The organism is Paenibacillus sp. FSL R5-0923 (genome assembly GCF_038009145.1).
Taxonomy (GTDB): Bacteria; Bacillota; Bacilli; order Paenibacillales; family Paenibacillaceae; genus Paenibacillus_AQ.
Map to the genome: position 1 here is coordinate 3,459,430 of NZ_JBBPAT010000001.1, position 57,671 is coordinate 3,517,100.

The following is a 57,671-nucleotide window of genomic DNA, read 5'->3' on the forward strand; positions in this document are numbered from 1 at the left end:
TGCCTTAATCGTCAATTGTACCTTTTGATTAGGCTGCAAAGTTACTGGAATTGTAATGACGACCCCGCGGTGTCCCGTCACCATTTGAGCTTCGTAGACGGTTCCAGTCACTTCATCGATCACTTCAAAGCCATTTTTCAGCTCTGTAATGTACCAGCCCTCCATAATTAATTGGGCATAATCGGTTTGTATAAATTCACTTGGGTTATGCAATTCAAATTTCATAGGACGATCTGGTCCTAATAGTGCATCTCCTTGTGCCTCAAGGATATCGTATAATGCGGTATGGGCAAGTGAACTCGCATTTGCGGCATAAGCTTCTTTACGACAGCCCAGCTCTTGTACGAATGGGTTCCAAGGTTCTGTCACAGAGGAATGGTATCCCCATGTATGTTCAGCAAATAAAGCCAACTCGTATTCAATCGCCTCAAGCCGCACTTGGTCAACAATCTCACGGGTAGGATCTAATTGCTTCACTTTCGTGTACACGCGTTGCGCCTCTCGGAAGATCTGAACATGCATCGGAGTAGTAGCTGAGCCATCTGTCCACCAATCCGGCCAATCTCCTCGAAAGGTCTCGATCTCATCCGGATGCTCGTTCGCATATGCTCTTAAATCTGTAAAGAAATCATCCAGTGTCGCTGGTTGAATCAAGATCCGATCACCATGCAACGCATTCCAATGGTTTACAAAATCCATTAATGCGGCATTCGGTGAGCCATTATCTGTAGGGAGCCCAGATACCATGACAGGTACTAACGGGAAGGTATAGCCATCTTCAACTAATTGCTCTAAATATCGATCAAACCGCGCTTCAGCGACTTCCAAGGACACGCCTTTTCGCACGTCATGCTCATCACGAATCGTATAGGAACCTCCTATACCAGGAATCAAGCCGAGGTCATTTCCGAACATATAATGCTCGCCACTCCACGTTAGAATTCGATCACCTTTTGGTGTTTCCCACCAGAATGGAATTTGTTTCTTCCATAATGGAAACATGGAGTGATGTGTATGAATACAGGTTATTAAATTCTCGATACCAGCATCGGCCAAGACTTGACTATATCCCCAACCAAAGCCAGTGATGTCTGCAGTCATAGCAGAACGTACGGGGAATTGAATCGATTGACCATAGTCAGTAATCCGTTGAATCATGACGGAGAGCATCTCTTGATTTAATTGCTCGCCGAAATTGAGATAGGTTCCAGATAGACCGATATAGCCTTTTTGTACCGCTTGCGCGAATTCTTCTTTTTCTGTTGGTGTCGCTTTTAAGAGGAAGGATTCAACAGGCCAGAACGTTTCGCATACCCATTTGTAGCCCTTCCAATCTAGGCGAGCACCGCTTTCGATGTCACGTACAATTTGTAACGCTTGCCGAATGTAATTGACATGATACTGCCGGATTTTCTCTTGACGTTCTGTATAGCCAACATCCGTATGGGAATGTTGAATGACGTAAATTTTCCATGGTTTGTGGGTGTTCATTGTAAAGCTCCTCTCAGGTATTTTATGATTAAAGATGAGATTGGAATTTCAGCTTGAAGCGGAATAACGCATCTTCTTCGTACCAAGCCTGGAAATTTGTACCCCAGACATTGTTGTGTAAATTGACATGCATTCCTCCAGTAAGTGAAGCAAATGTATGATCAAATTGCACAAGCCGTGGTTCTCCAGGAGATACGAGCGCGGCATCTAATGTCGTGATATCCACTTGACCGTCCGCTGCCGCATAATACATGCCCTGATCTACCGCATGCAGATTGCGATTTCCCCCTTTAACAACGTCTAGTGGGGAAGTGAGTTGTCCGATTTTATCAAGCTTCCATTGATTTGGATTATTGACGATCGGATTGAAGCTCATCCATGCTGCTTCTGGGAGGCGATATGCATCCTTATGGAACCATTGAAGCTTACATTCTACGGTAGCAGTGTGCTTCTTAAATATATATTCGATGGTCAACTCTCGTGGAGCACCCATTCCTTCACTAGCTGCTCTAGGCATCTTTAACGTAGCAAGGACAACATCCTGTTCTTCTCCACATAATGCTTGCAAGGATAATAGTTTGGGTTTCGTCACGGTATGCATTATCCATTCTTTCGTCAGATCCATACCTGGTTTCCCGAAATCTCCGGTTGCCCATACATGCGTATTTTTCCATCGCACGTGATATTCACGGTACCAACGATCATAATCCGCTTGGGAGAAAGTCTCATATGAGAATAATCCGATCGGGTTGTTCGGCCCAGCCCACTCTCGATTACGTTGGTCTAGCAAACTGATAATAGAACCGTTATCCTCAAACACGACCTCAAAGTCTCCTAAAGTATAGGATTGATCCGTGTACAGGATTGTCGCATCCGCATTAGCAATCTGTGGACGAACCGGTCGTAATGCGGCTAGAGCAGCTCGTGCTTCGATCTGACGTTTTACGCCCAGAGTAGATACGGCATTTTCTAAATATTCCCTTTGCTCTTGCCAAGACTGCTCCATGAGACTAAATGAGCGGGCACTAAGCTTCTCCACGGCTTCCACGCCGAACATCTCGATCATTTCAGCGCGTGAATTTTTTTCGTAAAAACGATATTCAAGTGGGTTTAAGTTCACATCAACCTTGTCTCGAGCTCGTGCTTGCTGAAAATCTTCCTTATCATAATGAATGTAATCTGCCAGATAACGCTTAATATCTACACCCCACGTATGCTCAGGAATCATAATTAATTCATCGCAGAAGTTGTGATATTCCTCGTCGGCTGCAGCAAGAGATCCTTCTAGTAGCCATTTACTCTTTAAGCGAAGTAGTTCACGATAACAAGCTAATTTGTAGGGATCAGTCGAAGATCCATGGATCCAGCTATCCCCAATCTCTTCTTCGACGATCGGTAACGTATCACGAATGGCCCATACCTTCTCCGCATATTGATCCAACGTGGATGCTCTGATATCCGCATGTGGATAGGCCTCACGAAGTTGAGTGAATTCCGCTTTAATTTGTTCAACGGTGGAAGGACCATGATTATCATGCGTATGAGCAAAGTATAAAACATCATTCAAGCCTTCTGTTTCGAAGGTTGTTCCATAATCTTTACTATATTGAACGACGATTTCAGAACCATCTGGATTTCTCCACAAAAACATCTCAGGAACATGAGGAACATGGCTTGATGGGTTTACACCTAAATGAAGATACTTCATACCCGCCTTGGCCATATGTGTAATCAGCGCACGTGTATGACCAGGGACATCCGTCATTTTGGCTGCAATGGTGTGGATACCAAAGCGTTGGTCAAGACGTGTGGCCATTTGAATACCGTAATCTAGAAGCTCGGCATCGTATAATTCGGTATAGGTCGTGAAAGGGAGGCCATGCCATCTTAAATAGCCTTTTGCAATAGCTTCCTCTACTTGCTGTTTCTCCTCGGTTGTTCCATGTTTGAGTAAGTGATGAATTAACCAAGAACCCGTTGTCCAAATAAAAGAACCTTGATCAGGATGTTCATCAAAGTACTGTGCTGTTGTGATCGCACTTGGGAAAAATAGTTTCATATAACGATCAGTAACATGTTTAGCGAGATCGGTATATCCGATATCTAAATGTGTCTTGAATACAACATGGATCTGTGGTGTGCTGTGTGGCACGTTTATCACTCCTTATTCGTGTTTACGCTTTCAGTTTAAAACAATTTATATCATTTGACTTTTCAATTTGTATCTAATAGGATCAGAAACATAAATGAGCAAAAATACGATTCGGAGTAAGCTAATGTGATCAAAAGAGAGGCAGCGTGTATACGATGACAGACGCTATAAAGAGTGAACGCTGGGTATATTTAATCGATTGGGAAGAGGGTCCTGCAGCCCATGTTAAAGATCTGATCCTTCTGGGATACGACCATTTCAGTAGAGCCATGCCTTTGACAAATCACGTGCACGAAGATGCTTATGAGTTTGTATATATGGAGCAAGGAACCGCAGTGTGGGAAGTTAATGGACAATTTCACCCAACGAGCGCACAGCATATCATTTATACACGACCTGGTGAACGTCACCGTGCTAGTTTTGATTATATTGGGCCATGTAGGATCTGGTGGATCATCGTTCGTGATCCGCTGCAGCATGGTCATTGGTTCGGACTGGATGATGCTGAACGCCAAGTATTTGCACAATGGATACATCGCTGTCCTCGTATTCAGTTGGTTAGCAAGGAAATCGTAGATTATTTCAAAAGGGTCCAACAGTTAATTAACCAGCAGGATACAGAGCTTGTGGAATTTCAGATTCGTCATGGAGTTCTGGAAATTCTACAACGCATTTTGCATAACACTCCACTCAAAGCGCAGTCGCATGATATGCACGCGTATACGCTGGAGCTTAAGACAAGACTGGAACAGAATCCATCTGAACGCTATACGATAGGACAGCTTGCGTCGGAGATTGGTTTAAGTGAGTCGCACTTTTACCGTATATTTCGTGAAATGAACGGACAATCACCAACAGCGTTTATGGATCGGATTCGAATGGACTGTGCTTGTCGTATGTTAGAGGAATCGAAGGTGAGCATAACGGATGTTGCTATGGAGCTTGGGTTTAAGACGAGCCAACATTTCGCGACGGTCTTCAAGAAATTAATTGGTGTAACGCCGAAGGCATGGCGCACACATTCGAAAGTCTGCAATTAAGTATTGAATTTCTGTAAGATGCATCTTATAATGAACTTAAATCTAATATCTGATATTTCAGTTTTAACTTGAATCAATTGGAGTTGTCCTATGAATGTAAAAATTGAACGACTAGATTTAAATGAGCAAGTGTACCAAATTTTGAAGAATCAAATCCTTACGCGGGAATATAAAGGTGGTGCACGACTGGATCTCAATGATTTAAGTGAGAAGATGGGGGTTAGTAAAACTCCTGTGAAGCTTGCGATCCATCGATTGGCGAATGATGGACTTATTGAAGTCGTATCACGGTCAGGTACCTATGTGAGTCAATTAACGAGTGGGCGAATCGCTGAAGTGATGGATGCTCGCATCATGATTGAGAAATGGTGCATAGAACACCTATCGCAGGAAGATCGTGAGCATCTTGTTACGAAATTAACAGAGTTTGTGGAGCGTGCAAGTACCCATCTGAATAGTCCCCAATTTTTGTATGAACAATTTCTAGAAGCAGATGTTCTGTTTCATAAAGCTATTGTGACGATGAGCCATAATCAGTTAATTCTAAATCAATATGAGCTCTTAAATAGCTTTCTGTATATTTCACGTATATTTCATTTCCAGAACTTCGATCGATCTAATGAAGGTTTGCTAGAGCACGAGCAGATTATTGAGGAAATAAAGCAAGATCGCCTGGAACAAGCGACTCATTTACTCGTGTCGCACTTGGAGAAGAGTAAGAAACACATGATGTTTCTAATAGAAGAGAATGGTGGGGCTATCTAAACTGACTGGTATTTCCTGCACAAACGCTATTCGTTCTTAAAAGGACGACGTAGTCGTTTATGCTTGTTTAAACTGATATTTCAGATTTTAGATTGGATGATCTAACCAATCATGTAAAGGAGCAAAAGAAATGCGATTAGGTATTGGTTTATATCGTCATATGTTACATACAGATTATTATCGATTTGCGAAACAGGCAGGCTGTGAGGCGGTTGTTGTCCATCTCGTAAATTATTATGGAGATATTGATGATGAGGGACTTCCTTCAACAGATGGGCAACGAAATTATGGTGTAGCACGCTTAAATGACCCAATCTGGGAATATGAGAATCTTGTGAAATTAAAAGAAGAGCTCAATCAAGAAGGACTTGAATTCGCAGCGATTGAAAATTTTAATCCATCGGATTGGTATGATGTGTTACTTGCTGGCCCAAAACGAGACGAACAAATTGAACAGATTAAGCAGATCATCCGGAATGTAGGTCGAGCAGGGATTCCTGTAATTGGATATAACTTCAGTATTGCTGGTGTGTGGGGACATATTCAAAAGCCATCTGCACGAGGAGGAGCGCTAACATCGACGTTTCTTCCTGACAGCAATGAGTTAAATCATCCAATCCCACTGGGCCAGGTGTGGAATATGACGTATGACGCGAGTTTGTTAGATAAGGGATATCTCCCACCAACCTCGGAGCAAGAAATATGGGATCGTTTGGCCTATTTTCTAGAACGTGTTCTACCTGTTGCGGAAGAAGCTGGGGTTAAATTAGCATTACATCCAGATGATCCGCCGATGCCGCAAATCCGTCAGCATGCTCGATTAGTGAATGAGCCTGATAAATATCAGAAAATGATAGACCTTGTTCCTAGCCAAAGTAATTCGATTGAGTTCTGTATGGGCTCTATTCAAGAAATGGTGAGTGGAGATGTGTATGAAGCGATTGATCAATATGCTTCACAGGATAAAATTTCATATGTTCATTTTCGTAATGTTAAAGGGAAGGTGCCTCATTACACAGAGGTTTTTGTCGATGAAGGTGATATTGATATGTTGAAAGCATTACGTGTATTGAAGAAGCATCAGTTTACAGGTGTACTTATACCCGACCATACGCCACTAATGACTTGTGATGCGCCTTGGCATGCGGGGATGGCGTATGCGTTAGGTTATATGCGTGCCATTATGCGTCAAGTTGAACAAGAATAAGAGCATAAATATTATAGAAAAGGGATGAATCTTATGAAAAATCAAGCCTATTTAGATCAATTGCAAGAAAAACTATATTCTGCCGTCATATCTGATATTTTGGATAGTCTAGAGCTACGTAATCAGGCATTACCACAGCATATTCGTCCCCTAGACCCGGATATGGTCGTATGCGGTTACGCCAAAACAGTCCAAGTAGCAGACGTCTATCGAAAACCGGCTCAAGCCTATAAAAAGCAAATTGAAGTGCTAGATGGTATGCAGCCTGGTGAAGTTTTTGTTGGTGATGTCGGGGGTTCCGAGCGCTCTGCCTTCTTCGGTGAGTTAATGTCCGCAGCTACGAAGGTGGCTGGAGGTAGAGGTGCTGTTATTGATGGCCTGTGCCGTGATGTAAAGAAAATCAAACAACTAGGCTTCCCTGTGTTTGTAAAAGGGACGCGTCCAACCGATTCTTATGCCCGCAATGAGGTGATTGATTTTGATGTACCGATCAAAATTGGTGACGTACAGATACAGCCAGGTGATCTTATTTTCGGAGATATAGATGGTATTGTTGTCGTTCCGAAGGATGTCGAGGATGAAGTCATTGCAAAAGCATTCGAGAAGGTGAACGGAGAGAATATGGTTCGTGAGCATATTTTGAAGGGGATGAAAGTTTCCGAGGTATTTGAGAAGTTCGGGATCCTGTAATATGGACATTCGAACCATTTCAAACCCTGGTCACATGGACGTGTTACAGGTCGTGGGAGACGGATTAATCGTAGAGTTTCTGCCAGAGAAAGGTGGAGATATCTATAAAATTTGTATTGATCGTACGAATATATTATGGGAAAGCCCTTGGGGAATCTCCAAGCTAGGGAATCGCATCGATTTCTGTCATACGTCCAAGGAGCGCTGGTTACAAAGCTACCCGGGGGGCTGGCAAATTTTATTCCCCAATGCAGGGGATGATAGCTATAACTATGGAGTTATGCATAATTTTCACGGCGAGGCTTGTCAGGTACCCTGGACATATAAGCTCGGAGAAGTAACGGATACAAAGGTTCAGATTATATTCTCCACACTACTCTATAAATCACCTTTTGCGATGGAGCGAATTGTAACGATAGACCAAGTAGAGCAGTGCATTGAGTTGAAGGAATCCGTTACGAATCAGGGGCAGCAAGCTTTGTATGCCGAATGGGGACAGCATATCGCGTTCGGTGCGCCATTCATTGGACCTGGAACACGGCTTGAAGCACCTGCGAGATCGGTCGAATCGTATGAGCGGGATTCGGAATTATCTCGTTTGAAAAAAGGTGTATTTTCATGGCCGATCGAAGATATGGGTTGTGATCTAGGACATGTCCCTTCAGGAAAGGCTACAGATTTTGCGATTCTAAAAGAGTTGACGATGGGATGCTATACGATTATAAATGATAAAATGGATTTACGTGTTCGTGTAGAATGGGATGTAGACACGATGCCAAACCTGTGGTTGTGGCAAGAATTTAATGGTCTTCAAGACTATCCATTCTACGGGGCCTGTTATGTCATGGGTGTAGAACCAAATTCGGCTTCACATGAAGCGGGGTTACAGGAATCGATCCAACGTGGTGAAGCCATTGTGATCAAGGCGCAGCAGACAAAGTCATTTGCATTGAAATTATCATGGAGTAGCTCGATGAATGGAAGTCATGCGACGTAGTGTAAGGAGATGTTCCTATGTTTGACGATTTACAGGGAAAGGTATTTATTGTCACAGGTGCAGCGCAAGGCATTGGTAGAGGGATCGCGCTTCGCTTGGGCAAAGAAAAATGTAAAGTCGTTATCAATTTTACGAGTGATCAAAGTAAAGCTTTAGCCGAGGAAGCGATTGCGCTCATTGAAGCCTCAGGCGGGCAAGCTGTTGCGTGCCAAGGTGATGTAGGACAAGTGGATACCGCCAATAAATTAGTTGATGTGGCGGTAGGTCATTTCGGAACATTACATGGAATTGTTAATAATGCAGGGGTACAGTCTCAATATCCATCGGAGCAATTACCTATAGATGAGTGGAATCGGATCATGGATGTGAATCTGCGCGGAACATTCCTAGGGTGCCAAGAAACGATTAAATATCTCCTGAAGAAAGATATGCAGGGAAGTATTGTGAATGTATCGAGCGTGCATCAACAGATTCCTAAGCCTCAATATGTACATTATGCTTCGTCCAAAGGTGGGTTAAAGCTACTAACTGAATCATTAGCACGTGAATATGCCGATCGAGGAATTCGGATTAATGCCGTTGCTCCTGGAGCGATTGATACGCCTATGAACGGTAAATTACTCAGTGATCCGCAGATTACTGAACAAATATTGAACAAAATTCCTTCACGTCAAATTGGAACACCGGAACAAATTGCTGCACCTGTAGCTTGGTTACTGTCTCAAGAAGCAAGCTATGTGACGGGAGTTACGATATTTGCTGATGGTGGAATGGTCCTGTATCCGTAGAGTATTTGATGAATATGGATGTGAAAAAGAGGCTGTCCCAAAAGCCATAGAAATGGCTACTTGGGACAGCTTTGATTTTATCTAGGATTAACGTCATTTTTCAAAGGAGCGATTTTTATTTAATTTAATCCTCCAACCTTTTCTTTAACATCTGTTCATCGTCTTTAACATAATTGCACTGTTCACACTTTTTAATCGCAGCGTTATTCCTTCTACCAGTCAGAACCTTCATACTATTGATTTTACCACTTATCTCTGCTACGGCAACCAATTCGTTAGTCTAGAAAGTTCTTCAGCATCGGTTAAAGATGCTAACCTCACCTTACTTGGAATGATGCTTCTGCCAAGTATTTAACTGCGCTTGAATGGCTTTGCGTACGTCGTCAATACCTGCTTCGTGCAACTCTTGATTGAATTTGGGCAGAAAGGTATCTACATCGACGCTGCCGGTCATGAGAATCGGATAATATTTATTCCAGACGATTTCGATCTCATCGACTTGCTCAGATAGCGAGGAAAGGTCTGGATTAAAGCCGAGTACTTTAGATTCCACCACTTTAGCATTGTACGCTCTGTATTGTTCCCATTTATCTAGCGGATCAGGATATTTTCCACCAAGTGTTTTTAAGATAAACCAATTGCCTTGTGTATACTGTATCCCAGTATAATTTGGTGAAACGAGGACAACCTGGCCCACTTTGTTTAAATTGTAATGGACTCCTTCGATCCCATAGTTGAATAAATTACGTAATTCGGGATCGGTATTTAATAAATTTAGAAATTTAATACTTTCCTCCGGATGCTTCGTATTTGCATTTACAGTCATCATGCCACCAAGAACGGATTCTGTCGTTGCCACTTCTTGTGTTACCGGATGAGCGATCACTTGATAGCCCAGATCCTTACTCCAAACACTCTCGGATAGCGGGCCTCCGCTTGCGGATTTCCAGAAAACTTTCAACCCGCGTTGTAGTGAACTTGGTTCACGCAGCGCAGCATCTTTATTAATGAAACCAAGTTGATAGTATCGTCGAACGGTCTTTAAAATTTGTTTGGCTTCATCCGTTTCGAAAATATTGACGATCGAAGCATTTGATTGTGTCGATTGAATCATTAACGGAATTTTATAGTTCGTTATATATTCATATCCATACATCTTAAAGAAATTATGAGCATCCCGGTTAAATTCCATGGGCAAGTAATCGGGCTCATTTATTTGAATCATACGTAACAGTGGCTCTAGCGATTCTAGCGTGTTGTATTTCGTAATATCAATGTGATATTTCTTTACAAGATCAGCGGGATACATCCAATGCTCAACTACGGCTAATTCTTTATTCGTCGGTATGCCGTAAATGCTGCCATCAGGTAAACGGACACCTTTCCAGAAGATTGGATCTATTGCATTATACATGTCCTTGCCTTGGTTCATTAAATAGTCATTCAGCTTCAACCACTTTCCCTGTTTTGCATACGTAGAGTAATCCGGCGCAAAGGCAATATCAAAGGGGGTATCGGATGAAATAATTGTATTTAATCGGCTATCGTATTCTTGCCAGCCAATTTTGTTATAGGTGATCGTAATGCCGATTTTACGCAAAAGGACTTCATTTATTTTGTCATTCACCTTACGTAGATCATTGTCCGGCTCGCCGATCGTATAATAAATAAGGTTAACGGGCGTTTCATTATTAGATATTGGAGCCTCTGTATGTTTGGTGCAACCGATTAATTGAATGATTAGTAATAGAAAAAGGCCAAAGATAAACCAACGTTTATACATGACATGCATCTCCTTGACTCGTTCTTGGTAGCAAATCGTTGTCTAACTTTTTTAGCGCAGATCGGAAGGAGATTTTCCGTAATAGCTATGGAAATGTGTGTAGAAATAATTCATATTATTATATCCGACTGAACATGCGATCCAATGGATTTTCTCATTCGTGGTCTGGATAAGCTCTTTAGCACGTTGCATGCGATACAGCATTAAATATTCGGAAAGCTTCATATTCGTTTCTTTAATGAACAATTGCCCGAGATAGGTGCTATTCATTTGAAAACGATCGGCGACAGATTTTAAGGTAATATTCTGATTAAAATCTTCTCTGACCATGAGCAAAATGCGATTTACTAGCTTCGATAACGAATCGTAAGGAACACCCATGACTGGATCCAAGTGGGCAGTGCTCGTCTGTGGATCCCCAATGCTACCATGAAGATCGTCAACAATTATTTTCTCGATAACTTGCTGGAGCTTTTCTTTCTCTAATGGCTTTAATAAATAATCTTTGACCCCACATCGGATAGCCTGTTGAGCGTAGCTAAAATCACTATACCCGCTCATAATTATATATTTCGTAGGAAGTTGAACTTCATTGAGTTGTCGAATGGCATCATAACCAAGATTTTTACCAATACATACATCAAAAATAGCGATATCAGGAATTAATTGTACGGCTCTGGATACAGCAGCATCCGTCGAAACACAGGTTTCGACATAATCAAATCCATAGTGCTTCCAATCTAGAATTCGTTTCATGCCTTCTAAAATTTGTGGCTCGTCATCAACGATTAAAAGTTTGTACATCTCTAGTCACCTCTTTAGAAATCTGTACAGAAATCCTTACGCCTGCTTCATCATTGTTCTCAATGTGCATTGAAAAACCTTCATCATAGTAAAAGCTTAATCTTGCATAAACATTATATAAACCAATACTCTTGGTCGATATTTCATGTTTACTAGACAGTATTCGTCGTATATCGGCTAAGCGTTCTTCCTCAATCCACACCCCGTTATCAATAAATTCCAATCTGTAGTAATGCTCATCTTCGCTACCCTTGACGACAAATAAATTAAATTCTTTCTCTTTGTCAAAGCCATGAATGAAAAAGTTCTCCGCCAAAGGCTGCATCCAAAATTTAATGGTGGGTACATCGAGTAACGAATCTTCCATATCAATTTGGTAATAAAAGTGGTCAGGATACTTGAACTCCATAATTTTTAAATATTTTTCGAGTAGCTCTAACTCGCTTCCAATAGAGATAATGTTCTCTTTTTTTACCATTTCACGATAAAGGGCACCTAAGGTAGCAATCGCATCGGCTGTATGCGCATCTTGATTGACTAATGCGGTAGAACGAATGACCTCCAAGGTGTTATATAGAAAATGAGGATTAATTTGATGCTGTAGCGCTTTCATTTCAGCTTCTTGCTGTTTCAATTTTAGCAAATATTCATTACGAATATGTTTATCTAACTTGTGAATCATGTCATCCACTTCACGTGCAATCATACCATATTCATTTCGACGATAGCGTGCAGGTTTGTTTGGAGTGAAGTTCGCTGTCTTCACGCGTTTTATAGACTGAATAATACGGTGCAGGAATCGTGCGTCATCTCGCAGGTTATAGACAACGAGTAAAAGAACACAGGTCATGGCTGTTAAAATAACTAGAAATAATAAAATAAGCGTAGACGCATGCTGCTGAACCAATACCTTTAATTCAATGGTGCTAACAAACTTATAATTAAATTTGGTAGATGGAAAAGTGACATAGAAAATGGGAGACATCCAGTTTTTTAGTATTACACCATGCGTATTTTTATTGGCAATGGCCTGCTGAATGATCTGCTCAGACATTGTATTGTCGTTGCCAATCAGATACACTTCTCCTGATTCATTAATCGCTGCTGCATGGCCAAGCTGATAATTATTAACGATGCTAAAAATTCGCTCACTGCTAATTTGAAAGCGAATTTCGGCGGAACCCTCCGCAAGCTGAAGCAATTTTTTGCGATATACAAACCCCCGTTGATTATTCTCAGTAAACATAAGATCATCATTGGATAGACCAAACTGGAAGTGGGGAATGCCATTACTATTAAAGTCTATAACATTGCCTTGCTTCACTGTATGAACACTAATTTGTGTAATATCTCCTTGCGCCCAATTGTACAGATAAGTTTTCACATCTTCAGGAAAAGAGATAAGCGGTCGTTGATTGAATGTACTGTTCTTTAATCGTTTAGTAAGATACTCATCAATGGTTGGACTTAGAAAATAGCTAGCATCGTTCATCAAATCTTGATTTGAATAAATACGCTGCATATAAGCTTCAATACGATCTGCGTCATTCTGTAAGTTGTTCTCTGTGCGAGAAAAGGCATTTGCAGCCTCGATGCGGGCATTACCAACGGACTGATTGATGACGATGGCACTGGTTAGTGCCCCTAACGTCAGTCCGATTAACAGAATGAATATCACATAGGTCCAAAATTTACTACGATAAATTTTAATGCGTAGAAACGTATTCATGTGGCACCTCAATACATGTTGGTTGTAATTGAATATAGTACAAAAAGATCTATATAATCAATTACAACTTGCCTATTCTACAACAAAAGCACATGGTATAGTTGTCAAACTATACCATGTGTCGTATTGGTGTATGGCTTACTTGAAATAATTATCGATTTCTTCCTGCGCTTTTTGAATTATTTTATCCAGTCCGGCTTTTTTCAATTCGTCTAACATTTTTGGTACAATCTTCTCTGGGTCAGAAGCACCTGTTAGCAATTCGTATTTATATTTATCAAATGTAGATTGTGCGTTCGCAACTTCTGTCTGAATTTCGCTGATATCGAGTGCGAAGCCTAGAACAGTGGAGGCTACAGCTTGTTCATTTAATTTCTTCACTTGGTCCCATTGATCTTCAGGTGCGCCTTTGGTTATAGCCATATTGAAGAAGGTACCTTGTGAGTAAGCAGCTAGCGGCCATGTATCCGATGTGCGCTCGATAACGTTATCTTTACCATCTACATATTTGAAATCAACGCCTTCTTCACCAAATGCTAGCATATTACGGAGCTTTGAATCTGTGTTTACTAATTGCAGATATTTCAAAGCTTCATTTTTGTACTTGGAATTCGCTGAGATTGCGTTTAAGGAGCCTTGAATTGTACTTGTCGTATAAAGAGGACCAAATGTTTTGTTCATAACAAATTTTTCTACGCCCGCATTGATTTGCATCGCGATCTCTGCACCTGGGAAGGCTTGTTGCGTACCAAATGGGTTATATTTTTCTTTTTCTGTTTTGGTTGGAGCATCTGGGTTGATGATTCCATCCTGATACCATTTATGAAGCAATTTCAAATTTGCCATGACATCAGGCTGTTCGAAAACAGAGATCACCTTGCGAGAAGGATCATCTACTTTTACACCTACAGGGAAGAATCCTAGCGTTAAATCATCATAGTTATTGAACATTCCGGAGAAGGCTTCACTTTGAATAAGTCGTAGTGGGTAGAAGCTTTTTCCTTCACCAGCTTTTATATCATGAAGTGGCTTATCTAAATCTTGCATCGATGTAATGTTCTGGTAATCGATGTTGTATTTCTGTACGAGCTTGTCATCATAGCTCCAATATTGAGAAACAGATGAGTCTTTATAGGTTGGTACTGCGTAGTATTTCCCGCCAATTTTTGTGCCATCCCATACTTCGGACGGAATGGATTTGTACAGATCAGGGGCTTCGCTTTGGACTAAATCCGTGATGTCCGTAAGAGCGCCCATCGCGACTTGTTTACTGTACTTCGTGTTATTCGTGAACATCATGTCGAATGGTTCACCTGTGTTCACAATGGTGTTCATCTTCGTATCCCATTCGCCCCAGCTGGCCACACGAAGATCGACTTTTACCCCGATTTTCTCCGCAGTATATTCATTCATCTTGTCAATTGCTTTACTATAGTTCGCAGGAAGTGGCGTATTACCGATCTGCCACCATACCAGGGTCGGAATATCCTTTTTACCTGCTGCTTCTGTTGATGTAGAGTTGTTTGATGGTTCATTCGTCGATGAAGCCGAGTTGTTGGAACTACCGCATGCTGCTAAGGCGGATCCCATTAATGTCAGAATACAGAGTGTTGAGGCAATCTTGAAGATTTTCTTCACTTTAACTCCCCCTATGGATTGGTTGTTTGCTATATCATAAACCAGTATAAATTTGGCTTACTTCGTAATTTAGCCTTTGACTGCGCCGACTGTCAGACCAGAAATGAAATATCTCTGGAAGAATGGATATGCACAAGCAACAGGCAAGATGATGAGGATGGCGACCGCCATACGCGCGGACTCTTTAGGCATTTTCGCGATGAGCTCTGCAGAACTAACGCCCATACTTGAAGCATTTCTGGCAAGTGCATCGGCATTGGTCATTAGATTGTTAAGCAACGCCTGTAACGAGTAGAGATTCGGGTTATCAATATACAACATGGATTGGAACCAGTCGTTCCAATAGTTGAAGCATAGGAACAATCCTATCGTTGCGAGAACAGGTAGCGATATAGGCAATATGATCGAGAAGAAGATCCTAATTTGATTAGCACCATCAATTTCTGCCGATTCGATTACACCATCTGGAATCGTGCTTGTGAAAAAGGTTTTACAAATAATGACGTTAAAGGATGAGACTGCAAGCGGTAAGATCAGAGCCCAGAAACTATCCTTCAGCCCTAGTAAGTTTGCATTGATGAAATAACTGGATACGAGACCACCATTGAAAACCATCGGAATGAATACGATCCAAGTCAGAAAGCTTTTTAACTTGTAAGACGGGCGTGAAATAACATAACCCATCGATGTTGTAAGAAGGACGCCAAGTACAGTACCTACTACAGTGACAAGGGTCGAGGTGCCTAGAGCACGTAGAATCATCTTTCCTTGCTTAGCAATAAAACTGTAAGCTTCAAAAGAAAAATCGGCTGGAAAGATACTGTAGCCAACGTCTCGGATATAAGATTCATTGGTTAATGAAATCGATAATACGACGATAACGGGCACAACACAGGCAAGTGCGATGACCAGAAAAATGGAGTTAAATAGGATGTTAATTCCTTTACTTGTTCGATTAAACTTATCAAGCCCGGATTCATAGGTTTTTGTTGCCATGTTCTTACCTCCTAAATCATTGCGCTATCTGGATCAATCTTCTTCACAATCCAGTTGGCGGACAGAATCGTAATACATCCCAAAACGGATTGAACAAATGCAGCAGCAGATGCCATACCGATCGTTGCGCTTTTCAGTTGCTTATAGACGAGGACATCAACGGTCGTGGCCACATTATATAAGGAGTTAGAATCACGCGTGACCTGGAAGAAGAGACCGAAGTCGGTATAGAATATCCGTCCGACCGACAGGATGAACATCATCACGATCACCAGTTTGAGTAAAGGTAGTGTGATGAATCGAGTCTGTTGCCAAATTGAGGCTCCATCAATGACAGCGGCTTCATAATACGAACTATCGATCGCTGTAATGGTAGCGAGATAGATAATCATGCCATAGCCGATACCTTTCCATATATTTAATAGAACGAGAATGTAAGGCCAATACTCAGGTTGCATGTACCAATTCACGGGATCATGTCCGATGTTACCGAGAAATTGATTCAGGATCCCTTTGTCAAAGCTGAAGAATGCCCAACCGACTGCAGAGATGACGACCCAAGAGAGGAAATAAGGGAGGAACATCATCGTTTGATACACTTTGCTGGCTTTGCGATTATGGAGTAATCCAATCATGATCGCGAACAACACTGGGAGTACGATACCCGTAATAATAAAAATGATGTTATACCCAATCGTATTGCGGATAATAATCCAGGCATCATTGGATTTAAATAAAAATTCGAAGTTTTTAAAACCGACCCAAGGACTATTTACTACATTGCTAATAAAGCCCCCAGAAATTTTGAACTGCTTGAAAGCGATGATAATGCCGAACATGGGTAAGTAACAGAACAGAATGTACCAAATCGTTGTGGGAATGGCTAATAGTGTTAATTCAAAATCTTGTTTCCTCCAAGTAAAGCGCTTTCTACGCTTCAGTTGTTCAGGTTTTGCGCTCATCTCGTTCACTCCTTCATGTAAGTCATTTGTAAATTCACACGCTCTTGAAACCGCTTTACGCAAGTTCATTGTATAAGAGCAATGCGATTATCATCCAGATAACAAACATGATTTATTAGTCAACAAACGTTAGATTATGTGTGAATTGACTTGTACTACGCAAAAAAAACACATGTTGTGGAGATTTACATACATTGCCCTGTGTGCAGGTGAGCATGGTAATACAACGAAATGATCAACGAGAAAGCACAAGAATGACATACTGTTATGATGCCCACATAGCGTTGTGACGCGGTTATTCCCGCACTACAACACGTAATTTTTGACAAGCGAGAATGACATATTTACGATTGGGTCAATTGTTTATATTGTAAATGTAAGCGCTAACAACAATGCGATAGATAACAATGCAACAGATAATGATGCTCACTCGATGATCTGAGTGTTCTCATCATTACCTACAAGGAGGGGATGTCGCGATGCATGAAACGGAAAGCGTACACATGCGAACTGTGAATTCAGAACCGAAAGAAAAGCGTAAGGGCAGAAACGAGACATGGAAGAAGATTTGGCAGAATTGGGAACTTTACATTTTTATCGCACCCGCATTCTTTTACTTCCTCATTTTTAGCTATGGACCGATGTATGGGATTCAGATTGCTTTTAAGAACTACATTCCGTCAAAAGGCTATTTTGGCAGTGAATGGGTAGGCTTTGATCATTTCATTCGATTTTTTAACTCGTATTATTTCTGGGATTTGCTGTGGAACACGCTCAGTATTAGCTTGTATGAATTAGCCATTGGATTCCCAATCCCAATTATTCTGGCGCTTGCGTTTAACGAAGTGAAGGATGGCTTCTTCAAGCGACTTGTTCAGACCGTTACGTATGCACCTCATTTCATTTCTGTCGTTGTTATGGCAGGGATGATTATTACCTTCTTGTCTCCATCGAATGGAATGATTATTCATGCCATTGAAAGCTTAGGCTTTAGTGCACCGCAGTTTCTGACAAGCCCTGGTTGGTTTAAGACGATGTATGTATTCTCAGGCGTGTGGCAGAGTGCGGGGTGGGGGACGATTATTTATTTGGCGGCACTCTCGGGAGTAGACCCAGGCTTGCATGAAGCGGCAATTATTGACGGAGCCTCTCGCTTCCAGCGTGTTCGCCATATCAATATTCCAACGCTTATACCGACCATGACCATTCTATTAATTCTAAATATGGGTGGCTTGTTAAGTGTAGGTTTTGAGAAAATATTACTTCTGCAAAATTCATTGAATATGTCAAGCTCTGACGTGATTTCAACCTTTGTCTATCGATCTGGTCTTGTCGATGCGCAATATAGCTTCTCAACAGCTGTTGGTTTATTTAACTCCATTGTGAATTGCATCCTGCTTATTACGGTGAATCAAATTGTCCGCCGTACGAGCGAGAACAGTCTATGGTAGAAGGAGGTTGGAATTTATGGTATCAGGTATAAAGCTATCTAAGCGAGATCGAATATTTCTAATTTGCACCTATACGTATGTGACAATTGCATTGTTGTTAGTCGCATATCCCATCTTATATATTATTAGCGCATCTATCAGTGATCCGAAGATGGTTGCTTCCGGTGAAATGTGGCTTCTTCCAAAAGGTATTACCTTTAAGGGGTATGAAATTGTATTTCAGAACTCGAAGATTTGGACGGGGTATGGAAATACGATTTTGTATACATTGCTAGGCACAACGATTAACTTGGTCGTTACGATGCCAGCGGCATATGCACTCAGTCGTAAGGACTTTGTAGGTCGTGGGTTTTTCATGGGGATGTTCATGGTAACGATGTTCATTGGAGGGGGTCTCGTCCCTACATACATGTTGGTAAAAGGGCTAGGCATGGTCAACACGATGTGGGCACTAGTACTTCCTGGCGCAGCGTCAATCTGGAATATTATTGTCTCTCGTACCTTCTTCGCGAACTCCATTCCAGCTGAGCTTCAAGATGCGGCTCAAATCGATGGCGCGACGAATATTCGCTTATTCCTGCGGATTGTTCTCCCGTTATCGATGCCAATTATCGCAGTTATGGCTTTATTCTACGGGGTAGGGCATTGGAACAGCTATTTCGGCGCCATGATCTACTTGAATGATGATGCGAAGTATCCATTGCAGCTTGTGCTTCGTCAGATTCTCGTGCTTCAGGAAATGCAATCTCAAGTAGGTGGCATTATCGATGCGACAGCTGCAGCAGCCCAGAACAACAAGGCAGAAATTGCTTCACTTGTGAAGTATGGGGTCATTATCGTATCTACGCTTCCGATTATTGTTGTCTATCCATTCTTACAACGTTATTTCGTGCAAGGTGTCATGATTGGCTCTGTTAAGGGTTGATCTTAAGATACAAATAACAAAGGGGAGGTTTTTGTATGACGATTTATCGTAAAGCTGGACTCATGTTGTTAGTTCTTTCCATGTCAATGTCTATTCTTACTGCATGTGGATCAAGTAGCGATAAGGGGACAGCAAGCACAGAAGGCTCAGACACAGCCACAGAGGTTCATAAGACGGGCTTTCCTATCGTGGATAAACCGATTGAGCTATCCATTATGGCACCGGATATAGGACGTCAGGATTGGAACAAGATGCCTGTTATTAAGGAATACGAGAAGATGACGAATATTAAGTTAAAGATTCAAAACGCCCCACAAGACAGCTTTGAGACGAAAAAGAATTTGGTATTTGCAAGCGGTACGCTTCCCGATATTTTCTATGCGGCGGATCTAAAAGGATCGGATCAAGTTACCTACGGAAGTCAAGGATTGTTGCTGCCTTTAGAAAAATACATTGATGAGGGCTACGCACCTAATTTAAAAAAAATTCTCGATGAAAATCCGGATATTCGCAAATCAATGACAACACCAGATGGACATATCTATGCACTACGCAATATTCAGCCATCTGCGGTATGGTATCGTGGACCGATGTGGTATAACGGGAAGTTCTTGAAGAAGTTCGGCATGGAAAACAAATTACCGCAGACAACAGAAGAGCTATACAACTATTTGAAGAAGGTTAAAGAGGAAGATGCGAACGGAAACGGTAAAGACGATGAGGTTCCTCTATCCTCTGTGAAATTAGATGATTTACGGATGTTCTTCCTCGGATTCTGGGGGATGTATAACGAGGATATCTACGTAGATAAGGAGAACAAAGTACACTTTCCACAAGCTGAACCAGCCTACAAAGAATATTTAACCTTCTTGAATCGCTTATGGAACGAGGATTTGCTGGATCATGAAACATTTTCTCAAACCGATGAGCAGAAGAAAGCAAAAGGGAAAAACAATCAAGTGGCCTTATTCTCCGATTATTTCCCATACTTCACGCTTGGTGGTGAACCGAGTGAAGATAACCCGATGATGCAGCCTGTATCTAGTGATATTGCTGGAACACCTGTATACGGCAAGCATCCTGGTATTAACACCATTGGCGGTTTCGCGATTTCAAACACGAACCCGAACCCGGAAGCAAGTATGCGCTGGATTGATTACCAATTTAGCGAAGAAGGGTATTCCTTCTGGGCGTATGGACCTGAAGGTACGTTATTTAAATACAAAGATAAAGCAACAGGCGAGAAAGAATGGCTGCCAGTTCCAGATGGTACGGATCGTGAAGAATACCGCGGTACAATCACGCCAAACTACGGGATTAATACACCAGGTTCCTATGAGAACAGCTATGTTTTAGGTCTTCGTACTAGCTTTGATGACTGGATTGACAAAGAAACAGCTACAAAGCTTACACCTATTGCAAAGACTCCCTTCCCATCGGTATTCCTGACGGTAGACCAACAGACGGAAATCAAAACACTCCGTTCCGATTTGGATAAATACGTGAAGGAAATGGAAGCGAAATTCGTTACAGGCGCAGAGCCATTATCCAATTGGGACAAATATATCGCTCAAATGAAAAAAATGGGGTATGAGAAGCTCGAATCAACGTATCAACAAGCATACGATACATGGGCTGCTAGCGAATAATTTGTGTAGCTTATACATTCTCATATTTTGAAAAACTTCCCGGTCATCCTAGGCATGACCGGGAAGTTATGATGAACCCTAAGCGAGGAAGGATTATACGGTATCGTTAGGCTCAGTATTGGGATGATTACTATTCATCTGTCGATACTGGCCCGGGGTATAACCGGTTTCCTTTTTGAATTTTCGAATAAAGTTTGGTGTGTCGAGGTAGCCGACGCGCTGGATAATATCTTTTAACGAATCACTTGTTATTACGAGCTGTTCCTTGACCTTATCTAATCGTTTTTGCCAAATATATTGGACGAAGTTGATGCCGACCTTATCCTTGAATGAACGACTGAGATGGGAAGGTGAAATCGTAAACGCAGCAGAAACAGATTCAAGGCTAAGTGAATGATCAACATAGTGCTGGTCGATAAAAGCAACGATATGATCCATGAGTGAATGTTCTTCTTTTTTATGCGTCTGCTCTACCTGTGTACAAATCTGAGTGGCTAAACGGTAGAAATTCTGCTCTATAAGATGGACGGGACCATTCATGAAATGGGGAGAAGCAGACTGCATCATGTTATCCATCTTTAGCTCAACTGCAGTTTTGAGCATGGTATTCAGCAGGTCGAACAATACGCATCGCATCAGCAGGATAGATCGTTGTTTATTATCAAGCCCATAGATGGCAGTGTGAATAATTTGTTTGGCGACTTCGTAGTTGCCCTGCTTCAAGCTTTGTGCAAGCTTTAATAGCTCGTTACTAGGGAGTAACACCGTTTGATCATGGGCACTGGATAGCTTTTCAAAATACACGGTGGTTCCATGCTCGGTCGATTTACGCAATTCGAAGGCGGAGCAAGCCTCAACAAAGGATTGATTAAGCTGCTGAGGGCTCTCATAACATTTGCCTACACCGATCATCGGGTGGATATCCATTATGCCTAACGTATATTCACGGATCGCATCCACGATGTGAACGATTTGTGCAGCGAGTGCCTCATCATCTTCGAGCTGTAAGCTCACAATGAGTGCGAGCTGATCCAATTGCGGGAGCTCTACACCGTATACTTGTGTAGCAAGCGCTGGAAATTCAATAAACGCAAGCTTGCGATGTACTTCTTGTCGCGCCTGAAGATGCTGCTGTTCTAAGTCATCCCAGCCCATCATCATGACAAAATGATGACTTTGGTCGAAGTGCAGATGAAAGGTATCGAATATTCCATGCGTCATCATTTGTGCATGTCCATGCTTTAATAGCATGGAGAGAACATGGTTGCGTGCATAGGGCTCTTGGAGATCAACCTTGGAGCTATACTGCTGTAATGTTGTTCGTATATACTCGAGCTCATTTCCGGAGGCCGGTGTATCTGTTTTTTTGTTCGTGAAGCGAACGAGCTCAGCAATCGGAAGATATTGCATCCGAGCGAATAATAGAGCGATGGCCGTTCCTACAATGGCGATCACAATGAATAAAATAATGATGAAGCTCCGAACATTAAGTACGCTACTGAAAAATTGATTACTCGCCATTAAAGTCACATATGACCAGCCATTGACATCCGATGTGACGGAAATAACCGAATGATCTTCGTTGTTTATCGATAGATTATGTATGCCGGGTGGAAGCTCTGATAACCGTTGGATATCCTGTTGGCTAGCTGTATCTCCATGGCCACTATAGGATAAAACACGTCCATGATTATCAAAAATATACGTTAATCCTCGATAGTTACCGAGAACGGAATCGATCAGATATGCCAACTCTTTCTCTTTAATGAGGTACATGACAGAAGCATATGGATCTGAGGTGTTGGGAATGATCGGCAGGATATAGGTTAATACAGATTGCTCGAGTGGTGAATTTTGATTCAGCATGTTCGTAAGTCGAATAGATGGAAATTTGGACGAGTTTAAAGCAGTCACAAGTTCATCATTCTTCCAGCTTCCAAACTGATAGGAGCTACGAAATACATCCAGGCTATACATGCCATGGTTGGAATAAATATTAGGGTCATGATGATAGTACAGAAATATATCCTCCACAATGGAATTGGAAGATTTGTAGCTATCTAGTGCCGCTATGGCATCACGACTTTCATAAGGATCCAGTATTCGATAATGAGCGAGACGAGCGTCGTATGACATCCGTGACGCCATATCTCTTAAATCATTCATGCGTCCATCCACCACCGTTTTAATTTGGGTGAGCTGATTAAAGTGAGCATTTTCAATCTCCTTTTGTAAATTATCGGTAGCATTTCGGTAAATGAAAACGATTACAAGTATAAGCGGAATAAGAAGGATAAGTAGATACGAACCGGTGAATTTCAGAAACAATTTCGATTTGAAATAGTTATAGTTCAAAGTGTTTTCCCCCTTTTTATGGCGTATACATGGAGATGTTCCTATCAAGCTATGAATACAGCAAGATATAGATCGGCGCTTGAATACTTATTTATATTCCATAATAGGATGTTTATAGCGGATATTTATTATTATGTCAAATGTTTTTTTGAAAATATATCATACTAAATCAATAGAATCGCAGCCTCAGAAGAGCTGCATGGAGGTCGTGCAAAAATGAGTGACGCTAATGTTGTCGAGGAGCAAATTGTTGTTGAAGGAGTTCACAATTACAGCACAGAGGAGGAGTACGTTAAGCCGGAGGATTCGCAGCTATTAGATCAGCTGGAATGGTTCAAGGATCAGAAGCTGGGCTTGATGATGCATTGGGGACCTTATTCGCAGCTTGGACTTGTTGAATCGTGGGCGCTTAGTGATAAGGATGGAGATTGGTCACGAGATGATATTGATTGGGGAGTTGATTCGGCGGAATTGAAGCGGCAATACTTCGGGCTGAATAAAACCTTTAATCCGCTTCGTTTCGAACCTGAGAAGTGGGCAGAGGTTGCGGCAGAGGGTGGCTTTAAATATTTGAACTTTACGACGAAGCATCACGATGGCTTCTGTATGTGGGACACGCAGACAACAGACTATCGCATTACGGGCAAGGATTGTCCTTTCCATGCACATAAGTACGCGGATATTTGTAAGAACGTATTTGATGCTTTTCGGGCCAAGGGACTTGGGATCTCCGCCTACTTCTCCAAAGCCGATTGGCACACACCAACATACTGGGCCCCAGGTATGGAGACGGGGACGTTCATGAATCGAGGTCCTTCGTATCCAACACAAGATTATCCATGGCTATGGGAGCAATTCGTACAGTTCACACATGATCAGATCATGGAATTGATGACGAAATATGGCCGGATTGAAATGCTCTGGTTGGATGCGGGGTGGGTATGTCCACAGAATAAGAATAATCCACAGGATATTCGGTTGGGTGAAGTGGTGGAGAAGGCACGTCAGCAACAGCCATGGCTGCTAAGTGCAGACCGTACCGTTGGCGGCCCGTATGAGAATGTCGTTACACCTGAACAAACGTTGCCCGAGCATCCCCTGCTTATTCCATGGGAGAGCTGTATTACGATGGGGACAGCGTTCTCTTATCGGTACGAGGATCACTACAAGACGACACGTCAATTAATCCATTTGCTCGTTGAAGTTGTAGCCAAAGGCGGAAACCTGGCACTTAATGTCGCTCCACAACCAGATGGCCGCTTGTCACCAACAGCGTTGGATCGGATGAAAGGAATGGGCGCTTGGCTCAACGTTCATGGGGAGGCGATCTATGGAACGCGCGTATGCGCGCCATACTCTGCTGGAAATACACATTTCACGAAAAAAGGCGATATCACCTATGCCATTCATTTGTACCCGAAAGAGCAGGAAACGGTGAGCAAAGTAATTTGTATTCCACTCGAGCAGGCTGTAACGCAAATGGATCTTGTTGGCGGACAAGAAAATCTAACATTCGAACGAACAACAACGGGAGTGATCGTTCATTTACCAGAGAGCGAGCTTACGGGAGTTGCCCCAATTGCACATGTATTTCGCATAAAATAACGAGTTGAACTATGGGAGGAAGAGCAGATGCAACAATGGTTTACGGACGCAAAGCTAGGAATTTTCATTCACTATGGGATTTATGCGGTGCAAGGTGTAGCGGAATCATGGTCGTTTTATAACGGGAAAATGTCACATGGGGAGTATATGAAGCAGTTGGATGGTTTTACAGCGTCCAAATTCGATGCGAAGCATTGGGCAGATATCATTGCGAGGTCAGGTGCAAAATATTCTGTGCTTACAACCAAGCATCATGATGGTGTTGCGTTGTTCGATACGCAGTACAGTGATTTGAGCGTCATGAAGGCGACACCAGCCAAGCGGGATATTGTAAAAGAATGGTCCAATGCGATCCGTGAACGTGGTCTGCATGTAGGCATGTATTATTCCTTAATTGACTGGTCTCATCCCGATTATCCTTCCGTATTCGAGAGTGGTATCGTACCGGCTGATTTGAGTCAGGTGAATCGTTTCTCAAGTCCGGTAGATGGCATACAGGATGAAGAGACATGGCAGAAATTCCTCACGTTTAACAATAATCAGCTACGTGAAATCATGACGAATTACGGTACTGTCGATTTATTATGGTTCGATGGTGACTGGGAGCGTAGTGCAGAACAGTGGGGGCTGCCAGCATTCAAGGAATATTTGAGATCCTTGTCTCCGAATGTGATTATCAACTCACGCTTGCAAGGGCATGGCGATTATAAGACACCAGAGCAAGGCATTCCCATTACTCGCCCAGAAGGCGCTTGGGAATTCTGTACGACCATTAATACATCTTGGGGCTATGTCCACGATGATCATAAATATAAATCCTTGAACCAAATTATCCGCATGTTCTGCGATTGCATCAGTATGGGCGGAAATATGTTGCTGGATATTGGACCGATGGAGGATGGCACCATTGATCCAAGACAGGAGGACATTCTTCTGGGACTAGGTGACTGGATTCGTGCACACGAGGAGGCAATCTACGGTACGCAGGATGGGATTATGACACGCTATTATCTGGGTGGGAGTACCTTATCCGCGGACAAGAAGACCTTATATTTATTCGTCTACGATGCGCCGAAGGAGAATATCTGTCTCAAGGGACTATGCAATCCGATCAAGAAAATTACGGTACTACACTCGGGCAAAGAGCTGACTCACGAAATTCATGGTGGTGTACCCTGGTTCGATATTCCGGGAACGACTTGGATTCATATGACACCAGCGGAAACGCATGAGCAGGTAAGCGTGCTTAAGCTGGAATTTGATGAAGAGGTTAGGATGTACGGTGGAGCTGGCACTGTTGTTACGCATAACTAAATGCCGAAGGGAGGGAGAGGTCAACGATGATGAACCGAAGTGGAGTACCAGAACCGCAAGTTGTGACATATGCGCCTAAGCATTATTTATGCAAAAGAGCGACGGAGTCGCTTGTCTTAGATGGGAAGCTGGATAAGCCCTTTTGGCAGCATGCAACATGGACGGATGATTTCGTAGATATTGAAGGGGACCAACGTCCGCTACCCGCGAAGCAGACACGTGTAAAGATGCTATGGGATGATGAGTATTTTTACTTTGGTGCAGAGCTGATGGAGGATCAGATCTGGGGCACGCTGACTGAACGTGATTCCGTTATTTTCTATGATAATGATTTTGAGATCTTTATCGATCCAACAGGGGATTCACATCAATATTACGAGTTTGAGATTAACGCTTTGAACACGGTGTGGGACTTACTGCTTGTGAAACCATATCGTGACGGGGGACCTCCAATTAATGGATGGGATATCCAAGGTCTGAAAACAGCTATTCATATCGAGGGGGAGTTAAATAACCCGCATGCTGATCATCGGAAATGGACGATTGAAGTTGCTATGCCATGGCGTAGTTTGAAAGAATGTGCTGCGAATAGACAACCACCTGTTGCAGGTGAATTCTGGCGTGTTAATTTCTCTCGTGTTGAATGGCGGACTGAGGTTGTGGACGATCAGTACCGCAAGGTTATGAACCCGGATACTGGAAAGCCTTATCCGGAAGACAACTGGGTATGGTCACCTCAGGGGATTATCAATATGCATTATCCAGAGCTATGGGGTTATGTGATGTTCGTAGGTGTTGATGGCCCGCAGTCATTCGACATGCCTACGGATGAACTGGTGAAATGGCAGCTCCGTAAGCTGTATTATCGTGAACGTAATTATTTTGAAGCACATGGACACTATGCAGCAACGTTCGAGCTGCTGCGAGGTGAAGATGATTGGAGCATTGAGCCTCACATGGAGATAACGAGTAAATCATTCCATATCTCAGCTCTAACAACCGATGGAACCGCTCGCCTATATATTCGCGAAGACGGCTTACTGTGGAAGGAGTAATCATTCATGACCATGTTGACCCCTACCTCAGTATTTTCATTGTCGCAGGAAGCCTTAGCGTTCATTGAGCAGAAGTTTCAGGCCAAGAAGCAGCTCGCCAGATCACGTGAGCAGCAGCTATTCCATGTATTCGAGCACGAGCTAACGGCAGAAGAAGCTTGGGCATTAAAGCTACTCTTCGCGTATATGCCAGCCAATGACTTGGCGGATTATAACGGGGAGCTTTTCTTCAATCATGTAAGAACGATGCTGCAGATTCGCCGCGATATGCCATGGCAAGTACCTGATCATTTATTTTTACATTTCGTGCTACCGTATCGAGTGAATACTGAGAACATTGAAGAGCATCGCCATATTATTCATGAACAGTTAGCGGAACGAACACGTAATCTTCCCATGAAGGAAGCGATTCTAGAGGCCAATTACTGGTGCCACGAAGTGGCGACGTACATTGGGAGCGATCTGCGGACGATTTCACCATTAACGATGATGCGAAATGCACGCGGTCGTTGTGGGGAAGAATCTACGCTAGCTGTAGCAGCGCTTCGTAGTATCGGGATCCCTGCACGTCAAGTGTATACCCCGCGTTGGGCGCATTGTGACGATAACCACGCATGGGTGGAGGCATGGGCTGATGGTGAATGGTATTTCATTGGGGCTTGTGAGCCGGAAGCGCGTCATAATCAAGGATGGTTTGGCCCACCAGCGCGCCGAGCCATGCTCATTAACACACGTATTTTCGCGAATTATGAAGGACCCGAAGATATTACACTCGCAGATGAATGGTTTACTGAAATTAATGTACTAGAAAATTATGCGCCTACGAAGACAATTACGGTACATGTCCAAGATGTATGCGGACAGCCCGTGCACGCTGCAGAGGTGCAATTCCAGTTATATAACATGGCGGAATTTTACCCAATTGCCAGCATTCCGTCTAATGCACAGGGGGAAGCTTCGTTCAAGACAGGTCTTGGTGACCTCATCATTCGTGCAGCGAAGGACGGCATTTGGGGAGAAATGAAAATATCCATGGCTAATTGTGAGCACATTGAGCTTGTATTGAATCAAGAGGATCAGCCACTTGTAGGAACGATCGTTGACTATGATATGGTTCCACCACCAGCGCGTGAAGGCGAGGTCATGGAGGACTTGTCCGAGGCACGGATAGAGCGACACAATAAGCGTTTGGAGGAAGGAATCGCAATTCGTGCACATTATGAAGCGACGTTCTTGAATGAAGAAGCTGCGAGGAAGCTCGGAGAATCGCTTGATCTATCAGCGGATCGAGTATGGAACGTACTTCAGACAGCACGTGGCAATAGTGCTGAGATCGCAGCTTATCTAAGTAAAGCAACACCTCTATATGGAGAATGGGCATTACGATTATTGGAGTGTGTTCATGACAAGGATCTCATCGATACATTCCTTCCAACCCTTATAGATCATGTGGCTGGTGCGCTTGCTGTACGTGGTGAGCTCACGGAGGACGTCTTCATTCCCTACATTTTGTGTCCTCGCGTTCATTACGAGATGATTACACCGTATCGTACATTTTTCCAACAAGCCTTCACTTCAGAAGAAGTGGAATTGTTCCGTGAGGACCCAACGAAGCTTGTTCAATTCATCGATGAAGCGTGGGATATATGGAATGATCTACCGAATTTGCAAGGGAAGGGTACTGCTGTTGGAACTTTCGAACTGCGTGCAGGAGATCGTAGCTCTCTCGATATTATGTTCGTATCTATATGTCGTAGCCTAGGCATTCCAGCGCGACTGCATCCCATTGAGGCTAAGCCGCAATTTATGGTGAATGGTCATTTTGTGGATGCCCCATTTACGAAAGGTATAGTTGGAAATGAGGCAGCAGTAGCGAACGGAACTCTAATTATTCTTCGTGATCAGGCTGCAGCGTCAGACCAGCCAGCGGCTGCATACTATGAGAATTTTACGATCGCTCGTCTGGAGAACGGTTTTTATAAAACGTTAAGCTACCCGCACGGCGCCAATAACCTGTATGATACGCCCCTTGAGATGGAGCAGGGAGCATATCGTCTGACGACGGGGATTCGCTTGAAGGATGGAACCGTGCTGACCAAGCTCACCTATTTTGAAATGACAGAAGTCGAAGAGACGAAGCTGGTTATGAAGTATCGTCAAGCTACGCAGGACATTCCCGTGTATGGCAAGGTAGATCGATTCGAGAAGCTAGCTACATGGGATGGATCGGAGCAGATCTTCGCTGAGTTTCTGGGCAGTCAAGGCGCCTATGTCGCATGGCTGGAACCGGAACGGGAGCCTTCGAAGCATCTGCTTCGCGAGCTGTCGGAGTTGAAGCATGAGTTCGATATGATAGATGCTCCTATCATTCTTGTAGTGGGTGACAAGCAATGGACAACTTCATTTCAACCAGCCGATTATCCGAATCTTCCAGCAAGGACATTATTTGTACGTGATTCAACGTATCATCTATTACCTGAATTGTTTACAGTGGCCCAATCGAGTGAAGCGGGCTTCCCACATCTGATGATTCTAGATCGTGATGATCAGATTCGTTATATGTCTTCGGGATATAAGATTGCGGCCAGTAAGGAAGCGATGCAAATTTTATCGAGGATGTGAAAGGATGGATCAACAAATGATTGTAGCAGGCTACGTGAGTGATTCCAAATTACCTGAGCTAACGCGCGACCACGTGATGAAGCTGACGCATATGAACGTTGCATTCGGTTATGTGTTGGATGATCAGATTACAACGGCACATTTGCAATATACGAACCAGTTGCACGAGATTAAAGCGATGAATCCGAACGTACAGCTGCTGCTCTCTGTTGGCGGATGGGGAAATGGGGGCTTCTCCGAGGCGGCATCTACCGAAGAAGGACGTCAGAAATTCGCAGCTTCGGCTGTACGAGTAGTAACAGAACTTCCATTCGATGGTGTCGATCTGGACTGGGAATATCCCTGCTACAGTGAAGCCAATATTGCCTCGTCACCGGATGATAAACGTCATTTTACGCTGCTGTTGAAGACCATTCGAGAAGCGTTAGATATGAAAGGTGCAGCTGAGGGCAGGCATTACTTGCTTACGATCGCTGCAGGAGCAGATCAATATTATATCGATGGTACAGAGATGGATCAAGTACAACAATATTTAGATTTTGTTCAATTGATGACCTACGATATGCGTGGAGGATTCCAGATTCTAACGGGACATCACACCAATCTGTACAATTCAACGGGAGATTTGTTCCGAATTAGTACAGAAGCATCCGTCAATATGTTCATGCAGGCAGGTGTACCTCGAGAGAAAATCGTCATTGGCGTAGCATTCTATTCCCGGATGTGGAAGCAGGTGCCGAACAGGAATGATGGATTTTTACAAATGGCGGGTACAACAGGAGGTTATGGTCCGGAATATACAGAACTTCTAGCCTATTATATCGACAAGAATGGGTTCACACGTCATTGGGATGATGAGGCCAAAGCGCCACATTTATTTAATGGAGATACGTTTATTTCCTATGATGACGTGGAATCGATCACACATAAATGTGAATATGTCCAACGTGAAAAGCTTGCGGGTGCGATGTTCTGGGAGTACAGCTGCGACAAGACACATACACTGCTCGATGCGATGTATGCAGGCCTATCGAGAGACTGAAATGATGCGCCCCATTCAATTAGTTAACAAACATGATTTCCTAGTCAACAAACGTTAGATTACGAATAAATAGACTTTTAATGCGCTTTATTATCATTTACAGTATGGGGGAAAGGTTGGACTCAATCGTTGAGGACAGGCCGTAGACTACATTCAAAGACGTGGGAGGAGTTTAGGAAATGAGCAAAATTATTGGTGAGGCACTACCAAATATGCCGTGGCAGGATAAGCCGAGTGGCTATAATGCCCCAGTGTGGCGGTATACTCAAAATCCGATTATTCAGCGTGATGCACAGGTGAACTCGAACAGTATTTTTAATTCTGCGGTGATTCCGTTCGAAGGTGGATTTGCAGGGGTGTTCCGCTGTGACTCTAGATCCGTAAGTATGGATATATTCGCTGGCTTTAGTCAGGACGGGCTACATTGGGAAATTAATGAGCAACCGCTCCAATTCGAAGGTGACGAATATGTAACGAAGCGGGAATATCGCTACGATCCGCGCGTGTGCAAAATCGAGGATAAATATTATATTTCATGGTGTAACGGGTATCATGGACCAACGATTGGTCTTGCTTATACGTATGATTTCAAAACATTTCATCAATTGGAAAACGCTTTCTTGCCATATAACCGTAATGGAGTGCTCTTCCCACGCTTAATAAATGGCAAGTATGCCATGATAAGCCGTCCAAGTGATACAGGCCATACGCCATTTGGAGATATTTTCTTTAGTGAGAGTCCAGATCTAACGTATTGGGGTAAACATCGTTATGTGATGGGGACGATTAATTCAGATGCATCCGCATGGCAATCGAAGAAAATTGGTCCAGGGCCGGTTCCGATTGAAACCGATCGTGGTTGGTTGTTGATCTATCATGGTGTCATTAATACATGTAACGGGTTCGTATATCGTATGGGCGCGGCATTATTAGATCTACACGAACCATGGAAGGTGCTCGCACGATCACGGAATTACATTCTTGGACCAGAAACATTGTATGAGTGTGTGGGAGATGTACCGAATGTCACTTTCCCTTGTGCCGCATTGTCAGATAGCGAGACAGGTCGCATTGCCATTTACTATGGTTGTGCCGATACCGTAACAGGCGTGGCATTTACAACAGTGGATGAGCTGCTGGACTATATGGATAAGTATCCGCTGTAACGACATCATCAGATGCAATGACAGAATTTCAATTGTAGAGGAGCTTATCAATGGAACAGTTTAGATTACCCAAAATTACGATGCCATCCTTAAACTTGCCACAATCGATTCAAGAAGTTCTACAAGAAGCAGAAGAGAAGCTTGCGCATCGACCGAAGCTACTTCAGCTATTTAAGAACTGCTTCCCGAATACCTTGGAAACGACGACGAAATTAAAAGAGGATGGAACGACTTTTGTCATCACAGGAGATATTCCAGCCTGTTGGTTACGGGATTCGGTAGAGCAGGTCATTCATTATGTACCGTTTGCCAAAGAGGACGAAGATCTTCAACGCATTCTTAAAGGCTTAGTAAAGCGTCATATACAGTACATTCATATTGATCCATACGCGAATGCATTTAATGAATCTGCGAATGATTGGCATTGGAATACGACGGATATAACAGACATGTCCCCTTGGGTATGGGAGCGTAAATTTGAAATTGACTCCTTATGTTTCTCGATGCGGCTTGCTTATGCGCTATGGAAGGAAACAGGGATTACAGATATATTCGATGCTGGGTTCAAATCGGCTATGCGTATCATGTATAACTTGTTCATCACAGAACAGCGTCACTTTGAAGAATCGCCATATCGCTTCACTCGAAATAACGGTATTCCTGAGGATTCCTTACGAAATAAAGGTCTTGGAATGCCTGTCAACTATACAGGAATGGTGTGGTCAGGCTTCCGCTCAAGCGATGATGTATGCGAATTCCACTACAACATTCCAGGAAATATGTTCGCGGTGGTTACACTTCGCCAAATGCAGGAATTTGCGGAGTGGGTATTCCGTGATATGGAATTTTTGCAAGAGTTGAAGGATTTAGAAGCAGATATCGATCATGGGATCAAAACATACGGTATTTATCGTCATCCGGAATTCGGACCGATTTATGCTTTTGAGACGGATGGCTATGGTAACCACTGTCTCATGGATGATGCGGGAACGCCGGGATTGATTTCGATTCCTTACTTGGGCTACTGCACAACGGAGGATGAAATCTATCAGAACACGAGAAGATTTGTGTTATCCAAGGAAAACCCTTATTACTTTGAAGGTAAAGTAGCAAAAGGTATTGGTAGTCCACATACTCCGGCAGGATATGTCTGGCATTTGTCATTATCTATGCAAGGGCTCACAGCAACGACAGCGGAAGAGAAGCTAGCGATGATCGAGTTACTGGAGAAGACGGACGCGGATACAGGCTTTATGCATGAAGGATTCCATTCTGACGATCCAACGATTTTCACAAGAAAATGGTTTGCTTGGTCAAATAGCTTGTTCTCTCAACTCGTGTACAAGGCGATGCAGGAAGGTATCTTGTAGTGAAAGGGGGAGGAATGGCATGACGAAGAAAAGAACGGCACATATCGTTTCCCATTCGCACTGGGATCGTGAATGGTATTTACCCTATGAGAAGCATCATGTTCGTCTCGTTCAATTGGTAGATAGTTTACTAGATCGGTTGGACGAGGAGTCAGAATTTCGTAGCTTTTTCATGGATGGGCAGACGATCATTCTCGAGGATTATCTTCAAGTTAGACCGGATCAGAAGGAGCGGCTGTTGCGTCATATTCAAAATGGTCGAATCCTTATTGGTCCATGGTATATATTGCAGGATGCGTTCCTCACCAGTAGTGAAGCCAATGTAAGAAATATGCAGATCGGTCATCAAGATGCACTGAAGTATGGGGAAGTATCCAAAATTGGATACTTTCCTGATACCTTCGGGTTGTGTGGACAGACACCACAGCTGATGCAGCAGTCAGGTATTCAGAACGCCTTCTTCGGTCGTGGTGTGAAGCCGACGGGCTTCAACAATGAGGTATCGGATGGAGATTATGAATCGTCTTACTCCGAATTGATCTGGGAAGGCCCAGATGGCTCCAAGGTACTCGGTATTCTATTTGCGAATTGGTACTCGAATGGAAATGAAGTCCCAGTAGATCCGGTAGAAGCCAAGGCATATTGGGATCGGAAACTAGCGGATGCGGAAAAATATGCATCGACAAGCGAGCTACTATATATGAACGGCTGTGATCACCAGCCAGCTCAGCTGGACTTGCCGGAAGCCATTCGGACAGCTAGTGAACTCTATCCAGACACGGAGTTTATTCACTCCAATTTCAATGATTATCTGAATGCACTGCATCGTTCACTTGATTGTGAATTATCAACCGTCCAAGGTGAGCTTCGAAGTCAGCGTACAGATGGATGGGGAACGTTAGTGAATACGGCCTCCTCTCGTGTGTATTTGAAGCAAATGAACCAGCAGGGTCAGACATTGCTCGAGAAGGTTGCTGAGCCGTTATCTGCTTATGCTCATCAGTTGGGACATGCGTATCCACATCACTTATTCACTTATGCATGGAAGACGCTCATGCAGAATCATCCGCATGATAGTATTTGTGGCTGTAGTGTGGATGAGGTACATCGTGAGATGGTAACGCGATTCGACAAGAGCCGTCACGTTACAGAATCTATTGTACAGAACAGTATGGAGACGATCGCAAATCATGTGGATACATCATGCTTCGCCGAATACGGGGATCACGCATGTCCATTCATTGTGTTTAATACGACAGGCCATGACCGCAGTGGGGTAGTTACGGTGGAGCTGGATATTGCTCGTATCTATTTCCGGGAAGGCGAAACGATCGAGAAGATGCGTAATCAGATGACATCGCACGAGATTCATCCTCATCGCGTGATTGATCATGGTGGGCGTCAGCTAGAATATCAGCTAACCGATCTGGGGCTCCACTTCGGTTATGACTTGCCTGATGATAAATTTCGTCAGCCGTATTTCTCACGACGTGTTCGATTAGAGCTTCATGTCGAAGCAGTTCCTGCAAATGGTCATCAAGTTTATGCCTGGATGAAGGATGTAGTAGAGAGACCACATTCTGAAATAAAGGAAAGCTCGCTACTTCATGAACGGACGCTAGAGAATGAGTTTATTGCTGCACGGATTGAAGATAATGGCTCGATCACATTAACGGATAAGGCAAATGGTAAAGTATATCGCGGTCTCGGTATTTATGAGAATAGCGGCGATATCGGAAATGAATACATGTATTGTCAGCCGAAGAATACGAACGTATTGACGACAGAAGCGCTTATAGCTGATATTTCTATCGTATCCGATCAGCCATACGCATGTACGGTACAAATCGTTCATGATTGGGACATTCCAGTAAGTGCGGATGAATTGCTCGCAGCAGAGCAGCAAGGCATCGTGTGGTTCCCGAGTCGTCAGGCTGGACGTTCAACCGAAACCGTGAAGCTCCATATAACAACGACTGTAACGCTTGAGAAATATAGTAAGGGACTTCAAGTGAAGAGCTCCTTCGATAATCAAGCGAAGGATCATCGCATCAGAATGCTGTTCCCAACGGATCTCGTCAGCGATGTGCATCAGGCGGATTCGATGTTTGAGATCGCAACACGAAGCACAGAACCTTCGAGTGAGTGGACGAACCCAGACAATAGTCAACATCAGCAAGCGTTCGTTAGTGTGAAGGACGACGTGACGGGCTTAACCATCGCTAATAAAGGGTTAAATGAATACGAAGTGTTACGTGATGGACGGAATACGATTGCCGTTACATTGCTACGCTGCACAGGTGAGCTTGGAGATTGGGGCGTCTTCTACACACCAGAAGCACAATGTCTAGGTCCTGCTCAGGCGGAGCTCATGATTATTCCACATGGTTCTGCGGTAGCTGAAGAAGCGTATGCGCTTGCCTATCAATATCAAATACCATGGATGACTGTATCGACAGATATTCATAATGGTAGTCTTCAGCCGAAACATCAATGGTTGCAGGCGAGTGGAAATGACATGCAGCTCTCTTCCGTGAAGGTAGCTGAAGCAACGGGTGATCTTGCGATTCGTTGGTTCAACATGACCACTTCACCAACGACTTTAGCCTTCGAACCTCGTATGAACTATAGTCAGGCGTATAAAAGTAATATACTCGAATCACATGAGGAAGCGCTTACGGCCGATTCAAACGCTGTCATCCAGCTTGAAGTAAAGGCGGCCGAGATCGTAACTGTTGTTCTTAATAAATCGATATGAGCACCAAGTAGAGGAGAATAAAAGATGACTAACACAAAACCTTGGAAAATTTATGCAATTCATCATTCCCATACCGATATCGGCTACACAGAGCGTCAGGAGAAGATCCAACAATATCATGTAGACTTTATCCGGCAGGTGCTTCACATTTTGCGTGAAATTCAATCCGGTCGTCGACCTGAATGGGAGGGGTTTAAGTGGGTATGTGAAACGTTTTGGCCTATCGAAACCTTCCTGAGTCGGGCAACGGAGCAAGAAAAGGAAGAGTTCGTAGCCGGAGTTAAGCGTGGTGATATCGGCTTGTCCGGTACGTACTTGAATATGACGGAATTAATCGGCAAAGATTTGTTCACATCGATGATTGCCCGTGTACGAGATTTTGGATATTCCATTGAAGCTCCAATTACATCAGCGATGACTGCAGACATTAACGGCTTCAGCTGGGGGTATGGTCAGGCATTGTTAGATGCCGGTATTCATAATTTATCTACCTGCATTCATACCCATCACGGAATGTTTCCTTGCTGGAAGAAGCAGCAGCCTTTCTGGTGGGAAATGCCTTCCGGTGATCGCTTGCTGACCTGGAGTGGGGAGCATTATGTATTCGGTAATGATCTGGGGCTTGTACCTGGTATGGGCGGGAAATATACGATCAAAGATGAATTTGATATGAGTCATGGCGCTACATTCGAGATTGCTGAACAGCGTATACTTCGCTACATTGAGCGTTTGCAAGAGGATGGCTATGCCTTTAACTTCTTCCCGGCTATGTTCTCAGGGCTACCAACGGATAACAATCCACCGAATGCGGAGACGATGACCTTCATTCGTCAATGGAATGCGAAGCACGGCGAAAATATTGAGATTCAGATGGCAACTTTAGATGATTTCTTCGATGAAGTTCGTGCTCATGCACAGCAGCATGCGGAAGATATTCCTGTGTATCGTGGAGATTGGCCAGACTGGTGGACGGATGGCGTAGGTTCAACACCGAAGCATGTACAAGTATTCCGTGAAGCACAACGTGTATATCAAAAGGTTAGAAGGCTGGATCCGAACTGTGAAATCGTTACATCGGAGACGATGAAGGAGATGGAATATCAGTTAACGATGTTTGCTGAGCATACATGGGGCTATCATTCATCCATTTCCGAGCCTTGGAATCCGTTCGTTCAGGAATTAGGCTTGCGGAAGGAAGCCTTTGCTGCCAATGCAAGTACGATTGCGCATCGTGCGTTGTATGACATTCTTGAGGCGAAGGGCGATGCATTACTTGCTCCTGGGCGCCCTATGAAGTTTAAAATTCATAATCCATATCATTTCGTACAAGAAGATTATGCGCATCTCATTCTCGAAGGATGGTATCACGATGAGATCAAGGACGGCTTCGAGGTACGTGATATTACGACGAATGAGGTCATTCCATCTCAGCTTCGTCTGGCATCTCGAGGTGTGATCGTAACGATTCCGGTAACATTGCAGCCTAGTGAAGAGAGAGTACTTCAGATCGTCGCCGTGAAACCTGGTATCAGGACCGCTTTTATGAACGATTATTTGGCATCCGATCGCGTGATGGATCTGGATGTTACGCATGATGTGAAGAATTTCCGCATGACATCTTCCTATGTAGAAACTCCGTTTGTACACATCACGTGGAAAAAGGGAGAAGGGATCACCTCGTGGGTAGATAAAACGACAGGACAAGAGCTACTTCGAGCTGATCGTCAGCACGCAGCTTTTACGCCAGTCTATGATGTTACACCTGCAACAAAGGTCGTAGAAATGACCGAGGTGCGTCGATTGATGGGCCGTAATCGGAAGGGACCGGATGCGATCGTTTCAATAGGCGAGTTAATTAGTGCGGAGATCATTACGCAGGGTCCGGTATATGGCATTATTCAATTAACCTACAAGGTGGATGGCTGTGAGCATTATTCCTTGTTCTTAACAGTATACGCGGATCGTCCACGTGTGGATGTGGCCGTACGTATGCATAAAGAGAGCGTATGGAAGCCTGAAAACTTATATGTTTCACTTCCTTTTGGTGGCTCATTATCAACGGATAAGTATGACTTATGGGTGGATAAGATGGATGCGTTGACACGGATGCGGAAGGATCAATTACCAGGCAGCTTAGCAGATTACACAGCGGTTGGAGAAGGAGCTGTATATGTTTCCGAATCGCAAGGCGTTGTGATCGCGATGCCAGACACTCCATTAATTCAGCTAGGTTCGCTAGAACATGGGTATCGATTGCTTAACGGTGATGAGAAGCTAGAGCAGGATCCAGCTCATTTGTACGCTTGGGTGATGAATAACTATTGGGAAACTAATTTCTCTGCGACATTGGGTGGTTTCTATGAATTTAGATATTTCATCACTTGGGGCGAGAACTATAGCAAACCGGATGCTTCCATGGATGCATGCCGTGGAATGAATGCTGGCATTCTAGCTTGGCGCCAACACTAGCTCAACAAAACTGGAGGTATATATCGAATGAAATATAAAAACCCTTCGTTATCTATTGCTGAGCGTGTTGCAGATTTGTTGGCCGAAATGACGCTGGAGGAGAAGCTTGGACAGCTTCTCCAGCCTTTTGGCTGGAAGACATATGTAAAAGGCGACGGAGATGTTCAGCTCACGGATACATTTAAAGACGCAATTGCGAATGGTGGAGTCGGTTCACTATATGGTGTGCTTCGAGCAGATCCATGGACAGAGGTTACACTTGAAACAGGCTTGTCCCTGCGTGAAGGGGCCGAGGTTACTAATCTTATTCAGCGATATGCAATGGAGCATACGCGACTGGGCATTCCAATTCTATTTGGTGAGGAATGCTCCCATGGACATATGGCCATAGGGAACACGGTGTTCCCTGTACCACTGACCATAGGAAGTAGCTGGAATACAGAGTTGTTCCGACAGGTTTGTCAAGCTGTAGCGGTAGAGACTCGTGCACAAGGGGGAGCAGCTACCTATTCTCCTGTATTGGACGTGACACGTGATCCGCGATGGGGGCGGACAGAGGAATGCTTTGGTGAAGATCCTTATTTGATTAGTGAAATGGCAATAGCTGCGGTGAAAGGGTTGCAAGGGGATTCGTTAAATACGGATCATACCATTCTTGCAACCTTGAAGCATTTTGTAGCTTATGGTAGTCCAGATGGTGGGCGTAATGCGGATACCGTACGTATGGGCATGCGTGAGCTGATGGAGAAGGATTTACTTCCTTTTCAGCGTGCGGTTGCGGCAGGAGCCAAATCCATTATGACGGCCTATAACGAAATTGATGGGGTACCTTGTACGTCTAGTAAAGAGCTGTTGACGCATATTTTACGTGACAAGTGGGGCTTTGACGGCTTCGTCATCACGGATTGTGGAGCGATGAGCCAGCTCAGACATGGTCATCAAATCTGTGAGACGGAAGAGGAAGCGGCCAGCCTAGCATTGAAAGCGGGCGTAGATATGGAGATGTCCGGTGAGACCTTTGGCCAATATCTACAATCTGCTCTTGATCAGCAATTGATCGCGGTGTCAGATCTAGATCTTGCGGTGGAGCGAATCTTGCGCTTGAAATTTGAATTAGGATTATTCGAACGTCCTTATGTGAATCCAGCGTTGGCAGAGCAGGTTATTGGTCAATCCTCTCATCGAGAATTGGCTCGGCAAGCTGCACGCGAAGGCATTGTGTTACTGAAGAATAAGGAACAGGCATTACCGTTATCTCCATCCCGTGGCAAGATCGCCGTGATTGGACCGAACGCGAACAATATGTATAACCAGTTAGGCGATTATACGTCACCGCAGGAGCGGGAGCAGATTGTTACCGTGTTGGATGCCGTTCGCGCGAAGTGTTCAGGCTTTAGTGAGGTTGTGTATGCACCAGGCTGTCGAGTGAAGGACCCATCTCGGGAAGGATTCGAAGCGGCGATCGCAGCTGCGGCTTCAGCAGAGACAATTATTGCTGTTGTAGGCGGATCGAGTGCACGTGATTTTGGAGAAGGTACGATTGATTTGAAGACTGGGGCTGCGGTCATTACCGATACGTTTATGCTAAGTGATATGGATTGTGGAGAAGGCTTTGATCGTGCCCAACTGAATTTATGTGGAGTACAGCTCGAGCTGTTGCAGGAGCTTCACAGTTTAGGCAAGAAGCTGATTGTTGTGTATATCAATGGTCGCCCAATTGTTGAGCCATGGATTGATGAGCATGCTGATGCGATTGTGGAGGCATGGTACCCAGGGCAAGAGGGCGGTCATGCGATTGCGGATATCCTGTTTGGTGACTACAACCCATCAGGAAGATTAACGCTATCCATTCCGAAGCATCTGGGACAATTACCTGTGTACTATAATAAGAAGCGTTCGCGTGGGCATCGATATTTAGAGACGGACTTCCATCCGCAGTATGTATTTGGGTATGGGCTTAGCTACACGAGCTTTCACTATGACAATATACAATTGAATCAACCAAGTATTTCTGTTGATGGTACGTGTACGGTTTCAGTGGATGTGATGAATACGGGTGATATGGCTGGACACGAGGTCGTGCAATTGTACATCAAGGACTGTGTTAGTTCGATATCACGCCCGGATAAGGAGCTGAAGGGCTTCTGTAAAATTTATTTGGAGCCTGGGGAGAAGCGTACCGTTCACTTTACTATTTCATCACAGGAGCTGCAATTTGTCTCAGCAGATTTAACGTGGATCGTCGAGCCGGGTCGATTTGAACTTTATACGGGCTCGAATGTAGAGCAAACATTGTCCATCGATTTACAGGTTGTACAATGAGTGCGATGAAGCGGACGAACGATCAGGGGGATTATTAATGATTAGAATACAACGGTTCATTCGAGAGTTATCTGAACGACAGTGGCTCGAATCGATCCCCATTAAAGACTGGGACGTGCAATCAACAGAATATATTTTACCGGGTAAATATTCGGAGGAACGCGCTTTTGTAGGAAGCGAAGCCTTTGATTTATTCCCAAGCAAACAAGGTACAACGTATATGCTGCGTACGACGTTATCCATTCCGAACGAATGGCCTGAGGATGCAGTAGGGTTATATTTTACCTCTGGATCAGGTGGGGAAGGGCTGCTTCGTATTAACGGACAGTCCTTTCAAGGGTTGGATCGAAATCACCCATTTGTAAAATTACCTGATCGGGTTGGCAAACAAATCGAAGTGGAGATTGAACTGTTTGATGCTGTACCGGAGCCTGTGGATCCCTTAAATCAGCAAGCAACCATTCATGCACCCATTCGCAAGATTCATAGCACGCTAGTCTATGTGAACACAACAGTGCAGTCGTTGATGTATTCTGTGAGCGTCATTATGAATGCTGCGGAATTGCTACCAGCGTCAGATTTTCGTCGTACTCGCGTGATGGAAGCTCTATATACAGCTATGGATGCATTTACTTTGCTATCACAAGAGAAGATTGCAGGCGGTGCCGCAGCTTCAATTGAACACCACCTTGTCGAACAAATAAGACAGATCGGTGGCAATAGCGAAGGTGTCATCCATATGGTAGGACAATCTCATATTGATATTGCATGGCTGTGGCCATGTCGTGAGACAGTGCGTAAGACGAGTCGGACGTTCTCAACTGTAAATGCTTTAATGGATGAATTTCCTGAATATCGGTATGCACAGAGTCAGCCGTTGCTCTTCGAGTATTTGAAGTTGAATGATCCAGTGTTATATGAGCGTGTAAAAGAACGAATTCGTGAAGGCCGCTGGGAGCTTGTCGGTGGCATGTGGGTGGAGCCGGATCTCAATATACCAAGTGGTGAATCATTGATGCGGCAAATGCTCTACGGTCAACGATTTTATCAGCAGGAATTTGGAAAGCGATCCTTTATAGAATGGTTACCGGATACCTTTGGCTACTGTGCATCATTACCGCAAATTTTGAAGCATGGTGGCATGCGTTACTTCATGACGACAAAGCTGAATTGGAATGATACGAACCCATTTCCGTATGACTTGTTTTATTGGGTAGGCATTGATGGAACGCCAATGCTATCGTATTGCAACCATGGGGTAAACGAGGATACGCAGCCGAAGGATGTTCATGAACATTGGCAATCTTATAAAGAGAAAGCTAAGTATCCGGAACAAATGTTATTGTATGGGCATGGGGATGGCGGTGGTGGTGTCACGCGTGAGATGCTCGAATATATTCATCGCTCGGATCTCATGATCGGTCAGCCCTCATCTCAATTTAGTAGCGCGGAGGCATTCTTCACGGGTATTTCCGAAGCAAATCCAAATTTACCGAGCTGGTACGGTGACCTGTATCTTGAATTACATCGAGGTACGTATACGACACATGGGCGTAACAAACGTAATAATCGGAAGGCTGAGGTTCTGTATCGTGAAGCAGAGTTATGGTCTACGTTGGTGCGATCATCGCTGAGCTCAGAACAAGCAACGACGTTACAGCATGATTTACATGAGGGATGGAAGTTGATTTTATTAAATCAGTTCCATGATATTATTCCGGGTTCTGCCATTACAGAAACGTATGAGACATCGATGAAAGAGTATGTGGAAGTATTCGAGCGTGGGACAGCAAGCTTACAGACCGGGATGGCAGCCATTGCAGCAAATATTCAGATCCAAGGGACGATGGGAGGAACACCGTTCCTTGTATTGAATAGTTTGGGCTGGAGCCGTGATTGTGTATTAGAGCTGACTACCCAGGATCTTATCGATCAAGGTGTTACGAATATTGAATGGCATCGCTTATCGATCGTGACTACGGATGGAGAATCATTGGATTATGAAGTTAGTACCTATGGAACGACCAAGATCCTTCGAATTCGTGTACCGAATGTTCCGGCAATGGGCTACAATACGATTCTAGTACGTGAAAATGAAGTAACTGTAGTGCCAGAATCGCCGAAAGTATTACCAGCGCTGCTTGATGTGTGGGAGACAGCCTACTATTGTATACGCTTCAATGAACAAGGAGAAATAATAAGCTTATACGATAAACAAGCGAATCGTGAGATTGTGAAGGCGGGTGAACGGGCGAATCAGTTCCATTTCTTCCATGATCGTCCGACGCTATGGGATGCGTGGGACATTGATCCGCGCTATGAGCAACAGTCTGCTGGAGAGGCATTTCTGTTAGAGAAGAAGCTAATTAGCTCAGGAGCTGTTGCTGATGTTATAGGCTTCCGTTGGCGTATAGGACAATCCACGATTGAGCAGGAGATGGTTCTATATCATCATCATGCTCGCATTGAGTTTAGAACAAAGGTGGATTGGCAGGAAGCTCATAAGCTGCTGAAGGTGGGCTTCCCACTCGATGTTGTAACAAGTCGAGCCACTTATGAAATACCGTTCGGTGCTTTAGAGCGGAATACACATCGCAATACAAGCTGGGATCAAGCGCAATATGAAGTATGTGGTCATCGCTTCGCTGATGTGTCTGAGCATAGCTATGGTGTCAGTGTGCTGAATGATTGTAAGTATGGTTATGATACCCAAGGAAGTACGATTCGTCTTTCCTTGCTACGTGCGCCAAGATGGCCGGATATATCGGCAGATCAGGGATATCATGAGTTCACCTATGCACTGTATCCACATGCCGGTGATTGGCGCCAAGGACACACACTTCGAGCAGCAGCAGAGCTGAATCATCCACCTGCTTATATTGCAGCATCCACCGTAGATGCTACAGAGCTACAGAGTACGAATGTATGGGATCGATGTTGTTCATTGCTTCCTTTTACAAGTGAGCATGTTGTCTTGGAGACGGTCAAATGGGCTGAGGATGACGATGGCATCATTCTTCGTATGTACGAATCCGCTGGAGGTCGTGAGACGATCGATCTTAAGTGGCCGTATCCACATCAAGCGGTGTATGTATCGAATGCCTTGGAAGAAGAAGTCCTGTTAATGGACAGCTGGCAGCTGACCTTTACGCCTTATGAAATAAAAACGATCAAAATTAAGATTGGATAGACGTCAAAATTGGACGAATCCTGCATCTGAACGACATGGGAAGACGACTACGGTTCGTTCTCTTCCTATGTCCATTTCGGTATGATTTTGACGCTAGGCATCCATCAATCTATGCTCGGAGGTTGAATTAGCATGATCATAGCAACATCAGTACTAAACAATTCGACAGCATGGAAAAGACCTAGAATAATTACGAAGCCTACCTATACTTCGGGCACGAAAGATCCGGTGATATGTCTCAATACATGTCTTGAGAATCAATGGTATTTCAGTATGAATACACTCTCAATGGACCATATTGAGGCACAAAATCTCGATTCTTATGATTGGCATGAAATCATTGTTCCTGGTGAAGTCGTAATGCAAGGCTTTAATATCGAGAATGACACTCCTTACTACTACAAAACTTCTTTTGTGATTCCAGAAGATTACGATGGAAAGCATGTAATATTAAGGTTCCATGGTATATATTCCAAAGCTAAAGTATGGATAAACGGTTTGTATAACCGTGATCATCAGGGTGGATTTACGACATGGGATTGTGATATTACGGATCAGATCCGCGCTGGGCAAGCTACTACTATCGTCGTTGAATTCATCGATGACATATGGGACCCTTCAATTGGTAGCAAATACGCTCATCATAATATTGGTGGGATTCTAAGATCGATAGAGCTTATTGCAGTACCTAAGACGCATCTTACTAGATTTCATTATGACATTGAATTTGACACCGCTTACAATAATGCGTTTTTGCAGGTATCACTAGGTGCCGCACTCCATCAAGCTAAAGTTGTTTATGTTCAACTTGAGCTAACAGACCAACAACAAGCCCTCGTACCACTTGAAGAGCATTCTATCGTTTTTGAGCCTGAGCAACAACACCTCGATATATCGTTCAACATTCAACAACCAAAGAAATGGAATGCTGAGCAGCCCTATCTATACACCCTACAAGCCAAGTTATTTGACGATGAGCTTCAATTGATCGAGCAAGCTGAAGTACAGGTTGGATTCAGACAAATCAGCTTCGCAGGAAAGAACGGGACGGATCCGAAAGAAGTCTACATTAATGGAGAACGAATTAAATTAAGGGGCACATGCCGCCATAGTATCCATCCAAAGCTCGGTAGAACAACAACACCAGAAATGGATATACAGGATGTCATATTGCTACGAGAGCAAAATGTTAACTACGTACGAACCTCTCACTATCCACCGTCGGAGGAGTTTCTTGCGGCATGCGATGCGCTTGGCATGTATGTAGAGGAAGAAACAGCCGTTAACTTTCAGTATGCAAATGGACCTGGACCATGGCGGGATGACGAACCATGGTATATGAATCAATTAGCAGAAATGATAGAACGTGATCGTTCTCATCCTAGCGTCATAATATGGTCCTTAGCTAATGAGAGTGGCTGGCGCGCTAATGAGGAAGGGGATAAATTCAGAAGACAGCTGCAGTACGTTCAGCAAGAGGAGACGACTCGGCCAACTAAATTCAGTTATCCGTTCTTAGTTGAGGATGGCAGTACAACCGATATTTACAGCGCACATTATATTGATTATACAAATGATATGGATTACCACTTAGTTACTTATGGGGTGTCTGAGAAAGATATCGTAATTAACTATTCTTCTCCTGTTATTCATGATGAATATGCACATATCGCTTGCTATAACATCGAGGAACTTGAACGAGACAATAACGTACGCAACTTCTGGGGAGAGAGTGTATATAAGATATGGGAGAAGATTGTCAATACGCATGGTGCGCTTGGTGGTGCATTGTGGGCTAATATTGATGATATATTCTTCCTGCCTGATGGTGTCCCCGAACGACATCAACAGCATTCAATTGGTACTGCCGTAGGATACGGAGAATGGGGGAATATGAGTGATGTCTGGCGCAGACATAAGCCTGAGTATTGGATGACTAAGAAAGCCTACTCCCCAATTCGGATTAAGGAAGGCACCGTTGGGAATCCAGGATATGCCCCACTCATCATCTCAATTAGTAACTGGTTCAATCACACTAACCTGAATGAAGTGAACATTGGCTACAGCATTCACGTGGATGGGCAAATTATTGCCCAACCGTCTTTCTATGGACCTGATATTAAGCCATACTCAAGTGGGCAACTCGAACTCCCAGCACGAGATTGGAGCGATCGAGAGCGCATACATTTACAGTTCCAAACATCGGATGGCATTGTCGTAGATGAATATCTGCTCCCAATTGCAACAAGACAGTTCATATTCTGTGATGCCGAGTATGAAGCATTAAAGGTCGAAGAAACGGATGAGCAATATATCATTCGTAACAACATGGTTTCTTTCACATATTGCAAAGAATCAGCGATGCTCACTCAAGCAACTTTCCAAAACCGAGTCATACTTACAGGTGGACCGCATTTGAATTTGACCGGTGTCGATCTTGGTCATTGGATTCCAGGTTCCATTCATGTAGAAACTTGCGAGAATGACCAGCAGATTGTAGTCACAACTACTGGTCAATACACACTAGGCATAAAAGTTTTATTTGTTCAGAAGCTGTTCGCAAGTGGTAAAGTTGAAATTCGCTATACGCTGGACAATGTTGAACGTGAGCTTGAAATGCAAGAACTTGGCGTTGCATTTGATATGCCTGAGCACATCGATTATGTGGAATGGCAAAAATCAGGACGATTCAGTGTTTATCCTGAGCATCATATAGGGAGACTTACCGGCCGTGCCAACCGGGTTCGTGAAGCTAGTGATGAACAACCAGACATTTACGGAGAGCAACCTGCGTGGGAATGGAAGGACGATATGCGCAACTATTACTTGGAACTTAAAGACGATTCTACTAAAGGATTAGTTACTAATGATTTCCAAACGATGCGAGAGTATATTCACTTCTATGCTGTTGGTCTAGCAGATACGGACGCCACTCTACGCGTAGAATCAAACGGAAACGAGGCTGCTCGAATAGCTTATATGTATCAACCGCCTACACTAGTTAGCGATGCGGATACCGATTCATTAACCTATAAGGGCGAATGGCAGCACCTACAAGATTCAAAAGGTATCAAAGGTACGGTGTGGCATTCGAATACTCCGGGATCTACCATTGAATTCTCATTTTACGGTACAGGCGTTCAGTTCATGTATAAGAAACATAAAACCGGTGGAACGATGCATGTTCACGTAGATGATCAGCCCAAGCACATCATTGGTACACATAGTGATATTGGTATGCCACTGTACCAACAACGATTTACTTGCAGAGAACTTCCACTTGCTCACCATAAGATTACCATTGAAGTCCCCGTCGATTACGAGGGAGCGGAAGTTGTCATCGAGGCATTCGAAATTCTGAATGATACCATTCCTGCAAAAATCAAAGCACAGCTTATTATCAATCAAGGCTGGTACTACCCAGCGTTAGGCTGGGGGAATTATTGCGGAGAACCGATCCGTATTGAATCAGGTTATTCGCAAATGACTACGATCAGAATGACTAATAATCCTCAAATGATTATAGAGTACGGTAAATAGCGTATGGAGGTGTGAAAGGTCGGCTACTCAAATAATGGGTAGCCGACCTTCTGTCTTTTATGAGAATAATTGATCAATACCTTTGAACGTATTCTCTATAACATGCTCAGATGTATAAATAGATAGATAGATGATGTGGTAGTAGTCCCTGTTCGAGCGCAGGTCCAAATACATCAAAACTTTTCGCGATTTGTCCGCCAAGCACGAGTCGCTGTGCTCCAAAGCCCACGATATAGGGATCAAGCATCTCAGCTAGACACGAACCAAATTCTTCGAATACTTGTTGATAGGCGAGGTTTCCCTGTCTTGCCAGATCAGCGAGCTCCTTCACATCCATGCCTTCTATCCAAAATCCACGTTCCTGTGCGGCATGTAGAATACCAGGACGGGAGAACACTTCATCGATCATTGTATGGCGATAAGGCTTATCATAGAGCTCTCCATTACCAGGAACTCCCTCACCCTCAATTCGGATTTTTCCTTGATCAATGAAAGCAGAGCCCAGCCCTGTGCCGAGTGTTAAAGAGATAAAACGTTCTTGTGGAAATAAGGTACTGATCCCTAGCGCGAAAAGCTTAGTATCATTCTCGAAACGAATAGGTGCATGAACGAGTGCTGCTGCCCATGGCTGATCATTATTTGCTTCCAACAAGCTACGAATAATCTTCTTGAGATTCATACCGTAAAGCGATTCAAACTTGCATAAACCTTGGATATAGGAGATTCCTTGCTCATAATCAAATGGCCCGGGAAATGCAATTCCGATATGCCACACTGCAGCAGATAAATCGTTCGATAATGTTGTTCCAAACATATATTGGTATTGCATGATCGTCATGAATTGCTGGAGCGTAGTGCTGGCATCCTCACTTGCAAGCGAAGGGACTTGGAATTGAGAAGCTTGAATGGAGCAGCCATTCATGACGAGACTGGACTTGATAAAGGTCCCGCCAACGTCGAGTGCGATAACGAATTTAGTCTTCAAGGAAGCTCACATCCCAAGATTTGGATACCACAGTTTTTATGAGCGTACAAGGCTGGCTACCTAAATTCTCAACTAGATAGGCACCGAATGCAGCAGGCAGGATATAGGACTCCGCATACCGGAATTCGACTGAGACGGATTCATTGTCGCAGGATATAATTCTCACCTTCTACGAGATTGAACATGACCATTTGGTGATCCGTATGATCTTCCCATTTATCAGTTAAATGTAATCGGTGTACATAGAAAAGTAGATCCTCTCGTTGACCAAGTTCCACCATTTCGTTGCGACCTTGGGATTGTAATAGTACGGGCTTAGCGATTAAATTCTCCTGCACCCACGCTGTTTTCTTATAGAAATCAATATTCGGAAAGGCGTGATCAATATTAATCGGACGAGGTTTACCATCCATTCCTTGCGCCAAGAAATCATAGATTTTAAACGTAAACCACCATGTTGTTGATGAAATCTCGAGGACAAGATTATTTTTTCCTGATGCATGCATTGTACCTGTTGGAATGAGGAATAGGTCGCCTTTTTCAGCTTCAAACTCGTTTACATAGTCTTTTAATGGGATAGGAATAGCCGTTTCCTGCGCTGCCTTCACCGCTTGATAGAAATTTTCTTCGGTGCAAGTATCCGTTAATCCCAAATAGACATGGGATGTTCCTTGCTTCTCCATAATGTAATAGGATTCTTGCTGCTCCATAAATTCATTAAATTCACTTCGAATATACGATTGCTTAGGATGGACTTGGCAAGATAAATTGTCACCCTCTATCGTATCCAAGTAGTCGAAGCGAATCGGGAAGTAATCTCCGTATAATTGAACGTTGCGTTCGCCGAGAATGGCAAGATACTCATAGAATAATAGAGTTCTTCGGTGCGATCGCTACATATATAGTAACATGCCTGTTGTTTAACCATTCTTAAAGCTTTCAATAAACTTGGAAGCTAGTGATGATAAGTATTTATCTTTGATCCAGACGGCGGCGACCCGCGTGCGAAGCGACTCACTACTGATTTCTTTATAAATCAAATTACGATTACTCGTTAATTCGAAAGCGGATTTGGGGATAATTCCGATGCCGAGACCAGCATTTGCCCAGAGCAGTGTTGTTCGCGCATCATCATTCATACAGAAAATTAGCGGATCAAAACCATTCTCAAGACAGGTTTCCCGGATAAGCTGCTCAAAACGGCGGTAGATAATGAGCGGCTTATCTTTTAACTCACCGATCTCAACGAAGTTTTCATCTGTTTTCCAGTCATACTCTGGAGTCATTACGGCAATCATAGGCTCAGCTTGTGTGTAAAGACATTCTAAATTTGTAGCATTAAAGGGTGTCCGGACAATGCCAATCTCTACAATGCCCTTGTTCAAAAGGTCGATGATTCTGAAGGTATTCCCTTCATGGATTTCAAATTTAACGCCTTGATACGTTTTGTGAAACTCACATAGTCGATCTTGGAGCAGGGTCGCTCCTGAGGAAGAGACAGTGCCAATGGCAAGAGTTCCTTTTAAGCCTTTGACAAAATCATTGAGCTCCCGGGCAGTGGAATCAGCCAGCTCCAGAATTTGTTGAGCCCGGTCACGCAAAATGGCTCCTGCTTCGGTAAGTTGTACACTGCGCGGACCTCGATCTACAAGCTTGACGCCTAGTTCTTCCTCAAGCAGCTTAAGCTGCTGACTGAGCGGAGGCTGAGCCATTTGCAGCTTTCTGGCTGCAGAAGTAATCTGCCCTTCCTCAGCGATAGCCATAAAATATTTAAGCTGTCTAATATCCATAAAAAGAATCCTCCGAACTTGAGATATGTTAATCGTATGGGAGCGATACGAATCAAATATTATTAATATGTGAGTAGATATGCCATAATCATAACTGTTATTATACATATTTCAAGTGCTTAAATACTTCTTATGTTGGGTGTGGATGACGTTGTTTAAAATTGCAGTCTATTTAAAACCGTACAAAAAAGAAGCCATCATCGGTCCAATCTTCAAGCTGATGGAAGCGATTCTGGAGCTGATTTTGCCTACCATTGTCGCGTTAATCATCAATAACGGGGTAGGAAATCATGACAGTGCTTATGTATACCGTATGGGTGGCCTGATGGTGCTGATGTCTCTGCTTGGCTTCGGTTGCTCCATGGTGTGCCAATACTATGCAGCACGAGCATCTCAGGGATTCGGCACGACGCTTCGTAATAAAATGTTCAAACATATTACATCTTTATCGTACGCTGAGCTGGATACGTTCGGTACGCCTACGCTGATTAACAGAATTACCAATGACGTAAACCAGCTGCAGATTGCAGTGGCTATGCTGATTCGCCTGGTTATTCGTGCGCCGTTTATCTGCATCGGGGCTATCATAATGTCCATGATTTTGGATTTTAGATTATCGCTGATTTTAATAGCGGCAACGCCGATTTTTGGCATTATATTATATTTTATTATCACTCGAAGTGCACCTTTGTATCGAAAATACCAGCAGAAGCTGGATGCCCTTGCGCTCGTTCTTAGTGAGAATTTGTCGGGGATACGAGTCATTCGTGCTTTTGCGAAGAGACGTACGGAAAAAGAACGTTTTGATGCCTCATCTGAGGATTTAACCACTACAGCGATCCGGGTCTCGCGGATTTCCGCTTTACTTGGACCTATGACGACACTTGTAGTAAACGCGGCGATCATAGCTATTTTATGGGTAGGTGGAATTCACATTGATGGGGGGCGATTGTCTCAAGGTGAGATCATTGCCTTTATCAATTACGTCACTCAAATCTTGCTGGCACTTATAGTGGTCTCCAACTTGGTCATTATTTTTACAAAAGCCTCATCTTCTGCCAATCGTGTGAATGAAGTGCTGAGTGTCAAAGCATCCGTGTCCGAGGACGGGAATGTTGTGATGACTGAACCTGATCATACCGCTCCTGCCATATCATTCGATCATGTATCGTTTGGTTATAATACAACAGGAGAATTGGCATTAGAGGATATTTCGGTAGTCATTAACCGCGGAGAAACTGTGGGGCTGATTGGCAGTACGGGTTCTGGTAAATCTACTTTCGTGAACTTAATTCCACGTTTTTATGATGCAGTGCAAGGTGAAGTTAAAGTGGATGGAGTGAATGTCAGAGATTATAAGCTGCATCAGCTTCGTGAGAAAATAGGGATTGTGCCGCAAAAAGCAGTGTTGTTTACTGGAACAATCGCTGAGAATATTCGTTGGGGTAAGGAAGACGCAAACGAGGAAGAAATCATGCAAGCAGCCTCTGTTGCTCAGGCGGAAGAGTTTATTCGTAAATTGCCAGAAGGATTGAATACTCAGGTATCACGTGGCGGACTTAATTTATCCGGGGGGCAAAAGCAGCGCTTGACCATAGCTCGTGCAGTGGTAGGTAAGCCGTCGATTCTAATTCTGGATGACTCCTCCAGTGCGCTAGATTTCGCTACTGATGCGGCTCTACGTAAAGCGCTCAAAGAGAGCAGCCAGCAAATGACCGTACTCGTTGTCTCGCAGAGGGTGAGCACTGTAAGGCAAGCGGATAAAATTATGGTATTTGAGGAAGGGCGGATCGCCGGTATCGGAACCCATGAGGAGCTGATGCGTGGTTGTGAAGTGTACAAAGAAATCTGCCTGTCCCAGCTATCGAGTGAGGAGTCGGGCCAATGAACAAAAACAACATTTGGAAAAGACTAATTGTATATACAGGACATTATAGAAAAATAGCTATTGGGGCAGTTATATGCGCGTTACTCAGTGTGATCGCCAGTCTAATCGGACCACTACTTATCGGTAAAGCCATTGATTTTATGATCGGACCGGGAGAGGTGGATTTTGACGCCGTACTTAGACTGCTTTTGATTCTGGCAGCGGTATATATTGTCGGCAGCTTTTTTGGATGGCTCCTTACCTATCTGACGAATCGAATCGCCTACCGGACTGTATATGACTTACGGCGGGAGCTTTTTGATAAATTAAATGTTTTGCCTTTAAAATTTCACGACAACCACCCGCAAGGAGACAGTATCAGCCGGTTTGTTAACGATATGGATGCTGTCTCTGATGGACTGCTGCAAGGTTTCTCCACACTGCTTACAGGGATCATCACCATTGTAGGGGCAATTGTGCTTATGTTGTACATCAGTCCTCTGATGACCTTAGTAGTTCTTCTGTCAGCACCCGCCACCTTTTTTGTGGCCAGATTTATTACGATGCGATCTCAAAAGATGTTTAAAGAGCAGGCGAAGATTCTCGGTGGTCTCAATGGCTATGTGGAGGAAATGATCGGTGGGCAAAAAGTAGTCACCGCTTATCATTATGAAGAACGTGCAATGTCTCAGTTTGAAGAACAAAACGAGACATTATATCAGACCGGTGTGAAGTCACAATTTTATGGCTCCTTATCCAATCCGACAACGCGGCTAGTAAATAACGTTACGTTCTCAGTTATAGCTATGATCGGTAGTGTTATGGTAATTCGGGGTCATTTCACGGTAGGGGATCTGTCCAGTTTCTTGATCTTCTCCAACTTGTTCGCTAAGCCGTTTAATGAAATAACAGGTGTGATTACACAGCTTCAATCGGCAACTGCCTCTGCGCAGCGGATCTTCGCCATTCTCGATCTAACACCAGAACCCGCTGATTCTAAGGGCGCCAAAATCATGAGTACAAGTCAAGGAACCATTACCTTCGAAAAAGTATCCTTTGCTTATAATCCAGAACGTCCCTTGATTAACGATTTCAGTCTAGAAGTGAAGCCCGGTACCCGAGTTGCGATTGTAGGTCAGACTGGAGCAGGGAAGACGACGCTAGTAAACCTGCTCATGCGTTTCTACGATGTGGACCGTGGGTCCATCAAGATTGATGGTGTGGATATTAAGACCATTACGCGTGACAGTCTGCGACGTAATTTTGGGATGGTGTTGCAGGATACTTGGCTCTTTGGGGGCACGATCAGAGATAATATTGCTTACGGAAAACCTGGGGCTACAGAGGAGGAAGTCATCGCTGCTGCTAAAGCTGCTAATGCTCATAGCTTCATTAAACGTCTGCCTGAAGGGTATGATACGAAGATCAGTGGCTCAGGGGATAATCTCTCCCAAGGACAGAAGCAGCTGCTTACCATTGCACGAGTAATGCTTGTAGATCCGCCTATGCTCATCTTAGACGAGGCTACAAGCAGTATTGATACATTAACTGAGGTACGGATTCAAAAAGCTTTTCTGACTATGATCGCTGGTCGGACCAGCTTTGTGATTGCCCACCGATTGTCAACGATTCGGGAGTCGGATCTCATTCTTTTCATGAAGGATGGAGACATTGTGGAGAGTGGTACGCATGATCAACTCCTAGCCAGCGGTGGATATTACGCCAGATTATATAACAGTCAGTTCGCCTCAGCGTAGACTTTGTGAATAAAAAGAAGTATTCGACCCTATTTTGGGTGAGGATGCTTCTTTTTTGTCAGTAGCATGGCATTTACTGTCCCGTAAATGAAACCTCAGATGGTTCCCTTCGTATCCTTAAATATGCAAATATTAGGGAGGGAATTCATTACAATGTCAATGTTTAAACGAATGCTCGCGAGTGCCGGAATTGGAGCGGCAAAAGTAGATCTCATGCTCCATCAAGATTTCGTGAACGCAGGTGATACGATCAGTGGTTCCGTTCGAATTCAAGGTGGCCGAGTGGATCAGGAGGTCGATGACGTCTACGCATTCGTTAAGACGCGTTACTTGAAAGAGCTGAACGATAAGAAGATGGAAGTGGAAGCGACGGTATCCAAATTCCTGTTAGCAAGTAAATTTAAAGTAGTGGCGGAGCAGGTCTATGAATTTCCTGTCTCATTCCAGCTTCCGGCGATAACGCCAGTGACGTTAGGTAGATCGCCGGTTTGGATTCAAACCGGACTTGATATTAAAGAGGCAATTGATCCGAAGGATCAGGATTATCTTCAAGTAGGCCCTCATCCATATTGTGCTATTATTTTGGATGCGATGAATCAGCTCGGGTTCCAAATTCGTGAAGTGACTTGTGAATATGCACCGCGTTACGGCAGGATCAATGGGTTAGATTTTGTTCAAGAATTTGAATTCGTTCCCCCCTCACAGTTCCGGAATCAACTAGACGAATTAGAAATCGTTTTCTTTCCAAATGAGGATGGAATTGAGTTGCTCCTACAGATTGATCGCAAGGCACGTGGTTTAGCTGGTTTGTTCGCCGATGCGCTTGATACAGATGAGAGCTTTGTGAAAATACGCTTTGATCACAATCAACTTGCTTACGGAGTTGACTATGTAGCTGATCAACTGCTCGCAACGATCCATAAATACGTATAAACAGGATTATAAAAGAGAGGGGAGAGCCCCTCTCTTTTTTCGTTTTTATAAAGAAAAATTTATTTATATGAAGGAATGAACTAAATGGACAGGATAAACGTACTATAGTAAAACTATCCTAACAATGTATGAAACGGTAGGCATTGATTGCATGATGAAAGTTACTAATACGAATACGAACGGAGAGGGAGTGCCAAGATGTTGACAATAAAGCATTTTACCAAGAGCTATAAGGGCGGTAAGAAGGCAGTGAATGACTTGAACTTAGTGGTCGAGAAAGGCGATATTTATGGCTTTATCGGTCATAACGGCGCGGGGAAAACAACGACGATTCGGGCAGTAGTAGGTGTTCTTGATTTTGAAGAGGGGGAGATCGAAATAGGTGGATATTCCATCAAAAAAGATCCTTTAGCCTGCAAAGCGATCACTGCGTATATTCCAGATAATCCAGATCTATACGATCATCTGACCGGCATTCAATACTTGAATTTTATTGGTGATCTTTTTAGTGTATCGAAAGCAGATCGGGAGTTGTTGATTAAGAAATATGGCGATGAATTTGAGATTACATCTCATTTGGGGGATTTAATCTCCTCGTATTCTCATGGTATGAAGCAGAAGCTCGCGATCATCTCAGCACTGATACATAAACCGAAGCTGTTAGTGCTGGATGAGCCCTTTGTGGGACTTGATCCAAAAGCGGCACACACGCTTAAAAAAATCATGACGGAGATTTGCAGTCAGGGCAGTGCGATCTTTTTTTCAACGCATGTACTGGATGTAGCGGAGAAGCTCTGTAATAAGATTGCCATTATCAAAGCGGGAGAATTGATTACGCATGGGAAAACAGAAGAGGTGAAGGGTGACAGCAGCCTTGAAGATGTATTTTTGGAGTTGATTAAGCATGATTAATATCTGGAGATTGACGAAGATTCAGCTGATCTCTTCCTTTGGGTTAAATAAAGCTTTGCACACACGTGATGTGAAAGAAAGACAAAAAATGCTGTGGCTGACCATCGGGATCCTAATTGGAATTGTTATGATGGCTGTGGTTTCATTTGGTTATAGCTATATGATAGCAGAGACCCTTGAACAGATTGGCCGGCCAGAGCTGCTGCTTGCGATAATGATGGCAGTTACTTGCTTAATCGGATTTTTTACAACGATCTATAAGGCTAGTGGTGTATTATTTGGCTCCAAAGACTACGATCTCGTAATGTCGCTGCCAATCAAAACGAGTCATATTGTAGCAAGTCGGGTGGCTCAGCTTTATGTGTTAAACCTATTCTTCTCTTTGATGGTGATGGTACCTGCAGGCATAGTTTATGCTATAAAGGTGAATCCCGGCGTACTATATTATTTGTATTTTTTGATGACACTGTTATTTATCCCATTAGTGCCGATCATAGCTGCAACGATTATTGGTGCTCTGATCAGCTGGGTTTCCTCAAGATTTAAAGGAAGTCGTATAATAACGCTCATCCTAACTTTTGTTGTAATTATTGCTATAATTGTTGGTTCAGGTCAAATAAATGGTAACAATCCACAATTACTTGCGGATATGAGCGCTCAAATTGCTGATCAAATATACAACTTGTATCCTTTGACGCTTATGTATGTAAATGCGGTTTGCTCGTTTCAGTTTGATTCCTTAGTATTGTTTATTGGGTTTTCGCTGATTTCTTTTATGCTGTTTACCATCGTGCTTGGTAGCAAATATAAAGCGATCCACACAGGTCTAACGACTTCTTTTTCAAAAAATAAATATCAAATGAAATCACTTGCAGTATCCTCACCGCTTTATACATTGTATAAAAAAGAGCTGCGTCGCTATTTTAGTTCTTCTATCTATGTACTTAACACGAGTATAGGCATGGTAATGTTACTTGTATTGGCGATCACCTTACTGTTCGTTAGTGCAGAGCAACTAGGACAACTCGTTGAGATACCAGAGCTTTCAAATTATCTGAATCGACTGGCTCCACTGTTTGTTTCCGTTTTTGTAACTTTAAGCTGTACGACATCCAGTTCTATATCGCTCGAAGGTAATAATATTTGGATCTTAAAAAGCGCACCTGTGCCGACATTAACGATATTGCTAAGTAAAATTGCAGTGAATCTTACGATTACCGTGCCGATTGCGGTTGTAAGTAGTGTGCTCCTTATGATATCCCTAGGTACGGGATGGGTGGAAAGTTTGCTATTATTGGTTATTCCGGTCCTTTATGCTTGTCTTACTGCAATGACTGGTGTACTCGTTAATTTGAAGTTACCTAAACTGGAGTGGACAAATGAAGTATCGGTAGTCAAACAAAGCGCATCCGTCTTAGTGGCGATGTTGATAGGGTTTATAAGTTTACTGATTCCTTTTGGTATGAGTCTGCTGCTATCTGATCTGAATGGCAATCTCGTATTGTTAGGGATTGGATTACTAATAATAGTGGTTTGTGGTGCGATGTATCGA

38 protein-coding genes (2 of these 38 only partly in view) are annotated in these 57,671 nt (G+C 43.5%); 26 read left to right on the forward strand and 12 right to left on the reverse strand.

Annotated elements, in window-relative coordinates; all coding sequences use genetic code 11:
• Together MKX35_RS15465 and MKX35_RS15470 are read right to left on the reverse strand one after the other, a co-directional pair.
• Nucleotides 1–1,491, reverse strand: the 5' portion of a protein-coding gene (locus tag MKX35_RS15465) for a glycoside hydrolase family 38 N-terminal domain-containing protein (protein ID WP_076300564.1). It extends 957 nt beyond the left edge of the window; the window shows 1,491 of its 2,448 coding nt (coding positions 1–1,491); the start codon lies at nt 1,489–1,491; its stop codon lies beyond the left edge, outside the window.
• Nucleotides 1,492–1,519: 28 nt separating this feature from the next.
• Nucleotides 1,520–3,643: a DUF5054 domain-containing protein gene (locus MKX35_RS15470; protein WP_076286270.1), complete on the reverse strand. Its 2,124-nt coding sequence runs from the start codon at nt 3,641–3,643 to the stop codon at nt 1,520–1,522.
• A gap of 155 nt (nt 3,644–3,798) precedes the next feature.
• Between MKX35_RS15470 and MKX35_RS15475 the strand changes: the two genes are divergently transcribed.
• The 6 genes from MKX35_RS15475 (at nt 3,799) to MKX35_RS15500 (ending at nt 9,130) form a co-directional block, all read left to right on the forward strand.
• Nucleotides 3,799–4,683 (forward strand): AraC family transcriptional regulator, encoded by an 885-nt coding sequence (locus tag MKX35_RS15475; protein ID WP_076300565.1) that lies wholly within the window; start codon nt 3,799–3,801, stop codon nt 4,681–4,683.
• A 90-nt stretch (nt 4,684–4,773) separates the two neighbouring features.
• Nucleotides 4,774–5,448 carry a GntR family transcriptional regulator gene (locus MKX35_RS15480; RefSeq protein ID WP_076286268.1) on the forward strand — a complete coding sequence of 225 codons (675 nt, stop codon included), beginning with the start codon at nt 4,774–4,776 and terminating at the stop codon, nt 5,446–5,448.
• Nucleotides 5,449–5,578: 130 nt separating this feature from the next.
• Complete coding sequence (locus MKX35_RS15485; RefSeq protein WP_076300566.1) at nt 5,579–6,655, forward strand: mannonate dehydratase; 1,077 nt, start codon at nt 5,579–5,581, stop codon at nt 6,653–6,655.
• 33 nt (nt 6,656–6,688) lie between these two features.
• A complete protein-coding gene (locus MKX35_RS15490; RefSeq protein ID WP_179086738.1) occupies nt 6,689–7,345 on the forward strand; it encodes an RraA family protein in 657 nt (218 codons plus the stop codon).
• A gap of 1 nt (nt 7,346) precedes the next feature.
• Complete coding sequence (locus MKX35_RS15495) at nt 7,347–8,342, forward strand: DUF4432 family protein (protein WP_076300568.1); 996 nt, start codon at nt 7,347–7,349, stop codon at nt 8,340–8,342.
• Between the two features lie 17 nt (nt 8,343–8,359).
• Nucleotides 8,360–9,130, forward strand: a complete 771-nt coding sequence (locus MKX35_RS15500) for a glucose 1-dehydrogenase (protein ID WP_076286264.1) — start codon at nt 8,360–8,362, stop codon at nt 9,128–9,130.
• 322 nt (nt 9,131–9,452) lie between these two features.
• Here the strand turns inward: MKX35_RS15500 and MKX35_RS15505 are convergent, their stop codons facing one another.
• From MKX35_RS15505 to MKX35_RS15530, 6 genes are all read right to left on the reverse strand, one after another.
• On the reverse strand, nt 9,453–10,913 hold the full coding sequence (locus MKX35_RS15505; protein ID WP_256716385.1) for an ABC transporter substrate-binding protein: 1,461 nt from the start codon (nt 10,911–10,913) through the stop codon (nt 9,453–9,455).
• 51 nt (nt 10,914–10,964) lie between these two features.
• Nucleotides 10,965–11,717: a response regulator transcription factor gene (locus MKX35_RS15510; RefSeq protein ID WP_076286262.1), complete on the reverse strand. Its 753-nt coding sequence runs from the start codon at nt 11,715–11,717 to the stop codon at nt 10,965–10,967.
• A complete protein-coding gene (locus MKX35_RS15515) occupies nt 11,695–13,446 on the reverse strand; it encodes a sensor histidine kinase (protein ID WP_076286261.1) in 1,752 nt (583 codons plus the stop codon). Before MKX35_RS15515 ends, MKX35_RS15510 begins: the two co-directional genes overlap by 23 nt.
• Nucleotides 13,447–13,584: 138 nt before the next feature.
• On the reverse strand, nt 13,585–15,084 hold the full coding sequence (locus MKX35_RS15520; protein WP_076300570.1) for an ABC transporter substrate-binding protein: 1,500 nt from the start codon (nt 15,082–15,084) through the stop codon (nt 13,585–13,587).
• Nucleotides 15,085–15,153: 69 nt separating this feature from the next.
• The gene (locus MKX35_RS15525) at nt 15,154–16,080 is read right to left on the reverse strand and encodes a carbohydrate ABC transporter permease (RefSeq protein ID WP_076286259.1); all 927 of its coding nucleotides are present in this window, start codon (nt 16,078–16,080) and stop codon (nt 15,154–15,156) included.
• Between the two features lie 11 nt (nt 16,081–16,091).
• Complete coding sequence (locus MKX35_RS15530; RefSeq protein WP_076286258.1) at nt 16,092–17,042, reverse strand: ABC transporter permease; 951 nt, start codon at nt 17,040–17,042, stop codon at nt 16,092–16,094.
• 503 nt (nt 17,043–17,545) lie between these two features.
• On the opposite strand from MKX35_RS15530, the gene MKX35_RS15535 reads away from it, so the two are divergent.
• Genes MKX35_RS15535 through MKX35_RS15545 form a run of 3 tightly spaced genes read left to right on the forward strand, consistent with a single transcriptional unit; the run spans nt 17,546 to nt 21,067 of the window.
• The gene (locus tag MKX35_RS15535) at nt 17,546–18,493 is read left to right on the forward strand and encodes an ABC transporter permease (protein ID WP_076300648.1); all 948 of its coding nucleotides are present in this window, start codon (nt 17,546–17,548) and stop codon (nt 18,491–18,493) included.
• A 16-nt stretch (nt 18,494–18,509) separates the two neighbouring features.
• Nucleotides 18,510–19,418 carry a carbohydrate ABC transporter permease gene (locus tag MKX35_RS15540; RefSeq protein ID WP_076286257.1) on the forward strand — a complete coding sequence of 303 codons (909 nt, stop codon included), beginning with the start codon at nt 18,510–18,512 and terminating at the stop codon, nt 19,416–19,418.
• Between the two features lie 35 nt (nt 19,419–19,453).
• Complete coding sequence (locus MKX35_RS15545) at nt 19,454–21,067, forward strand: extracellular solute-binding protein (protein WP_076300571.1); 1,614 nt, start codon at nt 19,454–19,456, stop codon at nt 21,065–21,067.
• A gap of 93 nt (nt 21,068–21,160) precedes the next feature.
• Here the strand turns inward: MKX35_RS15545 and MKX35_RS15550 are convergent, their stop codons facing one another.
• On the reverse strand, nt 21,161–23,422 hold the full coding sequence (locus tag MKX35_RS15550; RefSeq protein WP_076300572.1) for a helix-turn-helix domain-containing protein: 2,262 nt from the start codon (nt 23,420–23,422) through the stop codon (nt 21,161–21,163).
• A gap of 216 nt (nt 23,423–23,638) precedes the next feature.
• Between MKX35_RS15550 and MKX35_RS15555 the strand changes: the two genes are divergently transcribed.
• From MKX35_RS15555 to MKX35_RS15610, 12 genes are all read left to right on the forward strand, one after another.
• Entirely contained in the window at nt 23,639–25,027 is a 1,389-nt protein-coding gene (locus MKX35_RS15555; RefSeq protein WP_076300573.1) for an alpha-L-fucosidase, read from the forward strand.
• Nucleotides 25,028–25,054: 27 nt separating this feature from the next.
• Complete coding sequence (locus MKX35_RS15560) at nt 25,055–26,341, forward strand: alpha-L-fucosidase (protein ID WP_076300574.1); 1,287 nt, start codon at nt 25,055–25,057, stop codon at nt 26,339–26,341.
• Between the two features lie 29 nt (nt 26,342–26,370).
• Nucleotides 26,371–27,396 carry a carbohydrate-binding family 9-like protein gene (locus MKX35_RS15565; RefSeq protein WP_076300649.1) on the forward strand — a complete coding sequence of 342 codons (1,026 nt, stop codon included), beginning with the start codon at nt 26,371–26,373 and terminating at the stop codon, nt 27,394–27,396.
• A 6-nt stretch (nt 27,397–27,402) separates the two neighbouring features.
• Nucleotides 27,403–30,018: a transglutaminase-like domain-containing protein gene (locus tag MKX35_RS15570; protein ID WP_305953494.1), complete on the forward strand. Its 2,616-nt coding sequence runs from the start codon at nt 27,403–27,405 to the stop codon at nt 30,016–30,018.
• A 4-nt stretch (nt 30,019–30,022) separates the two neighbouring features.
• A complete protein-coding gene (locus MKX35_RS15575; protein WP_076286252.1) occupies nt 30,023–31,060 on the forward strand; it encodes a glycoside hydrolase family 18 protein in 1,038 nt (345 codons plus the stop codon).
• A 179-nt stretch (nt 31,061–31,239) separates the two neighbouring features.
• On the forward strand, nt 31,240–32,226 hold the full coding sequence (locus MKX35_RS15580) for a glycoside hydrolase family 130 protein (RefSeq protein WP_076300575.1): 987 nt from the start codon (nt 31,240–31,242) through the stop codon (nt 32,224–32,226).
• A 50-nt stretch (nt 32,227–32,276) separates the two neighbouring features.
• Nucleotides 32,277–33,596, forward strand: coding sequence for a glycoside hydrolase family 125 protein (locus tag MKX35_RS15585; RefSeq protein ID WP_076300576.1), 1,320 nt, complete (start codon nt 32,277–32,279; stop codon nt 33,594–33,596).
• A gap of 19 nt (nt 33,597–33,615) precedes the next feature.
• Nucleotides 33,616–36,354, forward strand: a complete 2,739-nt coding sequence (locus MKX35_RS15590) for an alpha-mannosidase (RefSeq protein ID WP_076300577.1) — start codon at nt 33,616–33,618, stop codon at nt 36,352–36,354.
• Nucleotides 36,355–36,378: 24 nt separating this feature from the next.
• A complete protein-coding gene (locus tag MKX35_RS15595) occupies nt 36,379–38,823 on the forward strand; it encodes a glycoside hydrolase family 38 N-terminal domain-containing protein (RefSeq protein ID WP_076300578.1) in 2,445 nt (814 codons plus the stop codon).
• A gap of 27 nt (nt 38,824–38,850) precedes the next feature.
• Nucleotides 38,851–41,145, forward strand: a complete 2,295-nt coding sequence (locus MKX35_RS15600) for a glycoside hydrolase family 3 N-terminal domain-containing protein (protein WP_076300579.1) — start codon at nt 38,851–38,853, stop codon at nt 41,143–41,145.
• Between the two features lie 37 nt (nt 41,146–41,182).
• Entirely contained in the window at nt 41,183–44,335 is a 3,153-nt protein-coding gene (locus MKX35_RS15605) for an alpha-mannosidase (protein ID WP_076300580.1), read from the forward strand.
• A gap of 132 nt (nt 44,336–44,467) precedes the next feature.
• On the forward strand, nt 44,468–47,875 hold the full coding sequence (locus tag MKX35_RS15610) for a glycoside hydrolase family 2 protein (protein ID WP_076300581.1): 3,408 nt from the start codon (nt 44,468–44,470) through the stop codon (nt 47,873–47,875).
• Between the two features lie 106 nt (nt 47,876–47,981).
• Here the strand turns inward: MKX35_RS15610 and MKX35_RS15615 are convergent, their stop codons facing one another.
• The 3 genes from MKX35_RS15615 to MKX35_RS15625 form a co-directional block, all read right to left on the reverse strand.
• Entirely contained in the window at nt 47,982–48,860 is an 879-nt protein-coding gene (locus tag MKX35_RS15615; RefSeq protein ID WP_076300582.1) for an ROK family protein, read from the reverse strand.
• 140 nt (nt 48,861–49,000) lie between these two features.
• Nucleotides 49,001–49,651, reverse strand: a complete 651-nt coding sequence (locus MKX35_RS15620; protein ID WP_076300583.1) for a class I mannose-6-phosphate isomerase — start codon at nt 49,649–49,651, stop codon at nt 49,001–49,003.
• A gap of 129 nt (nt 49,652–49,780) precedes the next feature.
• Nucleotides 49,781–50,650 (reverse strand): LysR family transcriptional regulator, encoded by an 870-nt coding sequence (locus MKX35_RS15625; RefSeq protein ID WP_076286242.1) that lies wholly within the window; start codon nt 50,648–50,650, stop codon nt 49,781–49,783.
• A gap of 151 nt (nt 50,651–50,801) precedes the next feature.
• Between MKX35_RS15625 and MKX35_RS15630 the strand changes: the two genes are divergently transcribed.
• The 5 genes from MKX35_RS15630 to MKX35_RS15650 form a co-directional block, all read left to right on the forward strand.
• On the forward strand, nt 50,802–52,538 hold the full coding sequence (locus tag MKX35_RS15630) for an ABC transporter ATP-binding protein (protein WP_076300584.1): 1,737 nt from the start codon (nt 50,802–50,804) through the stop codon (nt 52,536–52,538).
• Nucleotides 52,535–54,274: an ABC transporter ATP-binding protein gene (locus MKX35_RS15635; protein WP_076300585.1), complete on the forward strand. Its 1,740-nt coding sequence runs from the start codon at nt 52,535–52,537 to the stop codon at nt 54,272–54,274. Before MKX35_RS15630 ends, MKX35_RS15635 begins: the two co-directional genes overlap by 4 nt.
• A 153-nt stretch (nt 54,275–54,427) precedes the next feature.
• Nucleotides 54,428–55,207 (forward strand): sporulation protein, encoded by a 780-nt coding sequence (locus MKX35_RS15640; RefSeq protein WP_076286239.1) that lies wholly within the window; start codon nt 54,428–54,430, stop codon nt 55,205–55,207.
• Between the two features lie 198 nt (nt 55,208–55,405).
• Nucleotides 55,406–56,119 carry an ABC transporter ATP-binding protein gene (locus MKX35_RS15645; protein ID WP_076300586.1) on the forward strand — a complete coding sequence of 238 codons (714 nt, stop codon included), beginning with the start codon at nt 55,406–55,408 and terminating at the stop codon, nt 56,117–56,119.
• Nucleotides 56,112–57,671 carry the 5' portion of a hypothetical protein gene (locus tag MKX35_RS15650; protein WP_076300587.1) on the forward strand. The gene runs 42 nt beyond the window's last position, so only the first 1,560 of its 1,602 coding nucleotides appear in the window; its start codon is at nt 56,112–56,114; its stop codon lies beyond the right edge, outside the window. The genes MKX35_RS15645 and MKX35_RS15650 overlap by 8 nt, the downstream gene beginning before the upstream one ends.

What these genes read in the sequence shown, in the direction of transcription:
- MKX35_RS15485 (WP_076300566.1), top strand. Translation starts at nt 5,579, where the DNA reads ATGCGATTAGGTATTGGTTTATATCGTCATATGTTACATACAGATTAT.
- MKX35_RS15525 (WP_076286259.1), bottom strand. Translation starts at nt 16,080, where the DNA reads ATGGCAACAAAAACCTATGAATCCGGGCTTGATAAGTTTAATCGAACA.
- MKX35_RS15535 (WP_076300648.1), top strand. Translation starts at nt 17,546, where the DNA reads ATGCGAACTGTGAATTCAGAACCGAAAGAAAAGCGTAAGGGCAGAAAC.
- MKX35_RS15600 (WP_076300579.1), top strand. Translation starts at nt 38,851, where the DNA reads ATGAAATATAAAAACCCTTCGTTATCTATTGCTGAGCGTGTTGCAGAT.
- MKX35_RS15500 (WP_076286264.1), top strand. Translation starts at nt 8,360, where the DNA reads ATGTTTGACGATTTACAGGGAAAGGTATTTATTGTCACAGGTGCAGCG.
- MKX35_RS15560 (WP_076300574.1), top strand. Translation starts at nt 25,055, where the DNA reads ATGCAACAATGGTTTACGGACGCAAAGCTAGGAATTTTCATTCACTAT.
- MKX35_RS15605 (WP_076300580.1), top strand. Translation starts at nt 41,183, where the DNA reads ATGATTAGAATACAACGGTTCATTCGAGAGTTATCTGAACGACAGTGG.
- MKX35_RS15515 (WP_076286261.1), bottom strand. Translation starts at nt 13,446, where the DNA reads ATGAATACGTTTCTACGCATTAAAATTTATCGTAGTAAATTTTGGACC.
- MKX35_RS15565 (WP_076300649.1), top strand. Translation starts at nt 26,371, where the DNA reads ATGAACCGAAGTGGAGTACCAGAACCGCAAGTTGTGACATATGCGCCT.
- MKX35_RS15490 (WP_179086738.1), top strand. Translation starts at nt 6,689, where the DNA reads ATGAAAAATCAAGCCTATTTAGATCAATTGCAAGAAAAACTATATTCT.
- MKX35_RS15580 (WP_076300575.1), top strand. Translation starts at nt 31,240, where the DNA reads ATGAGCAAAATTATTGGTGAGGCACTACCAAATATGCCGTGGCAGGAT.
- MKX35_RS15545 (WP_076300571.1), top strand. Translation starts at nt 19,454, where the DNA reads ATGACGATTTATCGTAAAGCTGGACTCATGTTGTTAGTTCTTTCCATG.
- MKX35_RS15590 (WP_076300577.1), top strand. Translation starts at nt 33,616, where the DNA reads ATGACGAAGAAAAGAACGGCACATATCGTTTCCCATTCGCACTGGGAT.
- MKX35_RS15645 (WP_076300586.1), top strand. Translation starts at nt 55,406, where the DNA reads ATGTTGACAATAAAGCATTTTACCAAGAGCTATAAGGGCGGTAAGAAG.
- MKX35_RS15640 (WP_076286239.1), top strand. Translation starts at nt 54,428, where the DNA reads ATGTCAATGTTTAAACGAATGCTCGCGAGTGCCGGAATTGGAGCGGCA.
- MKX35_RS15570 (WP_305953494.1), top strand. Translation starts at nt 27,403, where the DNA reads ATGACCATGTTGACCCCTACCTCAGTATTTTCATTGTCGCAGGAAGCC.
- MKX35_RS15480 (WP_076286268.1), top strand. Translation starts at nt 4,774, where the DNA reads ATGAATGTAAAAATTGAACGACTAGATTTAAATGAGCAAGTGTACCAA.
- MKX35_RS15610 (WP_076300581.1), top strand. Translation starts at nt 44,468, where the DNA reads ATGATCATAGCAACATCAGTACTAAACAATTCGACAGCATGGAAAAGA.
- MKX35_RS15540 (WP_076286257.1), top strand. Translation starts at nt 18,510, where the DNA reads ATGGTATCAGGTATAAAGCTATCTAAGCGAGATCGAATATTTCTAATT.
- MKX35_RS15475 (WP_076300565.1), top strand. Translation starts at nt 3,799, where the DNA reads ATGACAGACGCTATAAAGAGTGAACGCTGGGTATATTTAATCGATTGG.
- MKX35_RS15555 (WP_076300573.1), top strand. Translation starts at nt 23,639, where the DNA reads ATGAGTGACGCTAATGTTGTCGAGGAGCAAATTGTTGTTGAAGGAGTT.
- MKX35_RS15575 (WP_076286252.1), top strand. Translation starts at nt 30,023, where the DNA reads ATGGATCAACAAATGATTGTAGCAGGCTACGTGAGTGATTCCAAATTA.
- MKX35_RS15505 (WP_256716385.1), bottom strand. Translation starts at nt 10,913, where the DNA reads ATGTATAAACGTTGGTTTATCTTTGGCCTTTTTCTATTACTAATCATT.
- MKX35_RS15595 (WP_076300578.1), top strand. Translation starts at nt 36,379, where the DNA reads ATGACTAACACAAAACCTTGGAAAATTTATGCAATTCATCATTCCCAT.
- MKX35_RS15585 (WP_076300576.1), top strand. Translation starts at nt 32,277, where the DNA reads ATGGAACAGTTTAGATTACCCAAAATTACGATGCCATCCTTAAACTTG.
- MKX35_RS15625 (WP_076286242.1), bottom strand. Translation starts at nt 50,650, where the DNA reads ATGGATATTAGACAGCTTAAATATTTTATGGCTATCGCTGAGGAAGGG.
- MKX35_RS15530 (WP_076286258.1), bottom strand. Translation starts at nt 17,042, where the DNA reads ATGAGCGCAAAACCTGAACAACTGAAGCGTAGAAAGCGCTTTACTTGG.
- MKX35_RS15495 (WP_076300568.1), top strand. Translation starts at nt 7,347, where the DNA reads ATGGACATTCGAACCATTTCAAACCCTGGTCACATGGACGTGTTACAG.
- MKX35_RS15635 (WP_076300585.1), top strand. Translation starts at nt 52,535, where the DNA reads ATGAACAAAAACAACATTTGGAAAAGACTAATTGTATATACAGGACAT.
- MKX35_RS15510 (WP_076286262.1), bottom strand. Translation starts at nt 11,717, where the DNA reads ATGTACAAACTTTTAATCGTTGATGACGAGCCACAAATTTTAGAAGGC.